The following is a 56,638-nucleotide window of genomic DNA, read 5'->3' on the forward strand; positions in this document are numbered from 1 at the left end:
CGTGTGGTGCGCTGTTCAATACGCTTTTCATGCGTGCCCTGAACCAGACGATGCACATAAACCCCCGGCAGGTGGATGCAATCCGGATCGAGCGAGCCGGTCGGGACGATCTCCTCGACCTCCATGATGCAGATCTTGCCGCACATCGCCGCCGGCGGGTTGAAATTGCGCGCGGTCTTGCGGAACACGGCATTGCCGGTCTCGTCGGCTTTCCACGCCTTCACGATGGAAATATCGGCGAAAATGCCCTCTTCGAGGATATAGGTCTCGCCGCCAAAGTCCTTGTGCTCTTTGCCTTCGGCGATCACCGTGCCCACACCCGTCTTGGTGTAAAACCCCGGGATGCCCGCCCCGCCGGCGCGCATGCGTTCGGCCAAAGTGCCCTGCGGATTGAACTCCAATTCCAGCTCGCCCGAGAGGTATTGGCGCATGAATTCAGCGTTTTCGCCCACGTAAGACGACATCATTTTCCGGATCTGGCGGGTCTCCAGCAGCTTGCCGAGCCCGAACCCGTCGACGCCCGCATTGTTCGAAGCCACGGTCAGATCCTTGACGCCGCTCTCGACGATGGCGTCGATCAAAAGCTCGGGAATGCCACACAGCCCGAACCCGCCCGCAGCGATCAGCATGCCGTCCGTCAAAAGCCCGTCAAGGGCATCCGCTGCCGATTCGTACACTTTTTTCATTTCTCTCCTCCCGGAAACTTGCAAATTCCTCGCGCCGACTAAATCGGCTTCTGCATAGGCAAGTCAATCATATGCTGCGTTGCAACGTATCGGGTTCGAAATGCGAACATTTTGTGCGCATATATGGTTGCGACAAAATAGCTTATGGTTTCAGTCGGGCTTGAAACTTCGCAGGGGTTATACATATTCCATTTATAGAATATGAAAGCAACGCACAGGAGACCTTCATGCAATTTTTCGCCGCTTCCGCAAACCCCGGCAGCCCCGACGTCGCCGCCTTTTACGAAGAGGTGACCGGGTCCTGGCAATATGTCGTGTCCGACCCGAAAACCAAAGCCGCCGCCATCATCGACCCGGTGCTCGATTTCGACGCCGCCGCCGGGGCCACATGGACCGCCAGCGCCGATGAGATTCTGAGTTATGTGACGGACCGGGGATTGAACGTCGTCTGGGTGCTCGACACCCACCCGCATGCGGACCACTTCTCCGCCGCGCCCTATCTCGCCGGGAAGCTGAGCGCTCCGCAGGCGATCGGAAAGAAGGTGCTTGAGGTGCAGAACATCTGGGCCGATCTCTATGCCGACGACAGTCTCAAGAACCGTGACGATTACTGGGATCGTCTGTTCGAGCCGGGCGATACATTCGGCATCGGCAGCCTGACGGCCAAGGTGATTCTCTCCACCGGCCACACGCTGGCGTCGATTTCCTATGTGATCGGCGATGCGGTCTTTGCCCATGACACCTTCATGGTGCCCGACAGCGGCACCTCGCGCGCCGACTTCCCCGGTGGCTCTTCCGAGGAGCTTTGGGACAGTTTGCAGGCGATTCTGGCGATGCCCGGCGACACCCGCGTTTTCGTCGGTCACGACTATCGCAAGGGCGGCCGCGAAGAGGCCTGTATGGCTACGGTCGCGGAGCATAAGGCCGCGAATATCCACGTGAAAGACGGCATCGGCAAGGACGAATTCATCGCCACGCGGGACGCCCGTGACGCCACTCTGCCGCTGCCGAAACAGATGCTCTACGCGCTTCAGATCAACATTCGCGGTGGGCGATTGCCGGAGCCTGATGACAAGGGGCGCGCGGTGCTGCGCATCCCGCTCAACCGGTTTGAGCCCAAGCGCTGATTCACGGATCGGCGAAAAGGCGCTCCTGCGGGGCGCCTTTAATTATTTGTTAAGAAAGAGAGCGAAGGCTTAACCCAGGCTACATACTTTCCAGGGAGGAGAATATTATGTCCCAGCTTTATTCCATGATCCGCGGCAACCACATCTTTTCGAAGAGCGGCACTTTCGAGGGGCTGATCGCGAAGGATGCGGTGATCGAGGAGGGCGTCGAACTGACACTCAAGGGGATGGTGGGCGGCAATATCGTGGTGAAACCCGGCGCCGCGCTTTATCTCAAGGCCATGGTCGGCGGCTGCATCCACAATCACGGTGGGCGGTTGCATCCCGTGACCTGAACCGGCAGAGAAAAAGGGCGCTCAGAGGCGCCCTTTCTTTTTCATGCTTCTCGGCCTCAGCCTTCGATGACCGGATCGTCATCGTCATCGGCGACTTTCTTTTTCGTCGCGGTTGTTTTCGCCGCCGTCTTTTTCGGGGCTGCTTTCTTCGCGGCCGGTTTCTTGGCCGTGGGCTTTTTCGCGGGGGTCTTTTTGGCGGCGGTTTTCTTGCCCCCCTTCGCGGCTTTTTCCGCGATCAACTCCACCGCCTGCTCCATGGTCAGGTCTTCGGGCTTGATGTCCTTCGGCAGGGTCGCGTTGACCTTCTCCCATTTCACATAGGGACCATAGCGTCCTTCCATGACACTCACCGGTCCGCCATCCGGATGCTCGCCCAATTCCCTGAGCGGTTTCGCCGCCGCAGAGCGCCCGCGCCCCGGATTGTTGCGCTTCTCGGTGATCATCTCGACCGCGCGGTTCATGCCGATCTCGAACACGTCGTTCGGGTCCTTGAGATTGGCGTAAACCGGCTTCGCCTCATCCGGGAGCTGGTGCATCAGATAGGGGCCGAAGCGTCCAAAATTGGCGGAGATCATAGCGCCTTCGTACTCACCAATCTCGCGCGGTAGGTTGAGAAGCGTGAGCGCTTTCTCCAAGTCCATGTCGTCCTTCGACCAACCTTTCGGCAGGGAGGCGCGCGGCGGTTTCTTGTTCTCGGGCGTCGGTTCGCCGCGTTGAACATAGGGTCCAAAACGCCCGGATTTCAGCCAGATTTCGTCGCCATTGTCCTCGCCCAACACGCGCTCGTCGCCCTCGGCGCCTTCGCCCGCGATCGGGCGGGTGTAGGTGCAGTCCGGGTAGTTCGAACAACCGACAAAGCCGCCGGTGCGCGAAGTTTTGAGGTGCAGAGAGCCTTGACCGCATTTCGGGCAAATGCGCGGATCGGTGCCGTCTTCGCGCGGCGGGTAAAGCTGCGGCGCGAGCGCATCGTCGAGCTTGTCGAGCACTTCGGAGATGCGCAGCTCGCTGGTTTCCTCGATGGCGGCGTGGAAATCGCGCCAGAAGCGGGCCAGCACCTCCTTGTAGTCGAGATCGCCCGCCGAGATTTCGTCGAGTTGCTCTTCGAGATTGGCGGTGAATTCGTAACCCACGTATTTGCGGAAGAAATTCATCAGAAAGATCGTGACGATCCGGCCCTTGTCCTCCGGGATCAGGCGGTTCTGTTCCTTGCGGACATATTCGCGGTCGACGATGGTCGAGAGCACGGAGGCGTAGGTCGAGGGGCGCCCGATGCCCAGTTCTTCCATGCGTTTGACCAAAGTGGCCTCGGTATAGCGCGGCGGCGGGTTGGTGTGGTGCTGGAGGCCCAGCACGGCGGCGTCGGCGCCCAGAACCGCCTCTTTCTCCGCCGCTTCGGCCTTGAGCGCGCCCGCGACCTTTTTCAGAGCCTCGCCCTGCATGATCTGCGGCAGCCGGCCTTCGTCATCCTCGTCCACATCGTCGCGGCCTTCGGTGTAGACCGCCATGAAGCCGTCGAACACCACGACCTGGCCCGTGGCGCGCAGCACGACTTCGTGGTCGTCGGAGGCGATGTCGACCGTGGTGCGTTCAAGCTTCGCGCCTTCCATCTGGCAGGCAATCGTGCGTTTCCAGATCAGATCGTAAAGCTTGCGCTGATCGGCATCGGTGAGCTTCACGCTGTCAGGGGCGGCGAACATGTCCGTCGGGCGGATACATTCGTGGGCTTCCTGCGCGTTTTTCGCCTTGTTCTTGTAGATGCGCGGCGAGGCGGGCACGTATTTGTCGCCATAGCGCGACTTGATCGCATCGCGGGCCTGCGTCACGGCTTCGGGTGCCATGTCGATACCGTCGGTCCGCATATAGGTGATCAGCCCCGCCTCATAGAGCCGCTGCGCCGCGTTCATCGTCTGGCGTGCGCCCATGCCGAATTTGCGGCTGGCCTCTTGCTGGAGGGTCGAGGTCATGAAGGGCGCAGACGGATTGCGGGAGGCGGGTTTCGCCTCGACCGAGATCACCTTGAGCGCACGGGACGACACGGCCTGAACGGCCATTTCGGCGCGCATCCGGTCCTTGAGATCGAATTTATCGAGCTTTTTGCCGGAGAGCTGGGTCAAACGCGCTTCGAATGTCTGCCCGCGGGGCGTCTCAAGCATCGCCTTGACGGACCAGTATTCCTGCGGATTGAACGCCTCGATTTCCATCTCGCGCTCGACGATGAGACGCAGGCACACGGATTGCACACGGCCCGCCGAGCGCGCGCCCGGCAGTTTGCGCCACAAAACCGGCGAGAGGTTGAAGCCCACAAGATAGTCCAACGCCCGGCGCGCCAGATAGGCGTCGACCAGCGGCACATCGACCTGACGCGGGTGTTTCATCGCCTCGAGAATGGCGGGCTTGGTGATGGCGTTGAAGGTGACGCGCGATACGGCGGTCGATTTTTTGATCGCCTTGCGCTTGGTCAGCGCCTCTTGCAGGTGCCACGAAATCGCTTCCCCTTCGCGATCGGGGTCGGTGGCGAGGATCAGTTCGTCATCGTCTTTCAGCGCATCGGCGATGGCCTTGACGTGTTTACGACTGTCCGCGCCGATCTCCCACGTCATGTCGAAATCGTTGTCCGTATCGACAGAGCCATCCTTCGGGGGCAGGTCGCGAACGTGGCCGTAGGAAGCCAGAACGGTGTAATCCTTGCCGAGATACTTGTTGATCGTTTTGGCCTTTGCGGGGGATTCGACGACAACAACAGGCATGGAACGTCCTTCGGATTCTGAAACGGGGGGTCTTATGGCGGCGGAAAATGGGCTGAGGGAGGCCGGATTGTCAATGCATCGCCGGGATTATTGTTCCCCCTCGGGTCCGAATGCGCGAGGATCGGGCAGGTTTATGAGTATGGAGTGGGGCGGATGAGACAGATGAGACGATGGGTCGTCGCGATGGCGACGATGATCCTGCCCTCGCTCGGAGTTGCCCAAAGCTGGCACGAACCGGCGCGGGGCACGGCGGAGCGGGCGCAATTGATGAACGCGATCCGGCCTGTGATCGAGTGGCGCCTGGGACGCCCCGTGGAGTTCGTGGTGCGGCAATTGCGCGCGAGCAACGATCACGCCTTTGCCATGCTGGCACCGCAGCGTCCGGGCGGCGGTGCGATCCATGTCGCCGCGACCCCCATGGTGCGCTATTTCGGCGAGGATGCGTCTTACTTCGAGGAGGTCGGCGGGCTTGATGTCATCGCCTTTCTGATCCGCGAGGGCGATCAATGGGCTGTGATCGACCACAGCATCGGCGCGACGGATGTCTGGTTTGCCCGCGAGCCCTATTGCAGCGCTTTTCCGGTCGTTTTGCACGGCTACTGTCCTCTGAAGTGACGAGAGTGCCATCGGCGCCGGCGGGTGTTCCTGACGTGTTTTGCATTAATCTGAAACACGGATTGAGTGTGAAGCGCTTACAACGCTTAACCCAGCGCCAGCAGCCCGCCGGGTTTGCGGAAAATCCGGCCTTCGAGTTCGAGATTGAGAATTTCGGAACTGACCCGGTCGGCGGCGAGGCCGATGTCGCGGATCAGATCGTCCTCCGGCAGGGGCGCGCCCGCGAGCCGGGCGAGGATTTCCCTGTGGAGCGCGACGTGATCGGCGAGGTTGCGGCTCTCCTGCGGGGCCTCCGGGACGGGAATGGCCATGTCCGGCGTCTCCATCGCGGTCTGGGCCAGAGGCGAGGCGACCGCGAGCGCGTCGATCACATCACGTGCACAGCGAATGAGCGTTGCCCCGTCGCGCAACAGAATATTGCACCCGGCGGAGCGTGCATCGAAAGGATGTCCGGGCACCGCCATGACCTCCCGCCCCTGATCGAGGGCGTTGCCCGCCGTGAGAAGCGAGCCGGAGCGTGCGGCAGCCTCCACCACGATGGTGGCGGGGGAAAGACCGGAAACGATGCGGTTTCGCATCGGGAAATGCCGGGCAAAGGGTTTCATGCCAAAGGGCTGCTCAGAGATCAGCAGGCCCTGTTCGGCGATGGAATGATAGAGCGCGGTGTTCTCGGCTGGGTAAATCTCGTCGAGCCCGCCCGCCAGAACGGCGATGGTGCCAGTATCCAAGGCGGCCTCATGGGCGCTCGTGTCGATGCCGCGGGCAAGCCCGGAGGCGATGGCGAAGCCTTCCGCGCCCAAGTCGCGCGACAGAGTGCGGGCAAAGCGTGTACCGAGAGAGGAGGCATTGCGCGCGCCGACCACGGCCAGCACGGGGCGTTCCAGAAGCGACAGATCGCCCTTGACCCAAAGCGCGGGCGGGGCATCTTCGATCAGGGCGAGGAGCGCCGGGTAATTGTCATCTGTGCGCAGGATCAGCCGGGCGCCGGTCTTGCGCCCGGCGCGCAGCTCGGCTTCGATCACCCCCTTGGGGCAAATCTGATACTCGGCAACACCGGCGTTTCTGGCGATTTGGGGAAGGGCGTCAAGTGCGATGCGGGCGGAGCCGTGTTCCTGCATCAACCGGTAGAAGGTACTGACGCCGACGCGTCTGGAGCGCAAGAGCCGGAGCCAGTCGGCCCGATCTTCCACGGTGTGGGGTGGGGTGAGGGGGTGGTGGGAAGGGATAAAATCCAATGAACCAACTCTCTCCGTCTCTTGCCCCCTTAGAATCCCTTAAAATGGTTAATGAGCGGTTACCAAATTGCGGAAACTTCGCCTTTTAACCCCGTTGAACGATATTTTTTACACCTTGCCCCTGATGGCAAAGCAAAAACGCGCGTTCTGTTCAGCTTTGTTAAGGCTGAACAGCGCGCGCCTCTTTCAAATTTGCAAAAGGTCTCAGGTGCCCGAACCGCCGACTGTCAGCCCGCCGATCAGCAGAGTCGGCTGCCCGACCCCCACCGGAACCCATTGCCCGGCCTTGCCGCAATTGCCGACGCCCGGGTCGAGCGCCATGTCGTTGCCGATGGCGCGCACATGTTTCATCGCGGTTGCGCCGTCCCCGATCAGGGTGGCGCCTTTGACGGGGGCGCCGACACGGCCTTTTTCGACGCGGTAGGCCTCGGTGCAATTGAACACGAATTTGCCGTTGGTGATATCGACCTGCCCGCCGGAGAACCCGACCGCATAGATGCCATCATCCATGCCCGAGAGAATCTCGTCCGGTGCCATGTCTCCGCCCAGCATGTACGTGTTGGTCATGCGCGGCATCGGCGGGTGCGCGTAGCTTTCGCGCCGCCCGTTGCCGGTGGGTGTGACGCCCATGAGACGCGCGTTCTGGCGGTCCTGCATATAGCCGACGAGAACGCCGTCTTCGATCAGAACCGTCTTGCCCGAGGGCGTCCCTTCGTCGTCGACCGAAATCGAGCCGCGCCGGTCCGGGATCGTGCCGTCATCGAGAATGGTGACGCCTTTGGCAGCCACCTGTTGCCCCATCAGACCCGCGAAGGCAGAGGTTTTCTTGCGGTTGAAATCGCCTTCGAGCCCATGGCCGACGGCCTCGTGCAGCAAGACCCCCGGCCAGCCCGGCCCAAGTGCGACGTCCATCACGCCGGCGGGCGCAGGCACGGCGTCGAGGTTCACGACCGCGATGCGCAGCGCCTCGCGCGCCACACCTTTCCAATGATCGGGGGCGATCAGCCCGGTCAGGTCAAAGCGCCCGCCGCCGCCCGCATTGCCGCTTTCACGGCGTCCGGCCTGCTCGACGATGACGGAGATCGAGAGCCGCGCCATCGGGCGTACGTCGGAGACAAGCCCGCCTTCGGGGCGCAAAATATAGACCTCCTGATGCGAGGCCGCGAGCGAGGCGGTGACCTGTACCACGCGGGGATCGAGATCGCGCAGATAGGCGTCGATCTCGCGCAGCGTGTCGATCTTGACCTCGAAAGCCGCACCCTCGAGCGGGTTTTCATCGGTGTACAGTTTCACGTTGGTGGCGCGCGGGGGCTCGGCCAGCGTGCCGCCGCCGTCCCCCACCGCGAGGCGCGCGGTCTCGGAGGCACGGCGAATCGCGGCCTCGGAAATTTCGGTGGAATGGGCGTAACCGGCGGTTTCGCCCCGCACGGCACGCAGCCCGAAACCCTCGGATGCGTCATAGGAGGCGGTGCGGATGCGCCCGTCATCGAGCACAAGACCCTCGGAGGTGCGGCGCTCCAGAAACAGTTCGCCATCGTCCGCGCCCGCCACGGCTCCGCGCAGAATCGTCAAGGCGGCTTCAAGGTCGAGGCTGGTGTTGAACGGATCGAAACGTCCCGAAGTCACGGATATTCTCCTTGGTTGCATGGGGTTCAAGCGCAAACCACGCGCGGCATGGCACGGAAATTCTTGTTCCAATGCGACTAATATGGTTTCTGTTAAAGCAGACTCAATGAAAAAGCACCCGGAATACCGGGGCTGCGGAGAAAACGCCGCATGACGTTCCGCATCAGGTTCCATTGTGTCAAAGGGAGGAAAAATGCGCACACACGCCAAATGGCCGGTTTCCGCGGCCACTTTTTTCGCAACCATGCTCGGCGCCATGGTCGCCCCCATTGCAGGCATGGCCCAGGAAGGCGAGCTTCTGGGGGCGCCGGTCAACGGCAAGATGGGCTTTCAGCCGGCCGCGACCGAATTGGCACGCGACCTTCAGGGGTTGGACCATATGATCCTCGTGATCATCACGGCCATTGTCCTTTTTGTCGCAGGGCTGATCCTCTGGGTGATCGTCCGCTACAACAGCCGTGCCAACAAAGCGCCAGCCAAGTTCACCCATAACACGCCGATCGAGGTGGCCTGGACGCTGATTCCGATCCTGATCCTCGTGGTGATTGGCGCCTTCTCGCTTCCGGTGCTGTTCAAGCAACAGGAAATCCCGGATGGCGACATCTACATCAAGGTGACGGGCTATCAGTGGTTCTGGGGCTATGATTATGTCGATGAGGGTATCGCCTTCGACAGCTTCCTTCTGCCGCGTGAGGAGCTTGCGGCGAATGGCTACAGTGACGATCTCTATCTTCTGGCGACCGATACACGGGTGGTGGTGCCGGTGGGCAAGACCATCGTCATGGGGGTGACTGGCGCGGATGTGATCCACAGTTGGACCATCCCGGCTTTTGGCGTGAAACAGGACGCCGTGCCGGGGCGGGTGGCCGAGCTGTGGTTCAAACCGGAGAAGACCGGGACGTTCTTTGGCCAGTGTTCGGAGCTGTGCGGCAAGGATCATGCCTTCATGCCGATCACCGTGCAGGTGGTGACGCAGGACGAATATGACGCCTGGCTGGTGGAGGCGAAGGAGCTTTATGCGGCCAATGACACTGCGCCTGCGGCGATCAAGCTGGCCTCTGCCGAGTAATCTTGCGTTAAAATACCGGTGAGGGCGGGTAATCGCCCCATCGAAAGACCCACGCACAATATGCGCCGACAGAGGCAAAACCCGCGGTGCACAGGGAGGAGAACACGCGATGACGGATGTGACGATCAGTCTGGAAAGCGGACGGGACGACAGCCGGGAAGCCGGTTTTGGCGATTACTTCGCGCTTTTGAAGCCGCGGGTCATGTCGCTTGTCGTCTTCACCGCCTTTGCCGGTCTGATCGTGGCCCCCGGCGGGGTGCATCCGTTTGTCGGCTTTTTCGCGATCCTCTGCATCGCCATTGGCGGCGGGGCATCTGGCGCGCTCAACATGTGGTATGACAGCGACATCGACCGGGTGATGAAACGCACGCAGTCGCGCCCGATCCCGGCGGGCAAGGTGACGCGCGAGGAGGCGTTGGGGCTCGGGTTGACGCTGTCGACTTTTGCGGTGGTGATGCTCTGGCTGGCGACCAACTGGGTGGCGGCGGCTTTGCTGGCCTTCACCATCTTCTTCTACGTTGTCGTCTACACCATGGGGCTGAAACGCCGCACGCCGCAGAACATCGTCATCGGCGGGGCCGCCGGGGCGTTTCCGCCGATGATCGGTTGGGCGGCGGTGACCGGAGACATCACCCTGTCGTCGGTGCTGATGTTCATGCTGATCTTTATGTGGACGCCGCCGCATTTCTGGTCGCTGGCGCTGTTCATGAACGCGGATTACGATAAGGCGCGTGTGCCGATGCTGACCGTCACCCATGGCAAGCGCGCGACCCGCAATCACATCCTCGTCTACACGATCTTGCTCGCCGGGTTCTCAGCGGCGATGTTCGCAACACCTCTGGCGGGCTGGTCTTATCTCGTGGTTGCGGTGGTGATGAACGCGCTCTTCGTCAAAGGCGCCATTGCGCTCTGGCGGCGCGATGAGGCGGTGGCGGAGGCCGACGGCTACAGGGCCGAAAAGGCGTTTTTCAAACTCTCGCTTGCCTACACCTTCCTGCATTTCATGGCGCTGATGGTGGACAAAGCACTGTTTTCTTTCGGTTTCGGAGGGCCGTTCTGACATGGCGATCACCAAACTTCACGAAATTCACGACCGCCGCCGCTCCCGCAACGTCGGGCTCGGTCTCGTGCTGGGCGCTTTCGTCGTTCTGCTGATGGGGCTGACCGTGGTCAAAGTGACCGTGCTCGATCCGGCGCATTTCGCGCAGGAGGCGTCGCGCTGATGCCACTCAGGGCCCCGCAGAAAACGGTTGTGAAACTGCTCGGTGTCGTCACCGTCATGGGCGCGCTCGCCTGGGCCTCCGTGCCGTTCTACAGCTGGTTCTGCGCGGTCACAGGCTTTGGCGGCACGGTCGATGTGGCCGAAACGGGATCGGACGTGATCCTCGACGAGACCATCAAGATCCGCTTCGATGCCAACACCGATCCGGATATGCCGTGGCATTTCAAACCCGTGGTCAACACGATGGAGCTGCGCATCGGCGAGACGGGGCTGGCGTTTTACGAGGCCTATAATCCGACCGACCGGGTCGTTGCCGGCACGGCGTCCTATAATGTCGCGCCCTTCGAGGCGGGCGGGTTTTTCACCAAGATCGACTGTTTCTGTTTCACCGAACAGGTGTTGCAACCCGGCGAGCGGGTGCTCATGCCGGTGACCTTCTATGTCGATCCCGAGATCACCACCGACAGGGATGCCAAATACGTGCATCGCATCACCCTGTCCTACACGTTTCACGAAACGGACCTGCCCGAGGACTATGCCGCGCTGGATGTCGGCGGGTCTTCGGACACGAGTCTGAACTAAGCCCGAACGGGCATCCAAGGGAGAGGACGCACATGGCGCATGAAAAAAACCACGATTACCACATCCTTCCGCCGTCGCCCTGGCCGCTGATGGCGGCGGTTGCGGCCTTCATCATGCTCTTCGGGGCGGTGATGTGGATGGCCAACGACATGCCCTGGCTGTTTTTCGTCGGGCTGATCGGCACGCTTTACGTGATGTGGTCCTGGTGGGGCGATACGATCCGCGAGAACGCGGTGGGCGATCACACGCCGGTGGTGCGGATCGGGCTGCGCTATGGCTTCATCCTGTTCATCATGTCGGAGGTAATGTTCTTCGCCGCGTGGTTCTGGGCCTTCTTCAAGAACGCGCTTTACCCGATGTACACCTATTCCGGCACCGAATACGTCAAGCCGGAGATCGTGCCGATCGAGGCGTTTCACCTGCCGCTTCTCAATACGCTGATCCTGTTGTGTTCGGGGGCTGCCGTGACCTGGGCGCACCATGCGCTGGTGCATGGCAATATCCGCAAGGACATCGTCGCGGGGCTGGCGCTTGGCATCGGTCTCGGTGCGGCGTTCACCATCTTTCAAGCCTATGAGTATTACGAGCTTTTCGTCCATGAAGGCTACACGTTCGGCGGCGATTTCTTCTATGGCTCCTTCTTCATGGCGACGGGGTTCCACGGGTTCCACGTCATCATCGGCACGATCTTTCTCACCGTCTGTCTGGTGCGGGCGATGAAGGGCGATTTCACGCCGGAGAACCATGTCGGGTTCGAGGCTGCCGCGTGGTATTGGCACTTCGTCGACGTGGTGTGGCTTTTCCTCTTCGTCGTGGTCTATATTTGGGGACAGTAAGGCCTGAGTATTTCGGGCACAAAGGAGAGGGGCGCTTTGGCGCCCTTTCGCTTGGAGACGACACTTTGAAACGCATGATCTTTCCTCTGGTGATCGGGGTGCTGGGCTGTGCGATCCTGATCGCGCTCGGCACATGGCAGCTCAGGCGGCTGGAGTGGAAACAGGGCGTGCTGGCGGAGATCGAGGCCAAGATTGATGCCGCTCCGGTTTCTTTACCTGCGGTGATCGACCCGTCGATGAAATACCTGCCAGTCATGGCCTCGGGCGAGATCGGGACGGATGAACTGCATGTCCTCGTGTCGCGCAAACAGGTCGGTGCGGGCTATCTGATCATTGTGCCCTTCACCACGGTGGACGGGCGGCGGGTGCTTCTGGATCGCGGGTTTGTTCCGGAGATGGCCAAGGATGCCCCACGCGGCGGTGGTCCCGCAACGGTGATCGGCAATCTGCACTGGCCGGACGATATGAACAGCTCCACACCCGCCCCCGACCTGGGCCGCAACATCTGGTTTGGACGGGACATCCCGGAAATGGCGGATGCTCTGGACACGGAACCCGTGCTGATCGTCGCCCGTGAAAGCACGGGGGAGGGGATCGCCCCGATGCCGGTGGGCGTCGAGGGGATTCCGAACGATCACCTGCAATATGCGATCACATGGTTTTCGCTGTGCCTTGTCTGGTTGGGGATGACTCTTTTCCTCCTGTGGCGTATCAGGGCGCGAACAATCTGACGAGCGGAACACATGCGTTACATTTCGACCCGTGGCCAAGCGCCGGTGCTGAACTTTGAAGAGGCCATGCTGACGGGCCTTGCCTCCGACGGCGGGCTTTACGTGCCCGAGACCATCCCGACCCTGAGTGCGGATCAGATCGCCTCTCTGGCCGGGCTGTCCTACGAAGAAGCGGCGTTCATCGTGATGAAGCCCTTCATCGGCGAGACCTTCACGGATGCGGAATTCAAGGAAATCATTTCCAAGGCCTACGCCGGGTTCAAACACGATGCCCGCGCGCCGCTGGTGCAGTTGGGGCCGAACCATTTCCTTTTGGAGCTGTTCCACGGGCCGACGCTGGCGTTCAAGGATTTCGCGATGCAGCTCATCGGCCAGTTGTTCCAGGCTGCCCTGTCGCGCTCCGGCAAACATGTGACCATCGTTGGCGCGACCTCCGGCGACACCGGCTCCGCCGCGATTGAGGCGTTCAAAGGCCTGTCGAATGTGGATGTGTTCATCCTCTTCCCGCATGGCCGTGTGTCCGATGTGCAGCGTCGCCAGATGACGACGCCGCCGGAGAGCAACGTGCATGCGCTCGCCGTCGAGGGCGATTTCGACGATTGTCAGGCCGCGCTGAAAGAAATGTTCGCCGATCAGGACTTCCGCGAGGGCGTCAAACTGGCCGCTGTGAACTCGATCAACTGGGCGCGCGTTTTGGCGCAGGTGGTGTATTATTTCACCTCCGCCGTCTCTCTCGGCGCGCCGCATCGCAAGGTGTCCTTCACCGTGCCGACCGGCAATTTCGGCGATATTTTCGCCGGCTATATTGCGAAACGCATGGGGCTTCAGGTCGACAAGCTGGTGATCGCGACCAACCAGAACGACATTCTGCACCGCACCATGGTGACGGGCGCCTATACGAAAGAGGGCGTGACGCCGTCGATCTCGCCGTCGATGGACATTCAGGTGTCTTCGAATTTCGAACGTGCCCTGTTCGATGTCTATGACCGCGAAGGGGCCGCGATTGCCCAACTTATGGATGAATTGAAATCCGGCTCTTTTGCGATTTCGCAGGGGGCGATGGATCGTCTGCGTGAAACCTTCACCTCTGGCCGGGCCTCGGAGGAGGAAACCAGCGCAACGATCACCGACATGTATGCGCGCACCGGCGAAGTGCTCTGCCCGCATACCGCCGTGGCCGTCAAGGTCGGCGAGGAGAACCTGTCCGAAGTGCCGATGATCTCGCTTTCGACCGCTCACCCTGCGAAATTCCCCGCTGCCGTGGAAGCCGCCTGTGGCGTGCACCCGGCGCTTCCGCCACATATGGCGGACCTGTTCGAACGCGACGAACGCTTCACGGTTGTGCCGAACGATCTCGAAGGGCTGAAAACCCTGATCAAGGAGCGTCTTGCTTGAGCCCGCGCATTCACACGCTGCCCAACGGGTTTCGCATCGTCACCGAGCTTCAGCCCTCGATGCAGTCGGCCTCCATCGGGGTCTGGGTCATGGCGGGCGGGCGGCATGAGCGGCTCGAACAAAATGGCATTGCGCATTTTCTCGAACATATGGCCTTCAAAGGCACGCATCGCCGCACGCCGCTGGAAATCGCGGAAGTGCTTGAAAACGTGGGTGGGTATCTCAACGCCTATACGACGCGGGAGACCACGGCCTATTACGCGCGGGTGCTGAAAGACGACGTGTCTCTGGCGCTCGATGTGATCGGGGACATCGTGCTCAATCCGATTTTCGATCCGAAAGAGTTGGAGCTTGAGCGCGGTGTGATCCTGTCGGAAATCGGGCAGGCGCTCGATACGCCGGACGATGTGATTTTCGATTGGCTGCAAGAGGCGACCTATCCGAAACAAGCGCTGGGCCGGACCATTCTGGGCCCTGCCGAGCGGGTGCGGAGTTTCAGCCGTGACGATCTCGCAGGGTTTGTCGAAGAGCATTACAGCCCCGAGCGCATGGTGTTGTCGGCTGCGGGCAATATCGACCACGACCGGATCGTCGCCGAGGCCGAAGAGATTTTCGGCGGGCTCAAACCGCATGGTCGCGATCATGCCGATCCGGCCAAGTTCCAAGGCGGCCAGTATCGCAAGGTCAAGAAACTCGAACAGGCGCATTTCACGCTGGCCTTCGAAGGCCCGGCGTACCGCGACGAGGACATCTATATCGCGCAGACCGCGACCACCGCTTTGGGCGGCGGCATGTCCTCGCGTTTGTTTCAGGAACTGCGCGAACGGCGCGGTCTTTGCTATACGATCTACGCGCAATCCGGGGCCTATTCCGACACCGGCCTGACCACGATTTATGCGGGCACGTCGGGCGATCAGATCAAGGATCTGGCGGAAGTGACCATCGACGAGATGAAACGTGCCGCCGAAGAGATGACACTCGTGGAAGTGGATCGTGCGCGGGCGCAGATCAAGGCCGGATTGTTGATGGGGCTGGAAAGCCCGTCGTCGCGCGCCGAGCGCAATGCGCGGATGATCGGCATCTGGGGGCGCATCCCGGCGCTTGAGGAAACCGTCGAGCGGATCAATGCGGTGACGGTGGATAACGTGCGGGAATTCCTTGTGAAAACCGGTATGGGTAAGGCCTCCATGGCGCTTTACGGCCCGGTCAAAGCCGCCCCTGAACTGGAGCATCTGCGCGAAAGGTTCGCCGCCTGATGCTCAAGCGCCGCCCCAAGGTGAAGATCGACACGGAGCGCATGGTCTTACGCCTGCCGCAACATGCCGATTATCGCGCCTGGGCGGTGTTACGGGCGGAGAGCCGGGAGTTCTTGCAACCTTGGGAGCCGACCTGGGCGGCGGATCACCTGACGCGCAAGGCCTTTACCAATCGTGTCTTCTGGGCGGAGCGGACCTATAAGGCGGACACCGGCCTGCCGGTGTTTCTGTTTCGCCGGGAAGATGAGGCTTTGGTGGGGGCGCTGACGCTGGACAACATCCGGCGGGGGCCTGCACAGGCGGGGACCATCGGCTATTGGATCGGCGCGCGTTACGCCCGTCAGGGATATATGAAAGAGGCCATCGCGGCGGTGGTGCATCATGCCTTCACCAGGCTCGATCTGAGCCGGATCGAAGCCGCCTGCCTGCCGGAAAACGCCGCCTCGCGGGGGGCTTTGGAGAAGGCCGGATTCAAATATGAAGGCGTGGCGCAGGCGTATTTGCAGATCAACGGGCGCTGGCGCAACCATGTGCTTTATTCCTCGCTGCGGCACGACCGGCGAGGGCCGACGGATGTCGGGCTGGCCTGATTGCGGCGCTGAAACCTCTGTCGGCAAAGCGTCGGATTTCTGTCGGACTTTTGTCGGACCCTTGCGCGGGCGCTGCTTCTTTCCGTGTGAGCCGCTTTGAGCTACATCCGGGGGAAAGGAGTTCCCGATGACCCAACCCGCCACACCCGAATTTCTCGACCGGCTTGACGCGGCCCTGCCGCCCGGCACGCTGCGCGACCGCCGTCCCGGCGAGTTGGAAGACCCGCGCGGGCGCTATCACGGGCAGGCCGCAGCGATCGCTTGTCCGAAGACGGTCGAAGAGGTCGCCACCGTGGTGCGGCTTTGCCACGAGGCAGGCGTGGGCATCGTGCCATTGGGCGGCGGCACCGGATTGGTCCTTGGTCAGATCGCCTATGAGGGACCGGCGCCGGTGGTTTTGTCGCTGGAGCGGATGACTCACATTCGCGCGGTCTATCCGCAGGAGAACATGATTGTCGCGGAAGCCGGGGCGATTTTGGCCGATGTGCAGAACGCGGCGGAAGAGGCAGGGCGGTTGTTCCCGCTCTCATTGGGGGCCGAAGGGACCTGCCGGATCGGGGGGAATCTCTCGACCAACGCGGGGGGGCTGAATGTGTTGCGCTATGGCAATGCGCGGGAGCTCTGTCTCGGGATTGAGGCGGTTTTGCCGGACGGGCAGATTTTCCACGGGCTGAAACGGCTGCGCAAGGACAACACGGGCTACGATATTCGCAACCTGCTGATCGGGGCGGAGGGGACGCTGGGGGTGATCACGGCGGCGGCGCTTCGGTTGTTCCCGAGGCCGGAGCGGACGGCGGCGGCGATCCTTGTGGTGCCGTCCCCTGCGGCGGCGCTGGAGCTTTTGAACATGGCACAGGGGATTGCCGGGGAGGGAATTTCGGCCTTCGAATTGATCTCCGGGATGGGGCTGGAGTTTTTGGCTGAGACGGTGCCGGATATTCGCCAGCCGTTCGAGACCCGCCCGGAGTGGTGCGTGTTCATGGATCTGGGCGTGTCGGGCGCATCCGACCCGGACGAGATGCTGGCGACGCTGTTTGAGCGCGCGTTTGAGGCGGGGTTGGTGAGCGATGGCGTGATTGCCCAGAGCGAGGCGCAGCGGCAGGAGTTCTGGACGCTCAGGGAGACGATCCCGGAGGGCAACAAGCGGATCGGGTCGATTTCCTCGCATGACATTTCCATTCCGCTGTCAAGGATTGCGGCGTTCATCCCGGAGGGGATCGAACGGTTGTCGGAATTGGGAGATGTGCGGGTGAATGCCTTTGGCCATCTGGGGGACGGCAATCTGCATTACAACGTGTTCCCCGCGAAGGGGCGGGACCGGTCGGAATATGAGAATATCCGGGCCGAGGTGAAGCGCGTGGTGCATGATCTGGTGGCGGAATACGACGGGTCGTTTTCCGCCGAGCACGGCGTCGGGCGTTTGAAGGCGGAGGATCTGGAGCGCTATGGCGATCCGGCGAAATTGTTTGCGATGCGGGCGATCAAGGCGGCGCTCGATCCGAAGGGGATCATGAACCCCGGCGCGGTGCTGCGGGGCTAAGGGGGCTGAGTATTTCAGCCATCAGAAAGCTGGTTTGTGCTTTGAGAGCCGGCGGGGCACAGAGAAAAGCGCCCTGATCGGGGGGGCGATCAGGGCGCGGGATGTGAGTGCTCACATGTGGTGCAGACAGCATTCCGGCTCCTCGGAACAGGCACAGCTTTATGTTCGTTTCCTTACGAAAGCGTTTAAAGCCCTTCGAATTGGCAGAGGGCGTGGATGTCGTAGCCGAGATCTTCCAGACGTTTGCGACCACCGAGGTCCGGCAGGTCGATGATGAAGGCGCAGCCGACGATTTCGCCGCCCAGACGTTCGACCAGTTTGATCCCGGCCTCTGCGGTGCCGCCGGTGGCGAGAAGATCGTCGACCACGAGGATTTTCTCGCCGGGCTGGATCGCGTCGTCATGCACCTCGACGACGGCCTCGCCATATTCGAGTTTGTACTCTTCGGAGATCACAGCACCCGGCAGTTTGCCCTTTTTACGGATCGGGACGAAACCGATGGAGAGCTGATGCGCGATGGCGCCGCCGATGATGAACCCGCGGGCTTCGAGGCCGACCACCTTGTCGATGCGCTGGCCGACGTAAGGATCGAGCAACTGGTCGATGGCAAGCCGCATGCCGCGCGGATCGGCAAAGAGCGTGGTGACATCGCGGAACAGGATGCCCTCGTGCGGGAAATCGACGATGGTGCGGATGTAATCCTTGACGGTTTTCATGGTCTTTCTCTCTTCTGTCAGGCGGCGCGGCGCAGCGTGGCGGTCAAGGCCCCCATGCCGAGGAGCGCGATGCCGCCCGCGCGGGTCATGTTGCGCAGCACGCGGGGACGCTGGATGCGTTGGCGCATACGATTGGCGAGGAGCGCATAGGCCAGAGCATTGAGGGTGGCGAGGGTGACGAAGGTTGCGATCAGCACGATGAATTGCGGCGCAATGGGGGCGGAGGGCGTGATGAACTGCGGCACGAAGGCGATGAAGAAACCGATGGATTTCGGGTTCAGCGCGGTGACCGCAGCGGCATGGGTGAACACCTGTTTCGAACTGACATGGCCCATCTGTTCGACCGTGCCGAGCGTGGCGTGGGGGGCGGATTTCAGCATCTTGAAGCCGAGGTAGAAGAGGTAGATGGCGCCGACCCATTTGAGGGCGGTAAAGGCGGTGGCCGAGGCCATCACCAGCGCGCCCAGACCCAGAAGCGAGGCGGTCATGGCGATGAAATCGCCAAGTGCGACGCCGAGAGCGGTGGCGACGGCGACGCGTTTGCCCTGGGTGAGGGCATAGGAGAGCACCAGAAGGATCGTCGGGCCGGGGATCATCAGCAAAGCGGTGGAGGCGGCGACAAAGGCCAGCCAAAGGTCTAAGGGCATCGGGTTATCCTTTCAAGACACGACCTGCGACGGTCGCCAGTTTCTCGATCATCTCCGGATCGCGTTTGTCCGGCGCGGTCATGATCGCATACTCAAGCGCACGGTCGCAGCCGAAGGGGCAGGGTTCATAAGCGCCGCCCAAAAGCTCGGGGAGTGCCGCGACAAGGGATTTGGCGTGCGCCGTGTTGGCCTTGAGCGTCTTGAGGATGTCGGTGATCTGCACCGCGCCGTGATCCGGGTGCCAACTGTCGTAATCGGTGACCATGGCGATGGAGGCGTAGCAAATTTCGGCTTCGCGGGCGAGTTTGGCCTCCGGCATATTGGTCATGCCGATCACGTCGCAGCCCCAGTCTCGGTACATCTCGCTCTCGGCCATGGAGGAGAACTGCGGCCCTTCCATGGCGAGATATGTGCCGCCCATATGAACCGTGACGCCCGTCGCGCGCGCGGCCTCATAGGCGATGCCGGACAGGCGTTCGCAGACCGGGTGGGCGACGGAAACATGCGCGACGCAGCCCGTGCCGAAAAAGGATTTTTCGCGGGCAAAGGTCCGGTCGATGAACTGATCGACGATGACGAAATCGCCGGGCGCCATTTCTTCGCGGAACGATCCGACAGCGGAGACGGAAAACAGATCGGTGACGCCCATCTGTTTCATCGCGTCGATATTGGCGCGGTAATTGACGGTGGAGGGTGAATGGACATGCCCGCGCCCGTGACGGGGCAGGAAGACCATTTTGACGCCATCCAACGTGCCGGTGAGAAGCGCGTCGGAGGGATCGCCCCAAGGGGTGATGACCTCCTGCCAGGCGGCATCCTCCAGCCCGTCGATCTCATAGACGCCAGAGCCGCCCATCACGCCGATCACACGCTGTTTTCCCGTCATATTCGTCTCCTGGCTCGCCTGTTCCGCCCAACTTTGCGGCGCAGCATTGCGGCGCGCAAGAGGCAATTCGACAGGGCGCACATTGAGTGCACGGCGATCTGGCTCAGGAGAACTGCGACAGGAGGCGCAGGTGGACTTGCCAAAGCGGGGGGGCACGCCGTAGAACGCTGCGCGTCCGAACACGCCGGGGATGAGATGCGGATCGAATTCGATACAGGACCTTTGAACGAAGGCAGCCTGTTCCATAACCCGAAAGATATGGTCTTCGCCCACCACCCGGACGAGGTTGCGGTGGCGTTCGATCGGTTGGAGGCGGCTCTGGCGGAGGGCTTCTGGATCGCGGGCGGGTTTTCCTATGAGCTGGGTTATTGTTTCGAGCCGTGCCTCTTGCCGCTCTTGCCGGAGGGGCGCGATGTGCCGCTTCTGGAAGTCGGGATTTACGAGGCGCCTGCGCCCCAGAGCGCCCGCGAGGTTCCGAACGAAGGCTCTACGGATAAGCAGCCGCTCTGGGGCGCAGGGCGCTATGAGGAAGCCTTTGACGCGGTGGCGCAGTACATCCGTGCTGGCGATATTTATCAGGCCAACCTGACTTTTCCGCTGACACTGAGTTCCGATCTCGCACCGCGCGCGCTCTATGACCGGCTCAAGGCGCGCCAGCCTGTGGGCCACGGCGCTTTGATCGAACGGCCCGATGGCACGGCGGTTCTGTCGCGTTCACCGGAGCTGTTCTACGAGACCGACGGGGCCGGGGGCATCACCGTACGTCCGATGAAAGGCACCGTGCCGCGTGGCACGACGCCGGAAGAGGATGTCGCTTCCAGGGATTGGCTCGCCGGGTCTGAGAAAAATCAGGCTGAGAACCTGATGATCGTCGATCTGTTGCGCAACGACCTGTCGCGTGTGTCAGAGGTGGGGTCGGTCAAGGTGCCCAAACTTTTCGAGATCGAAAGCTACGCCACCGTGCATCAGATGACCTCGACCGTCACGGCGCGTCTTTTGCCGGGGATCGGCCTTTACGATCGTTTCCGTGCGCTGTTTCCTTGCGGGTCCGTTACGGGCGCCCCCAAAATCCGCGCGATGGAGATCATTCACGAGCTGGAGGCCGGTCCGCGTGGGCATTATTGCGGCTCCATCGGATGGGCCGCGCCGGATGGGCGCTCGTGTTTCAACGTGGCGATCCGCACTCTGGAAATGGCAGACGGGCAGGCACGACTGCATGTCGGCGGCGGTGTGGTCTATGACAGTGAGGCGCAGTCGGAATATGACGAGGCGCTGCTGAAATCCCGCTTTGCCGATCTGGAGCCCATCTCATGAGCGACGGTTTCCGTATCATCGAGACTTTTGGCTACGTGCCCGAGAAAGGGATGACGCGGGGAGAACTGCACCTCGCGCGGATGGCGCGGACGGCGGAAAAGCTGAACGTCGCGTTCGATCGGGCGGAGGCCGAACGCCTCATGACGGAGTTTCGCGCCGACATCCCGCGCCGGATGCGTCTGACGCTGGCTCGGGCGGGTACGCTCGAGTTGCAAGACGCGCCGCTTGCCCTCGCGAAACCTGTGTTCAGGGTGCAGGTGCACGAAACGCGCCTTGATCCGACCGCCCCTTGGCTCTCGGTCAAGACGACCGAGCGCCAGCTCTACGATCAGGCCCGCGCGGCGTTGCCCGAGGGGGTCGACGAGCTGCTGTTCCTCAACACGCGCGGGGAGCTTTGCGAAGGCACGATCACCAATGTCTTTCTGGAGCGGGGCGGCGAGATGCTGACCCCCGCCTTGTCTTCGGGGCTGTTGCCGGGGGTGCTGCGCGAGGAGATGCTGGCCCAGGGACGTGTGCGCGAAGCGGTTCTGACCGAAGCGGACCTGCGCACGGCGGTGCGGGTCTGGGTCGGAAATTCCCTGCGTGGACTGATCCCGGCGAAGCTGGTCGGGTAAACTGGCCAGCTCCGTCGAACCTGTTGCGGTCCTGCCACTCGATTGGGGGGAGCGTTCGGCTTCGGTCTTTGCGCCACGGTGACAATCGCGCTAAGAGGGGGCAAACGCACCTTTCCTGACATCTGGGGGCCCCCCGTGATCCAATCCGCACTCGCAAGTTTTGCGAAGAATCTCTCCATTACCTCTTCGTCTTCCTATCCGCTGACGCCGAAACAAATCAAAACCGACCTGCTGTCGGGGTTGACCGTCGCTCTGGCTCTGGTGCCGGAGGCGGTGGCTTTTGCCTTTGTCGCCGGGGTGAACCCGTTGGTCGGGCTCTATGCCGCTTTCCTGATGGGGTTGATCACCGCGCTGATTGGCGGACGTCCGGGGATGATTTCCGGGGCGACGGGGGCGATTGCGGTGGTGCTTGTGAGCCTCGTTGCGGACCACGGGGTCGAATACCTTTTTGCGACCGTGGTTCTTATGGGGCTTCTGCAAATCCTCGCGGGGATTTTCCGGCTCGGCAAATTCATCCGTCTGGTGCCACATCCGGTGATGCTCGGGTTCGTCAATGGCCTCGCCGTCGTGATCTTCCTTGCTCAGATGACGCAATTCAAAGAGCCGGGGACGGATCATTACATGTCCGGTCTGCCTCTGATGATCATGCTGGCGCTGGTCGGCCTGACCATGGCGGTGGTGCATTTCCTGCCCAAATTCACGTCGGTCATACCGGCACCGCTGGCGGGCATTCTGGTGACCGCAGGGGTGGTGATCGCCTTTGGCATCGACGTGCCGCGTGTGGGCGATATGGCGACGATCAAAGGCGGGTTGCCGCAGTTTCATATCCCTGCCGTGCCGATGTTCGAGAGCATGGACAGCTTCCTTGCGACGCTCAAGATCATCTTCCCCTATGCGCTGGTCGGGGCCGCCGTGGGCCTGATCGAGAGCCTTCTGACGCTGAACCTCGTGGGCGAGATCAAGGGCGAGCGTGGTGGCGTGTCGCAGGAATGTGTCGCACAGGGCACGGCCAATCTCGTCACCGGCTTTTTCGGCGGCATGGGCGGCTGCGCCATGATCGGCCAGTCGATGATCAACGTGAAATCCGGCGGGCGGACGCGTCTGGCCGGGATCACTGCGGCGGTGTTCCTGTTGCTCTTCATCGTGGTCGCAAGCCCGCTGATCGAACAAATCCCGCTCGCAGCCCTCGTGGGGGTGATGTTCATGGTGGTGATCGGCACGTTTGCGTGGAATTCGTTCAACGTGATGCGCAAAGTGCCGCGTGTCGACGCTTTCGTCATCGTGCTCGTGACCGTAGTGACCGTGTTCGAAGACCTCGCGGTGGCGGTGGTCGTCGGCGTGATCGTCTCCGCGCTGGCCTATGCCTGGCAGAACGCCTCGCGCATCCATGCCAAGACCTATGAAACGCCGGAAGGGGCGAAGGTCTATCAGATCCAGGGGCCGCTGTTCTTTGGTTCGGTCGAAGGCTTCCTCGAAATGTTCGACCCGGCCACCGACCCGTCGATGGTGATCGTCGATTTCGGCGACAGCCGGGTGGCGGATCAGTCCGCGCTGAACGCGATCGAAAGCCTTGCGGGCAAATACGAAGCACAGGGCAAGGAAATCCAGCTCCGACATCTGTCGCGCGATTGTCACCAGCTCCTGAAAAACGCCGGTCACCTGATGATCGACAGCGACGACGACCCGGATTACGAGGTCGCCACCGACTATTCGGTGCGCACCGGGGTGCTGGGCGCTGGCCACTGAGCCCGAATATTCGATAAAGACAAGAAAAGGGGCCCTAGTGGCCCCTTATGCGTTTCCTTTGCTGGAAAAATACTCAGACAAGCTCAGTCATTGGGGATTAATCATTCGGGCGCGTCAGTTCGAAGACCTCTTTGACCTCGGCGTAATCGCGATAGCCGAGCCGCGACAGCATTCGGGCATGGACGACATCGAACCGCCCGTCGATGACACAATCCTCGCGGATGTGGATGCCGACGACCTCGCCGAAAATCGCGAAGTTCTCCTTGCCTTCGAGGCGCACGATCTGGCTCACCTTGCATTCGAGAGAGGCCGGCGCGTCCTCGACGCGGGAACAGGCGATGTCGCGACAGGGTGCGCGGAGCGCGCCGGAATGGGCGAATTCGTCCTCCTCGAAGCCGAGCGCCTCGGAGGAGGCGTTCATCACCGCGATCTGGTTCGCGCCCACCAGATTGACGCAGAATTCGCCGGTTTCCCGGAGGTTGCGCAGGGAATCCTTCGCACCGACGGTGGAGAACATCACCTGCGGCGGGATATAGGCGACGGCGTTGAAGAAGGAATAGGGCGCGAGGTTTTCGTGCCCGTCCGACGAACGGGTGGAGATCCAGCCGATGGGGCGGGGCGACACGATGGCGTTGAACGGATTGTGTGGCAGGCCATGGCCGTCTTTGGGGCGGTAGAACATTGTGCGGGACCTCTTCTTCGCGTTGCCCCTCATGTAGCGTCGTGCTAGCAGGATTTCGAGCAAAACCAGCAGGCTGCAAGCCCTGCGGCGAGAAATGAGGCGGATGTGTACAAGCTCGACGTGGAAACGGACGCGGATTGGTGGGAGGTCGAAGCCCTCTACGACACCTGTTTTGCACCCGGGCGCGAGCTTTTGTCGTCTTATCGCCTGCGCGACGGCGTGCCGAAGGTTCAGGATCTTTGCCTGATCGCTCGTGACGAGGATGGCGTTCTGGCCGCCGCGATTCGGTTCTGGCCGATCCGCATCGGGGCAGGCGAACACCGCGCGCTCTTGCTGGGGCCTGTCGCCGTGCACCCGACGCGTCAGGGCGAGGGGCTTGGCGGCATGTTGATGACCGAGTCGATGGCGGAGGCGGTGCGCCTTGGCTGGGACAGGGTGATGCTGGTGGGCGATGCGCCCTATTACAGCCGTTTCGGTTTCGAGAAGCTCGACCGTGTCCAGATGCCGCCGCCGACCAACCCCGACCGGGTTTTGGGCGTGGCTCTGCGCCCCGGAGCCTGGGACGGCGTTGAGGGGCTTGTCCACAAGGACGACTGATCCCATCTAAGGGACATGATGAAAGAATTGCCGCCCCTCACCGATGGCTCTCATGCCGTGTTGCAAGCCCCGACGCCGGAGGCGATCCGCGCGCTTGCGCGGCGTCTCAAACGCGCCAATCACCCCGGCATGCAATTGCTGAACATGGTCGGCGGCACCGCCGACGGGTTGTTCAACAAGCTGCCCGGGCCGGTGCGCGGGCAATTGGAAAGCGCCACGATGTCGGCGCTTGAACTGGCCTTTGACGGTGCGGCGCGCGGACGGCGCAATGTGAAGGGCAATACGTGGCTGTCGCGGGCTGTGACCTCCGGGCTTGGGGCGCTGGGCGGGGCCGGGGGCTTGCCGACCGCTCTGGCCGAATTGCCGGTGACGACGACGGTGCTTTTGCATGCGATTCAGGTGGTGGCCGAGGAACACGGCTTCGATCCCGAGCGCGAGGATGTGCGCAAGGCCTGCATTCAGGTCTTTGCCGCTGCCGGACCCTTGGAGGCGGACGACGGGGCCGATCTCGGGTTTCTGGCGGCACGCACGACGCTGACCGGAGCGACGCTCAACGGCATCATCGCCAAGGTCGCGCCGCGGCTGTCGGTGGTGCTGGGGCAGAAGCTTGCGACCCAGACCATTCCCGTTCTGGGCGCGGTGGCAGGGGCGGCGACGAATTACGCCTATACCGCCTATTATCAGGACATGGCGCATGTGAGCTTCGGGCTTCTGCGCATGGCCGAAGACAGCGATCTGGGGTTTGACGCGCTGAAAGAGATGCTGCGCGTGGAGATGAAGCGCTAACGCGTTTCAGGTGATGAACCCGCGCTCCGCGAGATGTTCGGAGAGCGCCTTGCGCACCGATTGCGCGCCATCGGCCGCCGCCTGGTCGATCACCGCCGCCACTTCGTCGAGGTCCAGACGCCGCAGCATGGCCTTGACCGGGCCGATGGAGGCCGGGCGCATCGACAGGGTGCGCACGCCCATGGCGGCGAAGGCCACCGCTTCCAAAGGCCGCCCGGCATCCTCGCCACAGAAGGACACGGGCGTGTCGAACTGGTCGCAGCGGGCGACGATCTGGCGGATGAAGCTCAGGAAGGAATAGTTCAGCGTGTCGTAGCGCTTGCGGACGCGTTCGTTTTCCCGGTCGGCGGCGAAGAAGAACTGTTTGAGATCGTTGCCGCCGATGGAGATGAAATCGGTTTCCTCGAAGAACCGGTCGGGGGCGAAGGCCAGCGACGGGGTCTCCAACATCGCGCCAACTTCGAGCGAGGCGGGAAGGACATGGCCCAGTTTGCCTTCGCTTTCCAGCACGGCGGCGAGCATGGCCTTGGCGTCGCGGAACTCGTCGAATTGCGCCACGAAGGGGAACATGATGGTGAGCGGGCGGCCTGCTGCGGCGCGGATCAGGGCCTGCAACTGCATCCGCATGACACCGCCCCGGTCGAGACCGACGCGGATCGCGCGCCACCCCATCGCGGGGTTGGGTTCTTCCTGCGGCTTCATGTAGGGCAGCACCTTGTCGGAGCCGATGTCGAGGGTGCGGAACACCACGCGCTTGCCCTTGGCGGCATCCATGACGCGGGCATAGAGCGAGGCGAGATCGCCACGTTTCGGCACCTTGTTGCGGATCAGGAACTGCAACTCGGTGCGGAACAGCCCCACGCCTTCGGCCCCGGATGTGGCGAGAGAGGGCAGGTCGGCCATCAGCCCGGCGTTCATGTGCAGCGCGATGTGTTTGCCGCACAGCGTCTGCGCCGGAAGACCGACGAGACCGGCATAGCGTTTCTGCGCCTCGGCCTGCATCGCGATCTTGTCACGGAAGGCGGTGGCGACGGTTTCTTCGGGACGCAGGTGCACGATGCCCTGATCGCCATCTATGAGGATTGCGTTGCCATTGAGCGCTTCGGTGGTGATGCCCTCGGCATGGATCACCAGAGGGATCGCCCAGGCGCGGGCGACGACGGCGGCATGCGAGCCGACGGAGCCCTGCTCCAACACGATGCCCTTGAGATCCTTGCCATAGTCCAGAAGCTCGCCGGGGCCGATATTGCGGGCCACGAGAATGGGGTTCTCCGGCATCTCGGCGCCGGTTTCCTTGCCCTGCCCGGTGAGGATGCGCAAAAGCCGGTTCGACAGGTCGTCGAGATCGTGCAACCGCTCGCGCATATAGGGGTCGGGCACGGTGGCGAGACGGCTGCGCGCGGCGCTTTGTTCTTTTTCGACGGCGGCCTCGGCGGAGAGACCGCGCCCGATGTCCTCTTCCATCCGGCGCATCCAGCCACGGGAATTGGCGAACATGCGATAGGCCTCAAGCACCTCGCGCTGGTCCTTGTCGGAGGGTTCGACACGGGCAAGCATGCTGTCGACGGAGATCCGCAGCTTGTCCACCGCTTCGCGCAGGCGCAGGGATTCGGCCTCCGGGTCGTCGGCCACCGGGTTGGTGATCACGACGCGCGGTTCGTGGAGATAGACATGCCCTTCGGCGACGCCCTCCTGGCCGGTGGCGCCGCGAAACAGCACGGGGTGGGTGTGGAGCGCGCCCATGCCGCCCTCGTCGCCGACGAAGGCGCCAAGCTCGGTCATTTCGGCCAGCACCATGGCGACCACTTCGAGGGCGTAGACCTCATCGTCGGTGAAGGCGCGGGCCTCTTTCGACTGAACGACCAGAACGCCGAGTATTTCGCCAAGACGCTGGATTGGCAGGCCGAAAAAGCTGGAATAAATTTCCTCGCCGGTCTCGGGCATATAGCGGAACCCCGGCTCGGCGGGGGCGTCGGCGGTGTTGACCATGCAGCGGGTGCGGGCGACCCGGCCCACGAGGCCTTCGCCGATGCGCATCCGGGTCTTGTGCACGGCCTCGGGTTTGAGGCCTTCGGTGGCGCAAAGTTCGAGCGTGTCCTTGTCGCGGAACAGGTAGATCGAACAGACCTCGGTCTGCATGCTGTCGGCGATCAGATGGGTGATGCGATCAAGGCGCGCCTGCCCGGCGCTGTCCTCGGCCAGAGTGTCCCTGAGCCGGCCCAGAAGCTTCCGGCTTTCGCTCTCCATATTGTTTGGCATGTCCCCGCCGGTCCTCTTGCGCGCCTTGCTTTGGGCGTCGTCTTCTTAGAGCACAGATGTGGGGATTGCCCAGAGGAAATCAACCTCTGCGGGCAGGGTGAGCGTGAATTTGCGTGGAAAAAGTGCAGAAAAATCCGGGAGTTGCCTGTGCAGGTGCAGAAAAATTCGCCGCAGGTGCGATTTGTCCGGTATTTTCGCCGATCTGGTCAGGGACTGTGATCACAAAAGTTCCAGGTGATTTCCGAGACGATCATGCGACCAGGATCATGACCGGATCGGCGCTGCGCCGATATCCGCTTATCCTGTGGTCGCGGCTGGTAGAGCTGACGGCATATGCCTAACCTGCGACAGGTCATGAGGGCACAGGGTAAGGCGGCGGCATGAGTGCAATAGGGGCGGCCTCAGGCCACAGGCGCATGCGGATGTTGCAGTCGGCATGGCGCCGGGGTCATGGATATGCCCGGCGATTCGCTCCGATTCTGGTCTGTTGTGTTTATGTCGCTTGTCCTCCACCGGCACAGGCCAGTGAATGGCGAGAGGCAGAGTGGGACTGGCGCGCCGGGGATCTCATTTTCCGCTCGGGGCTGGACCCGCTGGACGATCTGATCGCGCAGGCCACGCGGACGGCATTCGGCTCCGTGGCGATCGTGCGGGCCGGAAGCGGTGCGCCGCATGTTGTCTATGTCGATCCCGAGAATGGTGTGACCGAGACCCTGCTCGACGATTTTATTTCCGGTCTTGGGGCGGACGATTATGCCGCCTATCGGGTGCGGAACATGGCCGACTGGGGCCAGGGCGACAGTCCGGTGTCTTACAATGCGCTGCTTGTGGCTGATGGTCATGCGGCGGACCGGTTTCGTCTGGTTGGCGGAGATGCGTATTACGGTGCCGAAATGGTCTATCTTGCGGCTTTGGGGGCAGGGGTTGCTTTGGCGTCTCCTGTGATGCTCTCGGATCTCGCAGAGGGGCACCCGGAGATTCGGGAGGCGTTCCTGACCGATTGGCAGGACCACCCCTATTGTACCTATGTCGCCAGCCGGGAAGGCTGTTGGGATGTCATCAAGGGGACGGCCATTGTGACAACCGGCGGGATATTGGAGAGCCCGGGGCTCGAAAAACTGTACCCACTGGCCGAATGACTATTCCTGTTTCACTCAATGCATAGATGGAGATCAGAATGAAACGCAGAGACTTTGTGCTGGGCGCCGCCATGTTGCCCTGGAGCGGCGGTATCGCGATCGCAAAGCCGGATGCCGATCTTTACATGCAAGACAGGGAGCGTGAGCTGACGGCGCGGATCGGGGTCTGTGTCCGAAATCTTGCGACGGGGCAGGTGTATCTGCACCGGGCCGAAGAGCGGTTTGCCATGTGTTCGACCTTCAAGGCATCTCTGGCGGCCTTATGTCTTCGAGAGTCCGATGAAGGTGCGCTGGATCTGGGCGAGGCCCTTGCCTTCGGTGCCAAAGATCTCTTGCCAACCTCTCCGGTGACCAAGGCGTATGTGCAGGCAGGGCGGCTTGAGATCCGCAGCCTTTGTCAGGCCGTGGTCGAATGGAGCGACAACACGGCGGCCAATCTTCTGCTGGCACGTGTCGGAGGCCCGGCCTCGGTGACGCGGTTCTTCCGGGACATGGGCGATCCGGTGAGCCGTCTGGATCGTGTGGAAATGGACCTGAACAGCAATAGCCCCGGCGATGCGCGGGACACGACGACGCCTCTGGCCATGGCGCAGAATGTGCAAAGGATGACGATGCCCGAGGGCGTTCTGTCGGAGCGGTCGAGATCCCTTCTGGTCGACTGGATGCGCAACGAACAGAATGCGAAAAACCGGATACGCGCCGCCGTTCCGAGGTCCTGGGAGGTGGCCAACAAGCCGGGAACGACGCTCAACGGCGCGGCCAATGACATTGCGATGCTGTGGGCGCCGGAGGAGCGGGCGTTTGCCATGGCGATCTATGTCGATACGAAAAAAGGCAACACCCCGGCGGCCGTTTCCGCCATTCGCGGCATCGCGGAGGTGGCTTTGGGCATGGTGGTGTGACGGCTCGTCCCGATCGGCAAAAGAAAAGCCCCCGCGCATTGCACGGGGGCCTTGAGGCGATGTGTGAAGGGCTTACGCCTTGTCGAGTTCGAAAGCGTCGTGCAGGGCCTGCACGGCCAGCTCGGTGTATTTGCGGTCGATCAGCACGGAGATCTTGATCTCGGAGGTGGCGATCACCTTGATGTTGATGCCTTCGTCGCGCAGCACCTTGAACATTTTCGCGGCGACGCCGGATTGCGAGCGCATGCCGATGCCGACGAGGGAGATCTTCGCCACGTTCATGTCGGAGATTAGTTCGCCGAAGTTCAGATCGCCCTTGGCCTTGGCCTCGTCGAGCGCGGCCTCGGCGCGTTTCACCTGATCCATCGGGCAGGAGAAGGTCATGTCGGTGCGACCCTCTTCCGAGATGTTCTGGATGATCATGTCGACATTCACACCGGCCTCGGCCAGCGGGCCGAAAATCGCGGCGGCGATGCCGGGACGGTCGGCGATGGAGACGAGGGTCATCTTGGCTTCTTCGCGCGACGAGGCGATGCCGGAGACAGGTTTGTTTTCCACGATATCCTCCTCGGCACAGATCAGCGTGCCGGCATTGGGGTTATATTCCTCGAAAGACGACAAGACGCGCAGGCGCACACCGTAGCGCATGGCCAGTTCGACGGAGCGGGTCTGAAGCACTTTCGCGCCGAGGGAGGCCATCTCCAGCATCTCCTCGAAGGCGACTTTTTCCATCTTGCGGGCTTTGCTTTCGACGCGCGGATCGGTGGTATAGACCCCGTCCACATCGGTGTAGATGTCGCAACGCTCGGCCTCGAAGGCGGCGGCGAAGGCCACGGCGGTGGTGTCGGAGCCGCCACGGCCCAGCGTGGTGATCCGGCCTTCGGGCGAAATGCCCTGGAAGCCGGCCACAACGGCGACTTTCATGCCCTCGGCGAATTTCGCGAGGATGTTGTCGGTCGGGATTTCTTCGATCCGGGCGGCGGAATGCGCGGAATTGGTCTTGAGCGGCACTTGCCAGCCCTGCCAACTGCGCGCGGGCACATCCATTTCCTGAAGCGTCAACGCCATGAGGCCCGCCGTGACGTTCTCGCCCGAGGACACGACGGCGTCATATTCGCGCGCGTCATACATCGGCGAGGTTTCGTTCACGAAGCCCACGAGCTTGTTGGTTTCGCCCGACATGGCCGAGACCACGACGATCACGTCATAGCCATTGGCGACTTCGCGACCGACGCGCTTGGCGGCGCGTTTGATCTTGTCGAGCGTTGCGACGGACGTGCCGCCGAATTTCATCACGAGAATTGGCATTTTTGCCCGGTTCCCCCGTCTCAAACTGGTCACGGTTCTCTAAGTGCCCAAGGGGCAAAGCGCAAGGGTGACGGTTGTGTGACGCCGTTATTTTTAAGCCGGATCGGCCTCAATAGGCGTGGTCGCGCCCGTCCCAGGTCTCGAAACAGCCGGTGGTCGCGATGGAGAGGGCATCGAAGCGGTCCGAGAGGCCGGTGGCCGCCGCTTCGGGCGTGATCTCCGCGCCAGCACCGCCCATGTCGGTTTTGACCCAGCCGGGGTGATAGATGCCGACGGCGATGCCTTCGGGGCGCAGATCGGTTGCGAGGTTGCGCCCGAGATTGAGGGCGGCCGCTTTCGAGGACCGGTAGATATAGGAGCCCCCCGGTGCGCGGGTGTGCGAGGCCATTTGCGAGGAAATGATCGCGATCTTGCCCTGTGCGGCACGGAGCGCGGGCAAAAAGGCCTGCACGGTCAGGAAGACGCCGGTGATATTGACCGCGAATTCCTTGGCCCACATCTCTGCGGGGTAGCCGGTTGCAAGGCTTTGGCCCTGGTCGAGATAGAGCCCGGCGTTGCAGACCAGAAGGTCGATGGGGGTGCCGGAGAGCGTTTGCGCCAGTGCGGCGGGGCCTTGCGGGTCGGTGACGTCGAGCGGGTAGAGCCCGTCGCCGCCTTTCGTGGAGGTGCCGATGGTGTCAAAGCTCCGGGCGGTGAGTTCGCGGGTCATGGCGGCCCCGATGCCGCGAGAGGCGCCGGTGATCAATGCGGTGGGCATGGTATCTGTCCTGAGGGTTCGTTCCGGTGTGGCAGACACATAGAGCGCCGCGACGAGGGGGCAACCGGGTCAGTTCATTTTCCGTTTCGGTGTAAACGGCAGGGGCAAAACCGGCACGCCGTCTTCGATCAGCGCCTTGGCTTCGTCGAGTTTCGCCTCGCCATAGATGGCGCGGGCGGGGGCCTCGCCCTCGTGGATCTTGCGGGCCTCGGCGGCGAATTCGACACCGACGTAATCGGAATTGGCCTCGACCTCGGCGCGCAGCTTGGCGACCGCCTGTTCGATCTGCTCAGGGCTGGGAGGCGGAGACATATCGGGCGCGGGCGTGGCGGGCGGCGTCCCTTGTGCGGGGGCGTCGGTGCGGCTCCGCGAGGTGCTGACCCGGGGCGCCATGATCGCCTTTTCGACATCGGTCGCGCCACAGACCGGACAGCTCACCTGTCCGCTGGCGCGCAGCGTGTCGAAGGCGTCCGCCGAATGGAACCAGCTGTCGAACTGGTGGCCTTCGGCACATTTGAGGCTGTAGCGGATCATGGTTGGGGCGGGGGCTGGGGTGTCTCTGATGCGGGTTTGCAAGTGCCCCAGACTAGCTGCCCTTGGGGGGCTTGGCAATCTGATTGGCGGCCTGATTGGCGGCGGCTCCGTGGTTCAGAGTTTGTAATGTCTGGGATCGAAATGCCGGATGACCTGTGCCAGTTCCGGTTCGGCGACGAGGCTCGCGGCCTTCTTCTGCGAGACCCATTTGCGTTTGCGTTCATGCATTTCCGGGTATTTGTCGAACACCCAGCGGGCCTTGAGCGGAAACACCGCGACGACGCAGGGTTTCGGCAATCCGCCCTCGCGCGGGGTTTTCAGGTAGGAATAGAGGCCGATGCAGATCGGCGCGGGGCGCCCCTTAACGCCCGCTTCCTCCCAGGCCTCGATCGCCGCGGCCTGAACCGGGGTTTCGCCATGCATCGGCCAGCCCTTGGGGATGATCCAGCGCTTGCTGCGCCGGGATTTGACCAGAAGCACCTGCAATTTGTCCTTGCGCTGACGCCAGATCAGCGCGCCGAACTGTGTGCGCACTCCGTCTTTCCCGCCCCGGCCCAGTTTGACCGGAAGTTGTCTGGCTCTGATCAATGACACCTGCTCGAAATCCTCCGACGCCGCTGCATCTGCGGCCCCCCAACCGGCAGATGTGCAACAGACTAGCGCATGAGTAACAAGCTCATGTGACGGCTGAAAAGCAAAAACGTCCGTGGCTCAGGCCAGCGCCTGCAATTTGGGCAGATCGGCCAGCGCGTTCCAGAACGCCTCCTGCCGCATCTGGGCGGCGCGCAGCGGCGTGAGGGCGGTGTGGGCGTTCTGTGCCATTTGGGCGGCGGCCTCGGGATCGGCCATCAGCCGGGCGGCGGCGGCGGCCAGACCGGCGGCATCCGTCACCTCCACAGCGCCGCCGATGTCCGCCAGCGCCTGATAGGCGGCGAGGTGGTTGGAGACATGCGGGCCATACAGCAGGGCGCAATCGAACTGCGCCGGTTCGAAGGGGGTGTGGCCGCCGCGCGGGCCGAGGGAACCGCCGACGAAACAGAGCCCCGCAAGCTGATACCAGAGCGCCATCTCGCCCAGCGTGTCGGCGAGATAGACCGGCGCGGCGGCGGGATCGTCGTTCAGGGAGCGGCGGGCGAAAGCGAGCCCCGCGCGGGTCAGCTCCTGCGCCACCGCATCGCCGCGCCGGGGATGACGGGGGGCGAGGATCAGCCGGGCGTCGGGCTGGCTCTGACGCAGCAGACCATAGGCTTCGAGCAGCACGCGCTCCTCGCCCTCATGGGTGGAGGCGGCCAAAAGCGTTGTGGCATGCGGGAAATGCGGGCGCAGCGCGGCCAGCGCGGCTTCGGGGGCAGCTTGCAGATCGACCGTGGTCTTGAGGTTCATGCGCGGCAACAGGCGGTCGGTGGGCAGACCCAGTTGCAACAGGCGTTGTTCGGAGGCGGCGTCCTGCGCCGCCAGTCGGGTGATGGCACCGATGGTCGCGCGGGTGGTTGGGCCGAAGAGCCATTGCATCTGCGACCAGCGCCGTGCCGTGCGTTCCGACATGCGCGCGCCCGCGACGATCACCGGGATGCCGCGTTTCTTCAGAATCGTGAAGCGATTGGGCCAGATCTCGTTTTCCAGAGAAATGAGGGCGGCGGGATCGTAAAGATCGAGAAAGTGCCGCAGCACCGGACGCAGATCCATCGGTGCCAGTCGCACCTGAACCCGCGGCAGATGCCATTTGCGCACCATGCGCCGGGCACTCACCGTGTTGACGGTGACGAGGATCTCGAGCCCCGGTGCGCGGTTCAGGGCCTCTTCGATGAGGCTGCGCGCGGCGGTCAACTCACCGTTGGAGGCACCATGCACCCAGAGCCGGGTGGCGCAGGACTGCGGGTGGCGGGGGATGCCTGCGGTGAAACGCTCCGCCAGATCGCGCGGCTTTTCGCGCCCGCGCAGCACTTGCCGCAGGAGGGCGAGTGCAAAAAGCGGGCTCAGGAGCAACAGAAGGGCACGATACAGCAGCAAGACATCGCCTCAGGGGAGAAACCATATTCCCCGCTTACGACGTGGATCGCTTCGTTGGCAAGGGATCACGGGACGCACAGCGATCAGAGGAGGGAGGGTATGGGCGGTCAAGTGGCGTTCTGGAATTGGAATTGATCCAAGTCATGGTTTGGAATTGGAGGAATTCTAAATTTGATCACGGACGCGCGATCGTCAAATTGCATCTTTGAATGCGAGGGAGAGATTTATGAGACTTGCACCGCGTATTGCTCTGTTGGCCAGTGTCGCCGCTCTGGGCGCTTCGGCCGCCTCGGCGAATGAGTTGAGAGACACTGCGCTCGAATATTTCAAACCGCTCCCCTCCACGGTGCCTGCCGTGGCGGACAACCCGATTACCAAGGAAAAGATTGATCTCGGCAAGGCGCTGTTCTTCGATCCGCGCCTGTCGGCCTCTGGCGTGTTCTCCTGCTATTCCTGCCACAACCTGACGACGGGCGGGGACGACAACATGGAGACCTCGGTGGGCCATGGCTGGCAGAAAGGGCCGCGCAACTCGCCGACCGTGCTGAACGCCGTGTTCAACGAGGCGCAATTCTGGGACGGGCGCGCCGACGATCTGAAGGCACAGGCCAAAGGACCGATCCAGGCCGGTGTCGAGATGGCCAACACGCCGGAAAACGTGGTCGCGACCCTGTCGTCGATGGGGCAATATGTGGAATGGTTCGAGGAGTCCTTTCCGGATGAGGCCGAACCGGTGAGTTTCGACAATATGGCCAAGGCGATCGAGGCCTTCGAGGCGACGCTTCTGACCCCTGCGCCGTTCGATTCCTGGCTCAACGGTGATGACAATGCGCTGAGCGAAGACCAGATCGCCGGCCTCGAACTGTTCATGGACAAGGGCTGTGTCGCCTGCCACGCCGGTGTGAACATCGGTGGCGAGGGCTACTATCCCTTCGGCCTGATCGAGAAACCCGGCTCCGACATTCTGCCGGAAGGCGACCGTGGCCGGTTCGCGGTGACCGACACGGTGGATGACGAATATGTCTTCCGCGCCGGGCCGCTGCGCAACATCGCGCTGACTGCGCCCTATTTCCATTCGGGCAAGGTCTGGGACCTCAAGGTCGCCGTGCAGATCATGGCCGAAAGCCAGTTGGGCGAAGAACTGAGCGATGAGGAAGCGGGCAAGATCGTGGCCTTCCTCGGGGGGCTGACCGGCGAAATGCCGGTGATCACCACGCCCGTCCTGCCGGCCGAGACCGCGACGACCCCGCGGCCGACGGCAGAGATTATCGTGGAGTGATGTGACCTGCGGTGCCGGGGCGCTTTTCGGACGCTCCGGCATCGACCGCCACAGAGGCTCCAAACGGCTGGAGCTCTGCCCGTGTCCTGCCCTGCCGGGGCCTCATGCGGTTACGGCAGTTCCTGCGGTTCCGTGGGGGTGCCATGGTTCTCCCAGTGACTTTCCCAATGATTTTCCCGGTCGAGAAAGATCTGCATCATGCGCATGCCGATGCGGTCGATCAATGCGGCAAGCTCGTCCTTGCCCTGATGCTGATACTGCGTGCAACGCTCCAGCAGGTGCTCGGTCATTTCATGTTCCCGGCGGGGCAGAGCGTTCGGGCGCGGCGGAGCGTCGAAGCGCGGCGGGGCGGTCCGGTTGTCGCTGGGGCCGAGAGGCGCGGTCATGAAGCGCAGACGCAACTGACCTGGGGCGGTGGCGATGACGATACGGCGGGCCTTGGTCGGGGAAGGCTGGGTCATGGGGCACTCCTGAGCGAACGCCTGAAACCTCCGCACCCGAAGGGGCGAAGACAGGGGGAACGGGACGGGGACAATCAGGCGGAGAGAAGCTCCAGAGCATGGGCGCGCAACTGATGGTCGCGGGCGGAGAGGACAGCGTAGCTCGACGCACCCGGCGTGTGGCGCAAAAGATCGAGGAGCCCCTCGCCGGTGGCCTTGATCCCGGGCAGGGCGGGGATCAGCAGGATGCCCTGCCTGTCCTCGGTCTCGGGCAATGTCAACCGGAAGCTGATCTGTCCCCCCTGATGTCTGTGCAGGCCGGTTTTGATATTAGATTTTCTTATTTTATATCAAAAATAATACAATTTCTTTTTATTTATCTGGCTTGCTACCCCTGTGCTCAAGAGGTGACAGCTTGTCGCAGCCCGGAACCTGTTGCCGGGCGAAAGCGGTTGTTCCCAGACGCATTCACGTCAGTCAACGGAGGACCAGATGGACGGCAACGAGATGAAAACCGCGGGCAAATGCCCGGTCATGCATGGCGGCAATACGGCCATGGGCAGCAATGTGATGGACTGGTGGCCGAATGCGCTCAACCTCGACATCCTGCACCAGCACGATACCAAGACCGACCCGATGGACGAGGCCTTCGACTATCGCGAGGCGGTGAAAGGTCTCGATTTCGACGCGCTGAAGGCCGACATGCATGCGCTGATGACCGAAAGCCAGGACTGGTGGCCGGCGGACTGGGGGCATTACGGCGGCTTGATGATCCGTCTGTCGTGGCACGCGGCGGGGTCCTATCGTCTGGCCGACGGGCGTGGCGGTGGTGGCACCGGCAACCAGCGTTTTGCGCCGCTGAACTCCTGGCCCGACAACGTCAGCCTCGACAAGGCGCGTCGCCTGTTGTGGCCGATCAAGAAGAAATACGGCAACAAGGTGAGCTGGGCCGACCTGATCGTTCTGGCGGGCACGATTGCCTATGAGAACATGGGGCTGAAGACTTTTGGCTTCGGCTTTGGCCGCAAAGATATCTGGCACCCGGAGAAAGACACCTATTGGGGTGCGGAGAAGGAATGGCTCGCGCCCTCCGACGAGCGCTACAGCGATGTCGACAAGCCCGACACGATGGAAAACCCGCTCGCGGCGGTGCAGATGGGCCTGATCTACGTGAACCCCGAGGGGGTGAACGGCAAACCGGACCCGATGAAAACCGCCGCTCAGGTGCGCGAGACCTTTGCCCGGATGGCGATGAACGACGAGGAAACCGCGGCTCTGACGGCTGGCGGTCACACGGTCGGCAAGACCCACGGCAACGGGGATGCCTCCGTTCTGGGCGCGGACCCGGAAGCCGCCGGTCCCGAGATGCAGGGGCTTGGCTGGTCGAACCCGAACCAGCATGGCAAGGCGGCGAATGCCGTGACCTCCGGTCTTGAGGGCGCATGGACGACCCATCCGACGCAGTTCGACATGGGCTTCTTCGACATGCTCTTCGGCCATGAGTGGGAGCTGCGCAAATCGCCCGCAGGGGCGTGGCAATGGGAGCCGGTCGACATCAAGGAAGAGGACAAACCTCTGGACGCGACCGACCCGTCGAAGCGCCACAACCCGATGATGACCGATGCCGATATGGCGATGAAAGTGGACCCGATCTACAACGCGATCTGCCAGAAGTTCATGGCCGATCCGGCCTATTTCGCCGACACGTTTGCCCGCGCCTGGTTCAAACTGACCCACCGCGATATGGGGCCGAAAGTCCGTTACATCGGGCCGGATGTGCCGTCCGAAGACCTGATCTGGATGGACCCGGTGCCCGCCGGTTCGACCTCTTACGATGTCGATGCGGTCAAGGCGAAGATTGCGGCCTCCGGTCTGTCGATCTCCGAGATGGTGTCGACCGCTTGGGACAGCGCCCGGACCTATCGCGGTTCCGACATGCGGGGCGGGGCCAATGGCGCGCGCATCCGTCTGGCGCCGCAAAAGGACTGGGAAGGCAACGAACCCGCCCGTCTGGCGAAGGTGCTCTCCGTGCTCGAACCCATTGCGGCAGAGGCCGGGGCGTCGGTGGCCGACGTGATCGTGCTGGCCGGGGGCGTTGGCATCGAGCAGGCGGCGAAAGCGGCGGGCTTTGAGATCATCGTGCCGTTTGCGCCGGGTCGGGGCGACGCCACCGACGAGATGACCGATGCCGAGAGCTTCGACGTGTTGGAGCCCATCGCCGATGGTTATCGCAACTGGCTCAAGAAGGACTATGTGGTCTCTCCCGAGGAGCTGATGCTCGACCGCACCCAACTCATGGGGCTGACCGCGCCGGAGATGACGGTTCTGACCGGCGGCATGCGGGTTTTGGGCACCAATTACGGCGGTACGAAACATGGCGTGTTCACGGAGCGCGAAGGCGCGTTGACGCCGGACTTCTTTGTGACCCTGACCGACATGGATTACAAATGGGTGCCGGTCAAAGGCGGGGTCTATGAGATCACCGATCGCAAGACCGGCGCGGTGAAATACACCGCCACGCGCACCGATCTGGTGTTCGGCTCGAACTCTATCCTGCGCGCCTATGCGGAGGTCTATGCTCAGGACGACAACGCGGAGAAATTCGTGGCGGATTTCGTCAAGGCCTGGGTCAAGGTGATGAACGCGGATCGGTTCGACCTGACCGCCTGATCGCCTCGGACATGCAAGAAGGGCGTCCCGTTCGGGGCGCCCTTTTTCATGGAATATTTGATGGAGAATCAGATCGCTTCGAGAAAGGCGACCAGGGCCGCGCGTTCGTCCGTCGTGAGATCGAGCGGTTTTAGCAGCGGATCGACCTCGGTCGCCGGGAGGAACATCTGGTCGCGGGCGGCGCGTTCCGGTTGTTCGGGCTGATGCGCGCCGCCTGCGTTGTAGAGGTTCACGAGACCTCGCAGCGTCGGGAACAGACCGTTGTGCATGTAAGGCCCGCTGCGCGAGACATGGCGCAGGCTGGGGGTCAGGAAGGCCCCGGCATCCGCCGCCTCACCGGTGATCTCATGGCGCCCCATGTCGTGATAGCTGCGCTCGTAATAGGTCAGGCCGATCTTGTGGAACTCCCCGTCCATCAGCGCAGGCCCCATATGGCAATTCACGCAGCGCGCCTTGGTGCGGAAGAGGTGCAGCCCTTCGATCTGTTCATCACTGAGCATGGCGGTTTCGCCGGAGAGAAACCGGTCCAGCCGGGTCGGCGCATCGAGATGGGTCTGGAACGCCGCCAATGCCCCCGCCACGCGGTCGAGCGTGATCTCCTGATCGCCATAGACCGCGGCGAAATCCTCGGGATAGCCGTCGAGCCATTTGAGGCGATGGGTCACGCTGCTCAGATCGTGATTGGCCATTTCCGCCGGGTCCGACAGCGGCCCCATCATCTGATCTTCGAGACTGTCGGCGCGCCCGTCCCAGAAAAACGCCGGACGCGCCCAGGCGGCGAACAGCGCGGGTGCGTTGCGGCGGCCTTCGGTGCGGGCGTGACCGAAGGGACGCGGCAGACCGTCGCCCCAGCCTTCGCGTCGGTTGTGACAGCTCTGGCAGGCGATGTGACCGGATTCGGACAGAACCGGATCGTTGAACAGCCGCTCTCCCAAAGCGACCTGCAAGGCCTCCCGGCTGCCGTCTTCGGGCAGGGCGGGCAGGGGGGCGGGGGCCAGTTCGACATAGGCGACACCGGCGTCGACCCAGGGCGCGGGCCAGTCCGAAGACGGGCCGGAATAGATCTGGCGCAGCCGGTCGGTCTCGGACGGGGTGAGTTCGAGACGGTCATAGACCCCCACGCCCAGAACCACGGCGACGGCGGCCCAGACGGGCATGTGCCAGAGATGGGTGCGGAGTGCGGAGGTCTTTGTCATAGGATCACCATGTGAGGGATGTACCGAGATAGAGGCTGCGGCCTTCGAGCCACGGGTTATCGTCACTGGCAACCTCGTTGCCGGTGTCGTTGAACAGGTTGGAGAGTTTCATGTTGAGATCGACGGTCTTGCCCTGCACTTCGGCCAGACGCAGCTTGGCGGTGAGGAACGCGGTGGCGGTGGTCTTGTAGCTGTAGTCTTCGTAGATGTAATGCTCCACCTCGCCATAGCTGTCGTTGACGAAATCGTCGTCCTCGCCGGTGTAGCGCACCCCGTTGTAGCCAAAGACCACATTGGCCCCGAGGCCGAACTTGAGCCGTTCGTCGTGCCAACTGCTGCGCAGCTCGAGCGTGGTGCGCAGGGGAATGTCGAGATTGTTGCGCATGCGCTCGAACTCGCCATAGGTGTAGCTCTTGCCGTCGTAGTAATAGAAAGAGGTGCTTCCGACCTCTTCGGCGAAATAGCTGTTGGAGGAAGTGGCGCTGTCTTCCATCACGCCGGAGATGTAGATGCCGAGGCTGTCGAGCGCCCCGTGGTTGATCTCCCAGTTGTTCTCATATTCCAGCGACACGGCTTTATATTCGGTCCAGCCGTCGTTGGTCAGGGTCTGGTCGCGTGTCGAGCTGTCCTCTGAGGCGGCAAACTGATCCTTGCCCTCACGGTAGGTGCCGTTCAGTCGCCATGTGCCGCCGGTCCAGCGGTCGCGGAACAGCGCGGTGAGTGCGATTTCGTCGGTATAGGGCGTATCGAGGTTGCCCTGAGTGTAATAATAGCCGCCGAGGTCGATCTGGGTCTCCCATGTGTCCTCGACCTCGCCGGTGGCGCTGTCATGGCTGCGGGTCTGGTTCAGGCCGCGCGGCAGGGCGTCGTGGATCGCATATTTCAGGTAACTGTCGCTGTAATAACGGTTCGCACCGAGGCTCAGGGAGAAGTCGTCGGAAGGTTTCCAGGTCGCCATGAACCGGGGGGCGATGTCGAGATTTTCGAGCACATCGTTGTAATCGGCGCGCAGGCCCGCACGCAGGGTCACGTCGCCCCAGCTCTGTTCCAGTTCGGCGAAGGTGTCCGCAGCGAAGACATCTATGTCGATGTCATAGGCCTCCTGAATGATCCGCCGGTTGAAATAGGCGTCTTCATAACAGGCGGCATCGCCTGCGGGGCAGGTGAAAGCGTCGAACGCGTAGCTGTCCGACATCCGGGTCGTGGTCGAGTAATAGGTGAAACCGGAGCCGGTGCGATTGGCGGAGATCTGTTTCATCGCACCGCCCAACAGGAATTTTCCGTTCCAGATATCGCCCTCAAAGCGGGCTTCGATGCGGTTCTGGGTGTCGCTGTAGTCGGTGCTGCCCAGCCCCCCGGTCAGACAGGAGACGGAGGTCGTGCCGGTTTCGTCGGCGATGCACCAATCCTCGAAGGCGTCGCTGTAGTATCCGTTGCGATAGGAGCCGTACCAATAATAGAACTCGGTTGCGTCGTTTTCGTTGGCGTTCTTGTTGTCCTGACGGATGGCGCGCAGGGTCAGTTTTGTGTCCCTGAGATCGACGCCCGCAAAGGACAGGGTGCCGAGTTCTTTCTCGTATTTCGCATCGAGCGACAGCGATTGTTTGGTGACGTCGAGGTGGAAATCCTCGGCGAAATTGCTGTCCCAGTCCTGATTGTAATCGGTGTATTGGCCGGAGAGGGTCAGCCTGTCCCCATTCAGGAAGTCGTGCAGGTAGGACAGGGTGTAGAAATCGCTGCGGCTGTCGCTGTCGACGGTGTCCTCGACATATTGCGCATTCATCGCCTTGCTGCCTTCGGCGGAGCGGCGCGAGAAGCCGAAGCGCAGCGCAGAGCGGTCTCCCAGCGGCTGGTTGACGTCGAAGGCGTATTCGAGCTTGGTCCATGTCGGTTCCGGCTGATCCTCGGGATTCTCGCCGTCCTCCGTGCCGATCTTGTAGTCGGTCCAGTCGGAGCTGCTGTAATTCAGCGTGACCGAGCCTTCTGCGCGCTCAGGCGTCGGGGCGTTCAGCTCGTATTTCACAACACCGCCCTGAAACCCGCCATATTGCGCGGAGATGTTCGAACTCAGGACCTCGGCGCTGTCGAGCATCGAGCTTGGGATGAACTGGTTCTGGGTATGCATCCCGTAGAAGGAATACATGTTCGGCATGTCGTTTTCGCGGTTCAGGTCGGTTGCCGTGGTCGGGCTTGTGTTGCCGGTGACGGAGTCGATGCCGACGCCGTTCAGGAGGATGCTGTTTTCCGACAGGGTTGCTCCGGAGATCGACAATTCCACCGGCTTCAGGTCGAGCACATCGTCGATGTTGCTGCCCGCATCATTGATGTCGGCGGTGGCGCCCTGCACCTGCGGCAGGGTGGTCAGCGCGGTGTTGGCATCGCCCGAGCCGTCGCCGCGAATGGCTATGGCATCGGCGTCGAGCGCGGTGGCGCCGACGCCCTCGTCCGAGCCCTCAATCGCCTGAATTTGCCCCTCCGCACCTTCGATCAGGATCGGGTCGAGCACCGTGGCCTCCTGTGCGAAGGCGGCGGGGGCGGAGAGAAGAAGTGCGCTTGTGCCCATGAGCACGGCGCGGTGGCGAAGAGAGAGAGATGTAAAGCGCATGGGGCCCGTCCTGGATGTGCGTGGGTCCTTGGGCTGGCGCTTGGCTTGCTTCGGAGGATTTCCGGCGTTCTAGAAGGGCTGCGGAAAGCCGACAAGAATAATTCTTATGGTTTTTGTCGTATATGTCGTTGTCGTCGCGTCAGGTGATGAAAAAGCAACAGGCCCGCTTGGAAACGGGCCTGTTTCAGAGGTTTGGCAGTCTTACGCGATGCGTTCGATTCGGGCCGGAAGGCCCTGCCGCACGGCAGTGCCGGAGACCGGGTCCACCCAGACGCCGGGTCTGGAGCGGGTCGGGTCGATGATGCCCAGATCGTTCAAAAGAACCCCTGCGGCCAGACGCGTATCACCCGGCGTGGTGTGGCCGTCGATGGTGATGTCCTGCGCACCGAAGCCTTTGTGACCGAAGCCGTGCTCGATTGCCACGGTGTCGGGCGCGATGCCGTTCCGAACCACGGCGACGCTTTCGAGCGTGCCGCCGGGCGTGGTGAGCCGGATCATGTCGCCGGTCGCGATGCCGTGTTCCCGGGCCAGAGCCGTGCCGACGATCACCGGGTTGGACGCAACGATGCGCAGCAGGGCCGGGGAGCCGACCGAATAGGAGTTCTGCAACGGCGATTTGAAGCTCATGACCTTCAAGGGCCAGTCCTTCGGCGTGAAATGCTCGGAGACTTTCGAGCCATCGGCAAACTCCGCCTCCCGCCAATAGGGCGTGCCGGGAAGCCGCGTGCCGGTGGTGGCGCGGCGGAAGCTGCCGAGCCCTTCGTTCCAGACCATCATCGGCTCGCTGAAGGCATAAGTGGCCTTGTCGCCCTGATAGCTGCGGGTGATATTCTCGTAACGCCCGCCCTTGGCGTAGACCGTCGCGGCCTTGCGCCATTCATCGGGTTTCAGCGTGGCTTTCAGATCGTCGAGAATGCGGGTGACATTGGAGAGCGCGATGTCCTCGTCCGTCGCATCCGCCACCGGCTTGCCGATCATCGCGACATTGACCGCCCCGCGTATGAACCAGTCTTCGGCCCGGTTGAGCGGATGGAGATTGCCCTCCGCATCCGGGATCGCCTTGTCGCCAAAGCCCGGCAGGCCGATGCGTTTGGCAACCGCGATGAGGAAGGTCTCCATCCCGATGCGCTCGCCTTCGGCGTTTTTCTCCATCTTTGGTTCAATGACCGGCCAGCGCGCCGTCGTGGCTTTGGTCGCCACGCCGCCCCAGGGTTTCGAGAAGCCCCATGTTTCGTACATCACCGAGTCCGGCACGATATAATCGGAGATCGCCGTGCTCTCGTTGATGAACGGGTCGATGGAGATGATCAGCGGGACGACCTCTGGGTCTTTCAGCCTGTCGACCACATGGGCGATGCCGGGGATGCCGTAAACCGGATTGGTGTTGCGGAAGATCAGCGCCTCGGCGCCATAGGGGTAATGGTTCACCAGCGAACTGATCCATTCGGTCGCAAGCCCCGGTGCGTTCGGATACCACGGCCCGTCCGCCGGATAGGGTTTGCCCGCCGCTTTCTTGGTCTTGAACTCGGTGGTTTTCTCATAGGGCGCATTACGCCCGTAAGGCAGGCCTTTGGCTTTGACCGCACCGGGGAAGCTGGCGAGATCATAAGCAGGCCCCTTGTTGTCGGGGAACCAGCCGCCGGCGATCATCGTCCCGCCTTTCCAGTTCAGGTTGCCAATGAGCGTGTTGAGCATCATCAGCGCATAGGCATTGCCAAAGCCCGAGCCGTTCATCATGCCGCCATGCGAATTGACGGCGGCTTTGCGGCCATGGCTGGTGAACTCGCGGGCGAGCTCTTCGATGGTTGCAACCGGGATGCCGCAAGCGGCGGCATAGTCGTCCATGCTCAGCCGGTCGGCCTCTTCGCGCAAAAGCGTGAGGCTGGTTTTCACCGCGACTGGCCCGTTCTGGGTCTCGGTCCGCCCCTCGTGGAACAGAGGGGCGGCCGAGTTACCGGCAGGGACCGGGCCGGTATCGGAGGCGATCATGAAGGGATCGGTTTCGGAATAGGCATCGCCCTCGATCGCAAGCCCCATGTCGGAGCCACGCAGGAGCTTGCCGTAGCGGGGATGGCCCTCTTCGACGATCACCAGATGGGTGGCATTGGTCCAGCTTGTCTCGCCCACGGCTTCGGCGGCGGCCATGGAAGGCTGGGCGAGGTAGGCGTGATTGATGCGGTCATTGGCGAACATCCATTGCATCATCGCCATGGCCAGCGCGCCATCCGTCCCCGGTTTGATCGGGATCCAGCGCGACCGTTCGCCCGAAGGGCCGTTTTGCGCATGGTTCAGCACCGGGTCGATGACCACATATTTCAGATCGCCATCGACGCGCGCCTTGGCGACAAGGTTGCCGACGCGTTTGAACGGGTTCCCGGCATTGCCCGGTGCGGTGCCCGCGAAGATCACGAATTCTGCGTTGGAGAAATCGGGTTTCGCGTGCGGCATGGCTTTGACATCGCCGAACATCGCGCCGGAACCCGAGCGGTAGGCACCGCCGCAATAGCTGCCGTGACGAGTGAAGTTGTTCGAGCCAAAGCTCTGTTTCAGCCAGCGCAGCACGAAATTGTCGCGCCCGTCATCGACGCAGTTCATCCAGACAAGCCGGTTGGCGCGCGGCCCGAATTCGGGCGCGCCTTCGACGGCCAAAGTATCCAGATCGCGGATTTCGCGCAGACCGGCCACGCGGCCCTCGCCAAAGAGATCGCCGCCTTCGGTGACCTCTTCGATCAACTGTTCAAAGCTGATCGTCTCCCATTTGCCGGAGCCGCGCGGGCCGACCCGTTTCAGGGGTTTCAGCACCCGGCGCGGGTTGTCGACCTGTTGCAACACAGCATTGCCGCGCCCGCAGGCGGTGGAGCGATTGGTGAGCCCTTGCCCTGTGCCCGCCTGTGCCATCGCGGCAAAGCTCTCGGCGACGGAGGATTCGTAAGGAATGAACGGATCAGTGCTCATGGCGCTGTAGGGGTTGCCGGAGACGCGCAGCACTTTGTTATTGGCCTTGTCGACCCGCACCCGCACGCCGCACATGGTGGTGCAGCCGTTGCACATCGTATAGCTGATCGCCTGATCCGGGTTCGGCGTCACGTCGCCGGTCACCGGATCGACGGAATATTCCGCCGGGATCGAATTGCCGACGACATGTTCGTCGCGGGGTTTCTTACCGGACCATTTTCCGCGTGCGAGTTTCTGGACGGTTTCGGTATAGCCGACCCCGAAGGTTCCAAGCGCACCGGCGGCTGCGACACCTTTGAGAATGTTACGACGTTTGGTCATTTTCGTCTCCTATGAGCGGGCAGGGGCGGGGTGCGGTTGGGAGTGTGCGGGGGGCGTGGCGTCCGTCCACGGCACAAACGTGGTGTAGACGATCATCAGGAAGACCCAGAGGCCGAAGGTGCCGATGACACCCATGAGACCTGTGATGCCAGTGGGCATGAGCGCGTCATAGAGCCCGGAGCCCACCTTGGGGACGGCCTGACCGCCCATGAACACGGTCCAGCGGAACATCCACGCGGCGTGGATCGCGATCAGCCCGGTGATGAGGCCGGTGTTGCGCGGCAGGGCGAGGGCCAAGACAAAGGGGATCGCGACGGAGGCGGCCCCCCAGAGGGCGATTTCTTTCCAGACCGGGAAGCCTGCGACAGAGGCCAGGGCTTCGGAATGCACCGGAGAGATGCCCGAGAGGGCGACGGCGAACCATGCGATCCCGAGGCCGCCGACGACGGCGAGGGCGAGGGCCAGACGATGGTTGAGCGTGGCTTCCAGAGTGCCATCGCGGCAGAGGCTGCGTTCGAGCACCAGCATGACACCCAGCGCGCCGACAAAGCCCGTGGCGGCGAATTGCAGCGGCAGGAAGGGCGTGTTCCAGAGCGGGCGGGCCCGCACGACCATCACCTCGGAGCCGGTGTAGGTCAGGATGCCGAGCGCTGCGATCCCGGCAAGCATACCCAGCGGGCGGGTGAAACCATTCGACGCGCCGCCCAGAGAGAACAGCCGGAACAGCCATGCGAACCGCCAGTCGTCCTGACCCATGCGGTGAAACTCGGGGCGGTGGATCGACCAAGCAAACAGCAACAGGAGACCCACATAAGACGGCACAATCCACGCCCCCCAGGCCATCCACGAGCTCTTATGCGTGTAGACGAAGAACTCCCAGAAGCGGAAGGGCTGGTGCAGGTCGGCCAAAAGCGCGATGGGCGCGGTGATGCCGGTGGTGACAGCGACCATAAGCGCCAGACGCGCGGCGCGCAGGTCTGTCGTCTTGCCAAAGACAAAGGCGGGAAGGGCCATCAAAAGTGCGGTGACAGAGATCGCAATGAGAAAGAAGTACTGCACCGCCCAGGGCTGCCATGCGGCATCGTGTACGGCGCCGACGAGTTCGTGAACTTGGATTTCCATCACAGGCCCTCCCCATGGTGTTGCACAGATGCGGCCATCTCCGGGTGATAGGCGGCTTCGCCCGCCACACGTCCGTCGAGCACGTCATCGAGGCCGATGTAATAGACGTTCGGGTTGGTGTGCATCTCGGGGCGGAGCACCGAAACCTCATTGTCGCGCAGCATCTTCGAGACTTCGCTCTCCGGGTCGTTCAGATCGCCAAAGTTCCGCGCACCGCCGACACAGGTTTCGACACAGGCGGGCAAAAGCCCCGCTTGCGTGCGGTGGAAGCAGAAAGTGCATTTGTCGGCCACTTGGGTTTCGTGGTTGATGAAGCGTGCGTCATAAGGACAGGCCTGCACGCAGTACGCGCAGCCGACGCATTTCGACGCGTCCACCAGAACCTCGCCATTCTCCGCCTTGAACGTCGCCTCGACCGGACAGACCGGAAGACAGGGCGGATCGTCGCAATGGTTGCACAGCCGGGGCAGCATCACCATCGCGGGGTCTTTGCCGTCCTTGACCAATTCATAGACCGACACATGGGTGCGAAAGGCATCCTCGGGCACCGCGTTTTCCATGATGCAGGCGACGGTGCAGGCTTGGCAGCCGATGCATTTCCTGAGATCGACGACCATGCCCCAATGGGGCACATGTTCGCCCTCGGCGGCGCTTGCGGATTGGCCGGCGCCCGCGACAGAGGCCGCGGCACCGATGGTCACCTGTCCGATCGCTCCTAAAAACCCGCGACGTGTCGTGTCCATTTGGCTGATCCTTTCTTTTGGCTCAGCCGGACCCTACGTCGGGGACATTTTGCGCGGTATTGGCAGAAACCCGCAGGGCCTAGGGGTTAACCCCTAGTTTTGCGCCCCTTCCGGCAAGCCGATCCACGTCAGAGCGTAGGTGATCGGGGTGGCGGTGACCGGCCCGGGGGTTTCTTGCAGCAGATCAGACAGAGAAATCCCACCTTCCCGCGCCTCACTCCCGCTTGCGGGGGGCGCGGCGTTATAGGCGCGATGCAACAGGTCAGCGTCGCGATCCCGCAGCGTCAAGGTCATGAAATCCAAGGCCGCGATCCGGTCACAGACCGTCTGGATGCAGGCGATCTCAAGCACATGGCGCTCCATGGTAAATTCCCGCAAATCGCGCAGGCCCTCCGGCCCGTCGATCACAAGGCGTTTCTGCCAGACGGGAACATCGCCGCCCTCGATCATGATCTGCGTTCCGGACACGGAGGGGCGGGTGTCGTCGGAGCGAAACCATCCTGTCGCGCCGTCGCCAAAGGGTGCGAGCATCCGGTCGAGCCGTTCGGTGAGCGCGCCTGTACCAACCGCATAGGGCCCCTCCGCCCAGATCGTCGGCAGCGGGATGTGATAGGTCTGGTCATAGGCGCCATAGGTGTCCGGTGCGCGGATCACGCGGCGCTGCGGATCGCGGGTGATCTCGGCAACGCGCACCCGATGCGCCTCCCGTGTCAACACCTCTTCACGCAAAGTCACCGGATTCGCCTTGCGCCAGAGGGTTCGGAAATTCAGCGCGGTCGGGCGGCAATATGCCCGCTCGGCCAGAATGTCGCCCGCGACCACCAGCGCGATGATCTTGCCCCTCTGCTCCGCCGTCGGGCGACAGGCCGCATAGCTTGGCCCCGGTGACCAGTTTTCGAAAACCGTCTCGAAATAGCCGAAGCGGCTTTCGGGATCGAAGATGAGCTGCGGATCGGTGATCACCCGCGCCTCTCTGCCGCCTCTGTCGGTCTGTGTCAGGAACAGCGTCACCTCCCCCATGGGACGCTGCCCCAGCCATTCCACAACGCTCACCTCGGTCAGATCGCGCTCCGGGATGGTCAGGTTGAACAGGCGTCCAAGGATGTGAAAGATGAACAGCACCTGAAGCGTCGGCCAGACGGCGACAAGCGCAATGAGAGCGGCGAGGCCGATCAGACCGTATTTCACAGAGCGAGGCATCGGCCAGCCCCCGTGCTCAACTGTCCCATCCTGCCGCCATCACCAGCCGCACGAGATCGGCCGCAGAGCGCGCGCCGAGTTTTTCCATTGCGTTATGGCGATGAATTTCGACGGTTTTCTGACTGATGCCAAGGTCGTGGGCGATCTGTTTGTTTTGCAACCCCTTGACCACGGCGCGGGCCACTTCGGCTTCGCGTGCGGTCAGGCTTTCAATCCGGGTGGCGATCTCGGCGCGCTCAAAGGCCTCGTGTGAGCGGCTGCGGCTCAGCTCCAGAGCCTCCTTGATCCGTTCGATCAGGGCCATGCCCTGCACCGGTTTCTCGAAGAAATCCATCGCGCCCGCCCGCATCGCCTTGACCGCCATCGGCACATCGCCGTGGCCGGTGATCATGATGACGGGCAGGGGACATTGGCGCTGGGCCAGCTCGTCCAGAAGTTCGAGGCCGGACATGCCCGGCATGCGCACATCGGCGAGGATGCAGCCGACGGTGGCGGTCGCGTCCAGCGCATCGAGAAAGGCCAGAGCGGAGCTGTGGGTTTCGATCTCCAGCCCCAGAGAACCCAGGAGAAACCCAAGCCCCTCGCGCACCGCGCGGTCGTCGTCGACGATGTGAATGAGGCCGTTATCGCTCATGTTTCTTCCTTCACCGGCAGCCAGATCAACACCCTGAGACCCGGACCGCGCTCGGGCGCTTCGGCCCGCATCCAGCCGCCATGGGCTTCGACGATGGAACGCGACAGCGCAAGGCCAAGGCCGATCCCCTCGGGTTTCGTGGTATAAAAGGCCTCCGCGAAATGGTCCATCGCCTCCGGGCTCATGCCATGACCATGGTCGCGCACCGAGAGGCAAATCCCGGCGCCGCGGCTCAGATCGTCGTAGCGCGCGCTGCGGATCTCGAGGCTGCGGGCCTTCGGATCGGTGTCGGTCATGGCGTCGATGGCGTTTTGCACGAGGTTGAGAATGACCTGCTGCACCTGCACCCGGTCGGCCATGACCGTCGGCAGATTTTCGGCGACAAAAACATCGACCGTAACCCCCGCACGATTGGCCGAGGCGGCATAGATCGCGGCGCTTTCCTCGATGAGCGCCCCCATGTCGACCGGCCCCATCTGGCTTTCGCGTTTGCGCACAAAGGCGCGGATGCGTTTGACGACCGTGGCGGCGCGTTCGGCCTGTCCGGCCATTTCTTCCGAGGCTTTCACCATGTCCGCTTCGGAAAACCGCCCGGCCTGAATGCGCAACAGGCAACCCTGCGCGTAGTTGGAAATCGCACTCAAAGGCTGGTTCAGCTCATGGGCGATGGAACTGGCCATTTCACCCAGAATGGACAGCCGCGCCACATGTTCCAACTCGCGCCGGTGCTGGCGATCGGCGGCCTCGGCGCGCTGGCGGTCGATCATCTCCTGTTTGAGTTGGGCGTTGGCCTCATCGAGCGCCCGAGTGCGGCGGCGCACCAGCGTTTCGATCCGAACGGAATAGAGCGCCCAGAACATCAGAGCGACCCCCAGCACGATCAGCCAGTCGCGATAATCGGCGATGAAGTCGCGGAGCGACACCGGGCCGGTGCGGGCATAGGGACCGATCTGGAGGCCGCGCATCAGATCGTGCACCGGCTGATAATCGAGCGGCACGGTCCAGAGGTTGCCGTCGGTCATCTGCAAGAGCGCGACGGCGACCTGCTTGGCCAGTTCCGGCGAGGTGCCGGGCGTTTTGGCAAAGGGCCAGCCGGGATAGACCGGGCTCGAAAGCAGGCAACCGGCGTCCTGACTGGCCGAGTCATCGAGGGCGAAGGCGGTGAGCGTGCCGAACCGGTCGGGATCGCTGGCCTTCAGGGTTTCGAGCATGCAGCCCCGCAGCACTGCCGCATCGGCCCGACCGTCCAGCACCGCCTCGGCCGCGCCTTGCATCGGATAGCCTGTGACCACCAATTCAACCTGTGCGGGCAGGCGCGGATCGACTGCCTGCATCTCGGCCCAGATCAGTTGGAAGCCGCCGAAAGCATCGGGATCGACAATGGCAAGACGTTTGCCCGCAAGCTCCCTGAGTGTCGTCATCTGGCCCGTGCCGACCAGTGTCGAGGCCACGGGCAGATCGCCGTCGATCGTGGCGATACGGCTGATATGATGGTGAAATTCGAGATCGGCGTAATTGCCCGGATTGGTGATGACGAAATCGAGCCGCCCCTCGGTGAGCGCCGCATCGAGGGCATGAATGCCCAAGGCTTCGAGTGTGACGTCATGATCGGGCAGGGCGGTTCTGAGCGCCTGTTGTGTCGGCGCCCAATGCGACAGGGAATGATCGGAACCGAGATAATCCAGCACGCCGATGCGCAACGGCTCGCCGGCCTGAATCGGGGTGCTCAGGACGAGCGAAAGCATCGCGGCGACGCATCGCAAAGAGCTTCTCTGCCATTTCTGTTTCCAGATCACCTGCCAACCTCACATGGATGCCCCTCCCAGTGATGGCAGAGCGCGAGATGAGGGTCAAATGATCCGCAAGAAAACAATTGCTTCAGGAAGAAGTGGTGCCCGGGGGCGGAATCGAACCACCGACACGAGGATTTTCAATTAGCCTTGTGATCCGCGCGACCTGTCTCAGTTTCGCTCAACCCGTATCATAGCCGATTGAAAATCTTGACCTTTGCGCATGGCAGATCGTCTCGCACTGTTTCGCGCCGGAGCATTTAAGCTCACCGTTCCTGCTACCCCAGTGATACCCACAGACGCCGGAGACCACACGGGTATCTCGTTCCGGCACAAGTCGGACCGAAACCCTGCAAACCGTCTAGGGTTGTCCCTGACGCGGCTTGTCCGCCCATCTTATCATGGGCTTATGAAACGCAAACTCACCACCAAATTCATCGAGGGCCAGAAGCCCGATCCGTCGAAACGCCTCGATTTTCGGGACGAGTTGATGCCGGGTCTTGTCCTGCGCATCAGCACCTCTGGCACCAAGACGTTCTGCCTGCACAAGCGCATCAACGGCAAGATGCGACGACTGACCGTCGGACGTTTTCCGATCATGTCGCTGGCCGATGCGCGAGAACGGGTGCGACAGGTTCTCTACGAAATCGAGACAGGCCGCTTCGAGGATCGCACCGGCATTGAGATCGAAGCCAAGCGGACGCTGGGCGACGTGATCCCCGATTACATCGAGAAACACGCCAAGGTTCACAACCGGGATTGGAAGCGCAAGGAAGCGCTGCTGGCGAAATTCACCACCTTGCACGGCAAACGGATCGACGAGATCAAGCGCGCCGATATCGTGAAAGCCTGCGACGTGATCCACAAATCCGCGCCGGTCAGCGCGAACCGCGCGCTGGCCCACCTCAAGCACCTGATGGGCTGGTGTGTCGAGCGCGGCATGATCGATGCCTCCCCCATCGCCGGGATGAAACCGCTTTCGAAGGAAAAACCTCGCGAGCGTGTCCTAACCGATAGCGAGGTGGGCGCATTGTGGGCGGTCTGTGGCGACGAGGGCTATCCGTTCGGGGATTGCATGAAGCTGTTGATGCTTAGCGGCCAGAGACGCGCCGAGGTCGCCGAAATGCGCTGGTCGGAAATCGACCTCGAAAAACGCCTTTGGACGCTGCCTTCATCGCGGGCTAAGAACGGCAGGCAGCATACGGTGCCGATCACCGACGCGATGCTTGAGGTGTTGCGCAAGACGCCGAGGTTCTTCAATTCTGACTTTGTGTTCACGACCACCGGCAAGTCGCCTGTATCGGGCTTCGGTCGCCTGAAGGATCGGCTCGACAAAGCATTGCCCGAGGGCACGGAGCCGTGGATCATTCATGACCTGCGCCGCACAATGTCCACCAACATGGCGAGGCTGGGCGTTCCGCAGCCCGTCACCGAAGCACTTCTCAACCACAAGACGGGTGTGGTCTCGGGCGTCGCCGCTATCTACAATGTCTATTCATATGCCGACGAAAAGCGCGAAGCCCTCGCCACATGGTCGGAACACGTCATGAAATTGGTCAGGTCGAGAAATGCCGCAACCGAAGCCCAAATTGCGAAAGCGTCAAGTTGATCTCCTGCTTCTCAGCATCATTCGCGCCTACGATCATCCAGACCGTAAAAGCGAGGAGGAGCGGCTTGCCGAAGCGCGCGAAGCTCTTTTCGGTGAAAAGCGAGGCCGTGGCCGCGTCGCTGCCTTCGATGACCTAGCACTTTTCAAGATTTTGGACGCGCATCGAAAGCGCGAACTCGATGGTCTGCGCCGCGCTATTGCCAAGGTGAACGAAGAATTGCAGACGCCCGAATGGGAGGCGGAAATCGCGCGTGATCCAAAGCCAATTCGCGAAGCTGCTAGGGATTTTAGAAGTCTTGCCGGGTCAGCAGCCAGCGAAGACGGGCTGGAAGATCGACTGCGGCGCAAGGCCCGCACGCCTTTGACCACACGGGATATGGCAGAACTTGAGGCGTTGTTCGATCCTGAGGCACCCCACACTCGAACTATTATCGCCATTCTCGAACAGCTCGAAAGCCTCGGCATTCAGTCTGAAACGATCTGGGACGATAACCCGTAATTTGTGTCCCGCGCGCCACCCCGTCGCGCCTGCTAACCTGTGACGGCATGCAAAACAATGGGGCGCCCCTTCATCAACCGATGGAGGACCATCATGAAAATTGAAGACGGTCGCAAGACCTTGGCCACGCGCGACGACCTGAAGCGCCTTGGCATCCATGTGAGCCGGACAACGCTATTGCGTTGGGAAGCGCGAGGGCGATTTCCGAGGCGAATACGCATGTGGAAGTATGACCGACATCACTACGACCAGTATTTCAGCCCCAATGTTTACGTGCGTAGAGACCGCCGCCTCGTCAGTGTCGCGGACTCTTGGCTAGGCTGGTGTGATGTAGACAGCGCCGATCCTCATGCCTTCCAGCCGCACCCTTCAATGATCTGGCAGACATCACCGGGTCGGACGCAGGCTATTTGGTTCTGGGACGCCTTTCACGACTACACGGAGGCCTCGGCATTCTCCAAGGCGCTTGCCTACCGGCATGGCGGCGACAAAGCGGGAAGCCCTGCCAACAAGATCCTACGCCTCCCCGGTTCATTCAACCACAAACCGGAATATGGGAAACCGTTCATACCTATGCTGCATTTTGCATCTGGTCCGGTCTCTGAACGGCCAACGCTGCTGGCATCGAGTACCCAACGAAAGGCCGCAGCGTTTACTCGCACCGATCTTGATCCATTCCTGCATGACCGGATGTCAGTTTTCAAAAAGTACCGACGGCACTTGAGCGCGTCCACCCGCTCATTGATCAGGCACACCGAAGTGAGGGCGGAGAACCGTTCCAACCGTATCTACGCGATGGTGGCTGGACTCGCTGAGGCAGGCGCTTCCCCCAGTGAAATTGCAGCCGTGATCTGGGGCAGCCCATATTTTCGAGACAAATACGGCGACAACCTCGGCAAACTGGAGGAGGAGGTTTTCCGCATTCTCGACACGGTAGAGGTGCCCAAATGACAAAGGACGATACATTCCGCACGCTCGCCGATATTGAAGCCAAGGAAATCGATTGGCTATGGCCTTCACTGATCCCCTACGAGAAAACCACGATCCTCGAAGGCGACCCCGAACTCGGGAAGTCCTATCTGTGTATGCATATCGCCGCGCTTGTGACGCGGGGCGGAAAGCTGCCGGATGGTTCACGGGTTTCTAAGGGCAATGTGCTTTATATCAGTTCAGAGGACGACGCCGCCGACACGATCAGGCCGCGCATGGAGCAAATGGGGGCGGACCTGAAACGGGTCCGCGTCCTAGACGACTTCATCGTGTTCGACGACAAGGGGCAAAAGCGCCTGCGGCAGGAACTGGAAGACCACACCCCGGACCTTGTGGTGGTCGACACGCTCTATTCCTTCCTGTCGGACAAGGTGGACCTCGGAAAGCCAACCTCGATCAGGGCCGGGCTGCACCAACTCGACAAGTTGTTCAAGGAGTATGGCCCGGCGGTCATCGTCATCCGGCACTGGACGAAGGGCGGCAAGGGGAAGGCCATATACCGGGGCGTCGGCTCAATCGACGTGATCGGCGTGGCGCGCACGGCGCTGGCAGTCGCCAAGCACCCTGAGAACGAAAACCTGCGCATCCTCGCACAGGTCAAGAACAACATCGGCGCGAAGCCCCAGAGCTATGTCTACGAGATCGTGGCACAGCCCGTGGGCCTGCCGGTGATCGAATGGCGCGGCACAACGCACTACACTGCCGATGATCTTGAGCGGCAGGGGCAGGATGACCAGAGCGAGGAAGCGCGCGCAGTCGAGTTTTTGCGCGAGGTGTTCCCGATGGATCGGTTTGGACGGAAGCTAACTATTCCCACGATACCACGACGCTGTCCCTGCGCGCTGATAGCCGCCGGGTCCGAAATGCTACCCAAATGATACCCACGACAACATAGATGGGTGTCTAGCGACAATAGGAACGCGGCACGCCATTGTTTTCATTGGATTTTAATGGTGCCCGGGGGCGGAATCGAACCACCGACACGAGGATTTTCAATCCACTGCTCTACCCCTGAGCTACCCGGGCATCGGGAGCGATTTCTCGCTGAACGTCTCTGTCGTTCGGGTAGCGGGTTTCTAGTCGGCGGCTCCGGGAGTGTCCAGAGGAAAAACACCTCTCTAGTGAGGTTTTTTCGCGCCGTCCTCAAATGCCTCCCGCAGGTTTTCATTGAGCGCCTCTTCAAGCGCCTCGGCAATCTCTTCCGGGTCCTCTTCGCGCATCGACGGCACGGCATAGGAGCCGTTCAGCCATTTCGCGAGATCAATATCGGCGCAACGTTTCGAACAGAAGGGCCGGTAGGCCGGAACGCTCTCATTGCCGCAGATCGGGCAGCTCATGCGATCAGCTCCGCGATTGGCACGCGGCTGCGTTTCTTCTGAATCTCGAAATTGCCAAGCGGCGTCCAGCCCGCCAAGACGACATCGCCGCCTTCGGATTTAAACGCGGCCTTGAGGCTCTGCTCGAATTGACGACGATCCTTCTTGGCCATCGGCGCGAGTTCCACCGTGATCTGCCCGGCCAGGCCCCGCACGCGCAACTGCCGCGGCAGGTCGCGGGCGATGGCGATATTGGCCTTGAGCCCCGCCGCCGGTGAGAAATCCCCGCCGGTGTTCACATCCACGGCCACCATCGCATGGGTCGGCTCGATAAAGGCATAGCCCGCGCCCTTGAGCGGCACGCGCACATCGAGTGCTGCGTCGATCAGCTCATGCACGCCGTGGTTCTCGAAGGCATCTTCGCTGTCGTCGAACACATCGGCATCGGGCCAGTCGCGCCAGGCGGCTTCCCAGGCATCGGCGCCCGCGACCAAAAGTTCCGGCTCACCGGCTTCATCGGCCAGAACCGCTTCGGCCAGGTCGCGCATCGCGGCGATGTCTTCGGCAATTGCGTCAGAGGACACGCCCTCGCAGGCGGAGCGCAGGATCAGCCCCATCGTCTCATCCGCGCCTTCCATGCCTTCGGAGGCGAGGTCGTGGAGACGCAGCAGTTCCTCGTCTTCGGAGATTTGCCGGGAGATGTTCAGCCCCGGCGCATCTGGTGTGACAATGGCGTATTTCGATTTGAACAGCAGGCGCGTGGTGACAGGAACGGCTTTG

At 62.2% G+C, this 56,638-nt stretch carries 53 protein-coding genes and 1 tRNA gene (1 of these 54 cut by a window edge); 27 read left to right on the top strand and 27 right to left on the bottom strand.

The window, feature by feature from the left end:
• Positions 1 to 686 (bottom strand): CoA transferase subunit A (locus NH195_RS17720; RefSeq protein WP_066710157.1); only part of this gene is annotated, 686 nt, incomplete at its 3' end.
• Positions 687 to 913: 227 nt separating this feature from the next.
• Here NH195_RS17720 and NH195_RS17725 point away from each other — a divergent pair.
• Together NH195_RS17725 and NH195_RS17730 are read left to right on the top strand one after the other, a co-directional pair.
• Entirely contained in the window at positions 914 to 1,813 is a 900-nt protein-coding gene (locus NH195_RS17725) for an MBL fold metallo-hydrolase (protein ID WP_066710159.1), read from the top strand.
• Positions 1,814 to 1,920: 107 nt separating this feature from the next.
• A complete protein-coding gene (locus NH195_RS17730; protein WP_066710161.1) occupies positions 1,921 to 2,148 on the top strand; it encodes a hypothetical protein in 228 nt (75 codons plus the stop codon).
• A gap of 56 nt (positions 2,149 to 2,204) precedes the next feature.
• Here NH195_RS17730 and topA read toward each other — a convergent pair whose 3' ends face one another.
• The gene (gene topA / locus NH195_RS17735; RefSeq protein ID WP_066710163.1) at positions 2,205 to 4,895 is read right to left on the bottom strand and encodes a type I DNA topoisomerase; all 2,691 of its coding nucleotides are present in this window, start codon (positions 4,893 to 4,895) and stop codon (positions 2,205 to 2,207) included.
• Between the two features lie 153 nt (positions 4,896 to 5,048).
• Between topA and NH195_RS17740 the strand changes: the two genes are divergently transcribed.
• Complete coding sequence (locus NH195_RS17740) at positions 5,049 to 5,510, top strand: hypothetical protein (RefSeq protein WP_155846224.1); 462 nt, start codon at positions 5,049 to 5,051, stop codon at positions 5,508 to 5,510.
• Positions 5,511 to 5,596: 86 nt separating this feature from the next.
• On the opposite strand, the gene dprA is transcribed toward NH195_RS17740, so the two are convergent.
• On the bottom strand, positions 5,597 to 6,700 hold the full coding sequence (gene dprA, locus NH195_RS17745) for a DNA-processing protein DprA (protein WP_238379803.1): 1,104 nt from the start codon (positions 6,698 to 6,700) through the stop codon (positions 5,597 to 5,599).
• Positions 6,701 to 6,949: 249 nt separating this feature from the next.
• On the bottom strand, positions 6,950 to 8,371 hold the full coding sequence (gene tldD / locus NH195_RS17750) for a metalloprotease TldD (RefSeq protein WP_066710172.1): 1,422 nt from the start codon (positions 8,369 to 8,371) through the stop codon (positions 6,950 to 6,952).
• A gap of 244 nt (positions 8,372 to 8,615) precedes the next feature.
• On the opposite strand from tldD, the gene coxB reads away from it, so the two are divergent.
• From coxB to NH195_RS17800, 10 genes are all read left to right on the top strand, one after another.
• Entirely contained in the window at positions 8,616 to 9,440 is an 825-nt protein-coding gene (gene coxB, locus NH195_RS17755; protein WP_155846235.1) for a cytochrome c oxidase subunit II, read from the top strand.
• 109 nt (positions 9,441 to 9,549) lie between these two features.
• A complete protein-coding gene (gene cyoE / locus NH195_RS17760) occupies positions 9,550 to 10,500 on the top strand; it encodes a heme o synthase (protein ID WP_066710177.1) in 951 nt (316 codons plus the stop codon).
• A 1-nt stretch (position 10,501) separates the two neighbouring features.
• On the top strand, positions 10,502 to 10,663 hold the full coding sequence (locus NH195_RS17765) for a cytochrome C oxidase assembly protein (RefSeq protein ID WP_066710179.1): 162 nt from the start codon (positions 10,502 to 10,504) through the stop codon (positions 10,661 to 10,663).
• The gene (locus tag NH195_RS17770) at positions 10,663 to 11,244 is read left to right on the top strand and encodes a cytochrome c oxidase assembly protein (RefSeq protein WP_066710186.1); all 582 of its coding nucleotides are present in this window, start codon (positions 10,663 to 10,665) and stop codon (positions 11,242 to 11,244) included. Before NH195_RS17765 ends, NH195_RS17770 begins: the two co-directional genes overlap by 1 nt.
• A gap of 32 nt (positions 11,245 to 11,276) precedes the next feature.
• A complete protein-coding gene (locus tag NH195_RS17775) occupies positions 11,277 to 12,080 on the top strand; it encodes a cytochrome c oxidase subunit 3 (protein ID WP_066710188.1) in 804 nt (267 codons plus the stop codon).
• A gap of 74 nt (positions 12,081 to 12,154) precedes the next feature.
• Positions 12,155 to 12,811, top strand: coding sequence for an SURF1 family protein (locus tag NH195_RS17780; protein ID WP_066710519.1), 657 nt, complete (start codon positions 12,155 to 12,157; stop codon positions 12,809 to 12,811).
• A 12-nt stretch (positions 12,812 to 12,823) separates the two neighbouring features.
• On the top strand, positions 12,824 to 14,206 hold the full coding sequence (thrC, locus tag NH195_RS17785; RefSeq protein ID WP_066710191.1) for a threonine synthase: 1,383 nt from the start codon (positions 12,824 to 12,826) through the stop codon (positions 14,204 to 14,206).
• The gene (locus NH195_RS17790; protein WP_066710192.1) at positions 14,203 to 15,462 is read left to right on the top strand and encodes a M16 family metallopeptidase; all 1,260 of its coding nucleotides are present in this window, start codon (positions 14,203 to 14,205) and stop codon (positions 15,460 to 15,462) included. The genes thrC and NH195_RS17790 overlap by 4 nt, the downstream gene beginning before the upstream one ends.
• On the top strand, positions 15,462 to 16,052 hold the full coding sequence (locus NH195_RS17795) for a GNAT family N-acetyltransferase (protein WP_066710194.1): 591 nt from the start codon (positions 15,462 to 15,464) through the stop codon (positions 16,050 to 16,052). Before NH195_RS17790 ends, NH195_RS17795 begins: the two co-directional genes overlap by 1 nt.
• Before the next feature lie 127 nt (positions 16,053 to 16,179).
• Positions 16,180 to 17,592 carry an FAD-binding oxidoreductase gene (locus tag NH195_RS17800; protein ID WP_066710196.1) on the top strand — a complete coding sequence of 471 codons (1,413 nt, stop codon included), beginning with the start codon at positions 16,180 to 16,182 and terminating at the stop codon, positions 17,590 to 17,592.
• A 185-nt stretch (positions 17,593 to 17,777) separates the two neighbouring features.
• Here the strand turns inward: NH195_RS17800 and NH195_RS17805 are convergent, their stop codons facing one another.
• From NH195_RS17805 to NH195_RS17815, 3 genes are read right to left on the bottom strand one after another with little or no spacing between them, the layout of a single operon-like run.
• On the bottom strand, positions 17,778 to 18,308 hold the full coding sequence (locus NH195_RS17805) for an adenine phosphoribosyltransferase (RefSeq protein WP_066710199.1): 531 nt from the start codon (positions 18,306 to 18,308) through the stop codon (positions 17,778 to 17,780).
• A gap of 17 nt (positions 18,309 to 18,325) precedes the next feature.
• On the bottom strand, positions 18,326 to 18,955 hold the full coding sequence (locus NH195_RS17810; protein ID WP_066710201.1) for a LysE family translocator: 630 nt from the start codon (positions 18,953 to 18,955) through the stop codon (positions 18,326 to 18,328).
• Between the two features lie 4 nt (positions 18,956 to 18,959).
• Positions 18,960 to 19,841, bottom strand: a complete 882-nt coding sequence (locus NH195_RS17815) for an S-methyl-5'-thioadenosine phosphorylase (protein WP_066710203.1) — start codon at positions 19,839 to 19,841, stop codon at positions 18,960 to 18,962.
• Between the two features lie 195 nt (positions 19,842 to 20,036).
• On the opposite strand from NH195_RS17815, the gene NH195_RS17820 reads away from it, so the two are divergent.
• The 3 genes from NH195_RS17820 to NH195_RS17830 all read left to right on the top strand — a co-directional run bounded on the left by NH195_RS17820 (position 20,037) and on the right by NH195_RS17830 (position 23,515).
• The gene (locus tag NH195_RS17820) at positions 20,037 to 21,155 is read left to right on the top strand and encodes an aminodeoxychorismate synthase component I (RefSeq protein WP_066710207.1); all 1,119 of its coding nucleotides are present in this window, start codon (positions 20,037 to 20,039) and stop codon (positions 21,153 to 21,155) included.
• On the top strand, positions 21,152 to 21,769 hold the full coding sequence (locus NH195_RS17825; RefSeq protein ID WP_066710210.1) for an aminotransferase class IV family protein: 618 nt from the start codon (positions 21,152 to 21,154) through the stop codon (positions 21,767 to 21,769). The genes NH195_RS17820 and NH195_RS17825 overlap by 4 nt, the downstream gene beginning before the upstream one ends.
• Before the next feature lie 177 nt (positions 21,770 to 21,946).
• Positions 21,947 to 23,515 (top strand): SulP family inorganic anion transporter, encoded by a 1,569-nt coding sequence (locus NH195_RS17830; protein WP_420795682.1) that lies wholly within the window; start codon positions 21,947 to 21,949, stop codon positions 23,513 to 23,515.
• 97 nt (positions 23,516 to 23,612) lie between these two features.
• Here the strand turns inward: NH195_RS17830 and NH195_RS17835 are convergent, their stop codons facing one another.
• Positions 23,613 to 24,197: a flavin reductase family protein gene (locus tag NH195_RS17835; protein WP_066710215.1), complete on the bottom strand. Its 585-nt coding sequence runs from the start codon at positions 24,195 to 24,197 to the stop codon at positions 23,613 to 23,615.
• A gap of 105 nt (positions 24,198 to 24,302) precedes the next feature.
• On the opposite strand from NH195_RS17835, the gene NH195_RS17840 reads away from it, so the two are divergent.
• Both NH195_RS17840 and NH195_RS17845 read left to right on the top strand, forming a co-directional pair.
• Complete coding sequence (locus NH195_RS17840; RefSeq protein ID WP_066710216.1) at positions 24,303 to 24,794, top strand: GNAT family N-acetyltransferase; 492 nt, start codon at positions 24,303 to 24,305, stop codon at positions 24,792 to 24,794.
• A gap of 15 nt (positions 24,795 to 24,809) precedes the next feature.
• Positions 24,810 to 25,580 carry an EcsC family protein gene (locus tag NH195_RS17845; RefSeq protein WP_081424015.1) on the top strand — a complete coding sequence of 257 codons (771 nt, stop codon included), beginning with the start codon at positions 24,810 to 24,812 and terminating at the stop codon, positions 25,578 to 25,580.
• Positions 25,581 to 25,586: 6 nt separating this feature from the next.
• Here the strand turns inward: NH195_RS17845 and ptsP are convergent, their stop codons facing one another.
• Positions 25,587 to 27,839, bottom strand: coding sequence for a phosphoenolpyruvate--protein phosphotransferase (ptsP, locus tag NH195_RS17850; RefSeq protein ID WP_066710218.1), 2,253 nt, complete (start codon positions 27,837 to 27,839; stop codon positions 25,587 to 25,589).
• Between the two features lie 113 nt (positions 27,840 to 27,952).
• Between ptsP and NH195_RS21325 the strand changes: the two genes are divergently transcribed.
• From NH195_RS21325 to bla, 3 genes are all read left to right on the top strand, one after another.
• Positions 27,953 to 28,180 (top strand): hypothetical protein, encoded by a 228-nt coding sequence (locus NH195_RS21325; RefSeq protein ID WP_155846225.1) that lies wholly within the window; start codon positions 27,953 to 27,955, stop codon positions 28,178 to 28,180.
• 81 nt (positions 28,181 to 28,261) lie between these two features.
• Positions 28,262 to 28,978 carry a hypothetical protein gene (locus tag NH195_RS17855; protein ID WP_066710220.1) on the top strand — a complete coding sequence of 239 codons (717 nt, stop codon included), beginning with the start codon at positions 28,262 to 28,264 and terminating at the stop codon, positions 28,976 to 28,978.
• A 38-nt stretch (positions 28,979 to 29,016) separates the two neighbouring features.
• Positions 29,017 to 29,880, top strand: coding sequence for a class A beta-lactamase (gene bla, locus NH195_RS17860; RefSeq protein ID WP_162265895.1), 864 nt, complete (start codon positions 29,017 to 29,019; stop codon positions 29,878 to 29,880).
• Between the two features lie 72 nt (positions 29,881 to 29,952).
• Here bla and NH195_RS17865 read toward each other — a convergent pair whose 3' ends face one another.
• The 5 genes from NH195_RS17865 to NH195_RS17885 form a co-directional block, all read right to left on the bottom strand.
• Complete coding sequence (locus tag NH195_RS17865) at positions 29,953 to 31,188, bottom strand: aspartate kinase (RefSeq protein ID WP_066710226.1); 1,236 nt, start codon at positions 31,186 to 31,188, stop codon at positions 29,953 to 29,955.
• A gap of 109 nt (positions 31,189 to 31,297) precedes the next feature.
• The gene (locus tag NH195_RS17870) at positions 31,298 to 31,945 is read right to left on the bottom strand and encodes an SDR family NAD(P)-dependent oxidoreductase (protein ID WP_066710229.1); all 648 of its coding nucleotides are present in this window, start codon (positions 31,943 to 31,945) and stop codon (positions 31,298 to 31,300) included.
• 69 nt (positions 31,946 to 32,014) lie between these two features.
• On the bottom strand, positions 32,015 to 32,479 hold the full coding sequence (locus NH195_RS17875) for a DUF1178 family protein (protein ID WP_066710232.1): 465 nt from the start codon (positions 32,477 to 32,479) through the stop codon (positions 32,015 to 32,017).
• Between the two features lie 114 nt (positions 32,480 to 32,593).
• Positions 32,594 to 33,013 (bottom strand): NUDIX hydrolase, encoded by a 420-nt coding sequence (locus NH195_RS17880; RefSeq protein WP_238379804.1) that lies wholly within the window; start codon positions 33,011 to 33,013, stop codon positions 32,594 to 32,596.
• Positions 33,014 to 33,190: 177 nt separating this feature from the next.
• Positions 33,191 to 34,489 carry a 3-deoxy-D-manno-octulosonic acid transferase gene (locus NH195_RS17885; protein WP_066710238.1) on the bottom strand — a complete coding sequence of 433 codons (1,299 nt, stop codon included), beginning with the start codon at positions 34,487 to 34,489 and terminating at the stop codon, positions 33,191 to 33,193.
• Between the two features lie 226 nt (positions 34,490 to 34,715).
• Here NH195_RS17885 and NH195_RS17890 point away from each other — a divergent pair, with 226 nt between their 5' ends.
• Positions 34,716 to 35,768, top strand: a complete 1,053-nt coding sequence (locus NH195_RS17890; protein ID WP_066710240.1) for a cytochrome-c peroxidase — start codon at positions 34,716 to 34,718, stop codon at positions 35,766 to 35,768.
• A gap of 110 nt (positions 35,769 to 35,878) precedes the next feature.
• Here NH195_RS17890 and NH195_RS17895 read toward each other — a convergent pair whose 3' ends face one another.
• Together NH195_RS17895 and NH195_RS17900 are read right to left on the bottom strand one after the other, a co-directional pair.
• A complete protein-coding gene (locus NH195_RS17895) occupies positions 35,879 to 36,229 on the bottom strand; it encodes a hypothetical protein (protein ID WP_066710244.1) in 351 nt (116 codons plus the stop codon).
• Between the two features lie 74 nt (positions 36,230 to 36,303).
• A complete protein-coding gene (locus NH195_RS17900; protein ID WP_155846227.1) occupies positions 36,304 to 36,489 on the bottom strand; it encodes a hypothetical protein in 186 nt (61 codons plus the stop codon).
• A 211-nt stretch (positions 36,490 to 36,700) separates the two neighbouring features.
• On the opposite strand from NH195_RS17900, the gene katG reads away from it, so the two are divergent.
• A complete protein-coding gene (katG, locus tag NH195_RS17905; protein ID WP_066710248.1) occupies positions 36,701 to 38,878 on the top strand; it encodes a catalase/peroxidase HPI in 2,178 nt (725 codons plus the stop codon).
• Between the two features lie 68 nt (positions 38,879 to 38,946).
• Here the strand turns inward: katG and NH195_RS17910 are convergent, their stop codons facing one another.
• The 8 genes from NH195_RS17910 to NH195_RS17945 all read right to left on the bottom strand — a co-directional run bounded on the left by NH195_RS17910 (position 38,947) and on the right by NH195_RS17945 (position 51,399).
• Positions 38,947 to 40,074, bottom strand: coding sequence for a cytochrome-c peroxidase (locus NH195_RS17910; protein WP_202906527.1), 1,128 nt, complete (start codon positions 40,072 to 40,074; stop codon positions 38,947 to 38,949).
• A gap of 4 nt (positions 40,075 to 40,078) precedes the next feature.
• The gene (locus NH195_RS17915; RefSeq protein ID WP_066710251.1) at positions 40,079 to 42,679 is read right to left on the bottom strand and encodes a TonB-dependent receptor; all 2,601 of its coding nucleotides are present in this window, start codon (positions 42,677 to 42,679) and stop codon (positions 40,079 to 40,081) included.
• Positions 42,680 to 42,880: 201 nt separating this feature from the next.
• Positions 42,881 to 45,955, bottom strand: a complete 3,075-nt coding sequence (locus tag NH195_RS17920) for a molybdopterin-dependent oxidoreductase (RefSeq protein WP_066710253.1) — start codon at positions 45,953 to 45,955, stop codon at positions 42,881 to 42,883.
• A 9-nt stretch (positions 45,956 to 45,964) separates the two neighbouring features.
• A complete protein-coding gene (nrfD, locus tag NH195_RS17925; RefSeq protein WP_081424016.1) occupies positions 45,965 to 47,077 on the bottom strand; it encodes an NrfD/PsrC family molybdoenzyme membrane anchor subunit in 1,113 nt (370 codons plus the stop codon).
• Entirely contained in the window at positions 47,077 to 47,820 is a 744-nt protein-coding gene (dsrO, locus tag NH195_RS17930; RefSeq protein WP_066710259.1) for a sulfate reduction electron transfer complex DsrMKJOP subunit DsrO, read from the bottom strand. Before dsrO ends, nrfD begins: the two co-directional genes overlap by 1 nt.
• Before the next feature lie 93 nt (positions 47,821 to 47,913).
• A complete protein-coding gene (locus NH195_RS17935) occupies positions 47,914 to 49,020 on the bottom strand; it encodes a hypothetical protein (protein WP_066710261.1) in 1,107 nt (368 codons plus the stop codon).
• Between the two features lie 16 nt (positions 49,021 to 49,036).
• On the bottom strand, positions 49,037 to 49,654 hold the full coding sequence (locus tag NH195_RS21605) for a response regulator transcription factor (protein ID WP_066710263.1): 618 nt from the start codon (positions 49,652 to 49,654) through the stop codon (positions 49,037 to 49,039).
• Complete coding sequence (locus tag NH195_RS17945) at positions 49,651 to 51,399, bottom strand: sensor histidine kinase (RefSeq protein ID WP_066710269.1); 1,749 nt, start codon at positions 51,397 to 51,399, stop codon at positions 49,651 to 49,653. The genes NH195_RS21605 and NH195_RS17945 overlap by 4 nt, the downstream gene beginning before the upstream one ends.
• Positions 51,400 to 51,853: 454 nt before the next feature.
• On the opposite strand from NH195_RS17945, the gene NH195_RS17950 reads away from it, so the two are divergent.
• From NH195_RS17950 to NH195_RS17965, 4 genes are all read left to right on the top strand, one after another.
• Entirely contained in the window at positions 51,854 to 53,053 is a 1,200-nt protein-coding gene (locus NH195_RS17950) for a tyrosine-type recombinase/integrase (RefSeq protein WP_066710275.1), read from the top strand.
• Positions 53,013 to 53,552 carry a hypothetical protein gene (locus NH195_RS17955; RefSeq protein ID WP_066710276.1) on the top strand — a complete coding sequence of 180 codons (540 nt, stop codon included), beginning with the start codon at positions 53,013 to 53,015 and terminating at the stop codon, positions 53,550 to 53,552. The genes NH195_RS17950 and NH195_RS17955 overlap by 41 nt, the downstream gene beginning before the upstream one ends.
• A 93-nt stretch (positions 53,553 to 53,645) precedes the next feature.
• Complete coding sequence (locus tag NH195_RS17960; protein ID WP_066710278.1) at positions 53,646 to 54,503, top strand: DNA-primase RepB domain-containing protein; 858 nt, start codon at positions 53,646 to 53,648, stop codon at positions 54,501 to 54,503.
• Positions 54,500 to 55,420 (top strand): AAA family ATPase, encoded by a 921-nt coding sequence (locus NH195_RS17965; protein ID WP_066710286.1) that lies wholly within the window; start codon positions 54,500 to 54,502, stop codon positions 55,418 to 55,420. Before NH195_RS17960 ends, NH195_RS17965 begins: the two co-directional genes overlap by 4 nt.
• A 73-nt stretch (positions 55,421 to 55,493) precedes the next feature.
• On the opposite strand, the gene NH195_RS17970 is transcribed toward NH195_RS17965, so the two are convergent.
• The 3 genes from NH195_RS17970 to NH195_RS17980 form a co-directional block, all read right to left on the bottom strand.
• Positions 55,494 to 55,568 (bottom strand) — tRNA-Phe (locus tag NH195_RS17970).
• A gap of 92 nt (positions 55,569 to 55,660) precedes the next feature.
• The gene (locus NH195_RS17975; protein WP_066710289.1) at positions 55,661 to 55,879 is read right to left on the bottom strand and encodes a DNA gyrase inhibitor YacG; all 219 of its coding nucleotides are present in this window, start codon (positions 55,877 to 55,879) and stop codon (positions 55,661 to 55,663) included.
• A protein-coding gene (locus NH195_RS17980; protein WP_066710291.1) for a ribonuclease E/G crosses the window boundary here: on the bottom strand, positions 55,876 to 56,638 show its 3' portion. It continues 278 nt past the right edge of the window; 763 of the gene's 1,041 nt are visible here — the last part of the coding sequence; its start codon lies off the right edge, out of view — the gene reads right to left on this strand; it ends in the stop codon at positions 55,876 to 55,878. Before NH195_RS17980 ends, NH195_RS17975 begins: the two co-directional genes overlap by 4 nt.

The sequence above is a fragment of the Celeribacter ethanolicus genome (assembly GCF_001550095.1).
GTDB classification, from domain to species: Bacteria; Pseudomonadota; Alphaproteobacteria; order Rhodobacterales; family Rhodobacteraceae; genus Celeribacter; species Celeribacter ethanolicus.

What these genes read in the sequence shown, in the direction of transcription:
- NH195_RS17725 (WP_066710159.1), top strand. Translation starts at nt 914, where the DNA reads ATGCAATTTTTCGCCGCTTCCGCAAACCCCGGCAGCCCCGACGTCGCC.
- NH195_RS17730 (WP_066710161.1), top strand. Translation starts at nt 1,921, where the DNA reads ATGTCCCAGCTTTATTCCATGATCCGCGGCAACCACATCTTTTCGAAG.
- topA (WP_066710163.1), bottom strand. Translation starts at nt 4,895, where the DNA reads ATGCCTGTTGTTGTCGTCGAATCCCCCGCAAAGGCCAAAACGATCAAC.
- NH195_RS17740 (WP_155846224.1), top strand. Translation starts at nt 5,049, where the DNA reads ATGAGACAGATGAGACGATGGGTCGTCGCGATGGCGACGATGATCCTG.
- coxB (WP_155846235.1), top strand. Translation starts at nt 8,616, where the DNA reads ATGCTCGGCGCCATGGTCGCCCCCATTGCAGGCATGGCCCAGGAAGGC.
- cyoE (WP_066710177.1), top strand. Translation starts at nt 9,550, where the DNA reads ATGACGGATGTGACGATCAGTCTGGAAAGCGGACGGGACGACAGCCGG.
- NH195_RS17765 (WP_066710179.1), top strand. Translation starts at nt 10,502, where the DNA reads ATGGCGATCACCAAACTTCACGAAATTCACGACCGCCGCCGCTCCCGC.
- NH195_RS17770 (WP_066710186.1), top strand. Translation starts at nt 10,663, where the DNA reads ATGCCACTCAGGGCCCCGCAGAAAACGGTTGTGAAACTGCTCGGTGTC.
- NH195_RS17775 (WP_066710188.1), top strand. Translation starts at nt 11,277, where the DNA reads ATGGCGCATGAAAAAAACCACGATTACCACATCCTTCCGCCGTCGCCC.
- NH195_RS17780 (WP_066710519.1), top strand. Translation starts at nt 12,155, where the DNA reads ATGATCTTTCCTCTGGTGATCGGGGTGCTGGGCTGTGCGATCCTGATC.
- thrC (WP_066710191.1), top strand. Translation starts at nt 12,824, where the DNA reads ATGCGTTACATTTCGACCCGTGGCCAAGCGCCGGTGCTGAACTTTGAA.
- NH195_RS17795 (WP_066710194.1), top strand. Translation starts at nt 15,462, where the DNA reads ATGCTCAAGCGCCGCCCCAAGGTGAAGATCGACACGGAGCGCATGGTC.
- NH195_RS17800 (WP_066710196.1), top strand. Translation starts at nt 16,180, where the DNA reads ATGACCCAACCCGCCACACCCGAATTTCTCGACCGGCTTGACGCGGCC.
- NH195_RS17805 (WP_066710199.1), bottom strand. Translation starts at nt 18,308, where the DNA reads ATGAAAACCGTCAAGGATTACATCCGCACCATCGTCGATTTCCCGCAC.
- NH195_RS17810 (WP_066710201.1), bottom strand. Translation starts at nt 18,955, where the DNA reads ATGCCCTTAGACCTTTGGCTGGCCTTTGTCGCCGCCTCCACCGCTTTG.
- NH195_RS17815 (WP_066710203.1), bottom strand. Translation starts at nt 19,841, where the DNA reads ATGACGGGAAAACAGCGTGTGATCGGCGTGATGGGCGGCTCTGGCGTC.
- NH195_RS17820 (WP_066710207.1), top strand. Translation starts at nt 20,037, where the DNA reads ATGCGGATCGAATTCGATACAGGACCTTTGAACGAAGGCAGCCTGTTC.
- NH195_RS17825 (WP_066710210.1), top strand. Translation starts at nt 21,152, where the DNA reads ATGAGCGACGGTTTCCGTATCATCGAGACTTTTGGCTACGTGCCCGAG.
- NH195_RS17835 (WP_066710215.1), bottom strand. Translation starts at nt 24,197, where the DNA reads ATGTTCTACCGCCCCAAAGACGGCCATGGCCTGCCACACAATCCGTTC.
- NH195_RS17845 (WP_081424015.1), top strand. Translation starts at nt 24,810, where the DNA reads ATGATGAAAGAATTGCCGCCCCTCACCGATGGCTCTCATGCCGTGTTG.
- ptsP (WP_066710218.1), bottom strand. Translation starts at nt 27,839, where the DNA reads ATGCCAAACAATATGGAGAGCGAAAGCCGGAAGCTTCTGGGCCGGCTC.
- NH195_RS17855 (WP_066710220.1), top strand. Translation starts at nt 28,262, where the DNA reads ATGTTGCAGTCGGCATGGCGCCGGGGTCATGGATATGCCCGGCGATTC.
- bla (WP_162265895.1), top strand. Translation starts at nt 29,017, where the DNA reads ATGAAACGCAGAGACTTTGTGCTGGGCGCCGCCATGTTGCCCTGGAGC.
- NH195_RS17865 (WP_066710226.1), bottom strand. Translation starts at nt 31,188, where the DNA reads ATGCCAATTCTCGTGATGAAATTCGGCGGCACGTCCGTCGCAACGCTC.
- NH195_RS17870 (WP_066710229.1), bottom strand. Translation starts at nt 31,945, where the DNA reads ATGCCCACCGCATTGATCACCGGCGCCTCTCGCGGCATCGGGGCCGCC.
- NH195_RS17875 (WP_066710232.1), bottom strand. Translation starts at nt 32,479, where the DNA reads ATGATCCGCTACAGCCTCAAATGTGCCGAAGGCCACCAGTTCGACAGC.
- NH195_RS17890 (WP_066710240.1), top strand. Translation starts at nt 34,716, where the DNA reads ATGAGACTTGCACCGCGTATTGCTCTGTTGGCCAGTGTCGCCGCTCTG.
- NH195_RS17895 (WP_066710244.1), bottom strand. Translation starts at nt 36,229, where the DNA reads ATGACCCAGCCTTCCCCGACCAAGGCCCGCCGTATCGTCATCGCCACC.
- katG (WP_066710248.1), top strand. Translation starts at nt 36,701, where the DNA reads ATGGACGGCAACGAGATGAAAACCGCGGGCAAATGCCCGGTCATGCAT.
- NH195_RS17910 (WP_202906527.1), bottom strand. Translation starts at nt 40,074, where the DNA reads ATGACAAAGACCTCCGCACTCCGCACCCATCTCTGGCACATGCCCGTC.
- NH195_RS17915 (WP_066710251.1), bottom strand. Translation starts at nt 42,679, where the DNA reads ATGCGCTTTACATCTCTCTCTCTTCGCCACCGCGCCGTGCTCATGGGC.
- NH195_RS17920 (WP_066710253.1), bottom strand. Translation starts at nt 45,955, where the DNA reads ATGACCAAACGTCGTAACATTCTCAAAGGTGTCGCAGCCGCCGGTGCG.
- nrfD (WP_081424016.1), bottom strand. Translation starts at nt 47,077, where the DNA reads ATGGAAATCCAAGTTCACGAACTCGTCGGCGCCGTACACGATGCCGCA.
- dsrO (WP_066710259.1), bottom strand. Translation starts at nt 47,820, where the DNA reads ATGGACACGACACGTCGCGGGTTTTTAGGAGCGATCGGACAGGTGACC.
- NH195_RS17935 (WP_066710261.1), bottom strand. Translation starts at nt 49,020, where the DNA reads ATGCCTCGCTCTGTGAAATACGGTCTGATCGGCCTCGCCGCTCTCATT.
- NH195_RS21605 (WP_066710263.1), bottom strand. Translation starts at nt 49,654, where the DNA reads ATGAGCGATAACGGCCTCATTCACATCGTCGACGACGACCGCGCGGTG.
- NH195_RS17945 (WP_066710269.1), bottom strand. Translation starts at nt 51,399, where the DNA reads ATGCTTTCGCTCGTCCTGAGCACCCCGATTCAGGCCGGCGAGCCGTTG.
- NH195_RS17950 (WP_066710275.1), top strand. Translation starts at nt 51,854, where the DNA reads ATGAAACGCAAACTCACCACCAAATTCATCGAGGGCCAGAAGCCCGAT.
- NH195_RS17955 (WP_066710276.1), top strand. Translation starts at nt 53,013, where the DNA reads ATGCCGCAACCGAAGCCCAAATTGCGAAAGCGTCAAGTTGATCTCCTG.
- NH195_RS17960 (WP_066710278.1), top strand. Translation starts at nt 53,646, where the DNA reads ATGAAAATTGAAGACGGTCGCAAGACCTTGGCCACGCGCGACGACCTG.
- NH195_RS17965 (WP_066710286.1), top strand. Translation starts at nt 54,500, where the DNA reads ATGACAAAGGACGATACATTCCGCACGCTCGCCGATATTGAAGCCAAG.
- NH195_RS17975 (WP_066710289.1), bottom strand. Translation starts at nt 55,879, where the DNA reads ATGAGCTGCCCGATCTGCGGCAATGAGAGCGTTCCGGCCTACCGGCCC.